This window comes from Ruegeria sp. AE4, from assembly GCF_056542185.1.
On record NZ_JBQFZK010000007.1, the window covers coordinates 1 to 57,671 of the forward strand.

46 protein-coding genes (1 of these 46 running past the window's edge) are annotated in these 57,671 nt (G+C 55.0%); 25 read left to right on the forward strand and 21 right to left on the reverse strand.

The window, feature by feature from the left end; genetic code table 11:
* The 3 genes from ACR0EK_RS10855 to ACR0EK_RS10865 form a co-directional block, all read right to left on the reverse strand.
* On the reverse strand, positions 1-1,906 hold a 1,906-nt coding region (locus ACR0EK_RS10855; protein WP_480899998.1), incomplete at its 3' end, for a M10 family metallopeptidase C-terminal domain-containing protein.
* Positions 1,907-2,367: 461 nt separating this feature from the next.
* Positions 2,368-4,740: a 1-deoxy-D-xylulose-5-phosphate synthase N-terminal domain-containing protein gene (locus ACR0EK_RS10860; RefSeq protein WP_480899996.1), complete on the reverse strand. Its 2,373-nt coding sequence runs from the start codon at positions 4,738-4,740 to the stop codon at positions 2,368-2,370.
* A 15-nt stretch (positions 4,741-4,755) separates the two neighbouring features.
* Positions 4,756-5,955 (reverse strand): methionine gamma-lyase, encoded by a 1,200-nt coding sequence (locus ACR0EK_RS10865; protein WP_480899994.1) that lies wholly within the window; start codon positions 5,953-5,955, stop codon positions 4,756-4,758.
* 115 nt (positions 5,956-6,070) lie between these two features.
* On the opposite strand from ACR0EK_RS10865, the gene ACR0EK_RS10870 reads away from it, so the two are divergent.
* The gene (locus ACR0EK_RS10870) at positions 6,071-6,523 is read left to right on the forward strand and encodes an Lrp/AsnC family transcriptional regulator (RefSeq protein WP_209507088.1); all 453 of its coding nucleotides are present in this window, start codon (positions 6,071-6,073) and stop codon (positions 6,521-6,523) included.
* A gap of 218 nt (positions 6,524-6,741) precedes the next feature.
* On the opposite strand, the gene ACR0EK_RS10875 is transcribed toward ACR0EK_RS10870, so the two are convergent.
* The 6 genes from ACR0EK_RS10875 to ACR0EK_RS10900 all read right to left on the reverse strand — a co-directional run bounded on the left by ACR0EK_RS10875 (position 6,742) and on the right by ACR0EK_RS10900 (position 11,971).
* Positions 6,742-7,680 carry an HAD-IIA family hydrolase gene (locus ACR0EK_RS10875; protein ID WP_480899991.1) on the reverse strand — a complete coding sequence of 313 codons (939 nt, stop codon included), beginning with the start codon at positions 7,678-7,680 and terminating at the stop codon, positions 6,742-6,744.
* Positions 7,644-8,459, reverse strand: a complete 816-nt coding sequence (gene phnE / locus ACR0EK_RS10880) for a phosphonate ABC transporter, permease protein PhnE (RefSeq protein ID WP_480899989.1) — start codon at positions 8,457-8,459, stop codon at positions 7,644-7,646. Before phnE (ACR0EK_RS10880) ends, ACR0EK_RS10875 begins: the two co-directional genes overlap by 37 nt.
* A complete protein-coding gene (gene phnE, locus ACR0EK_RS10885) occupies positions 8,459-9,274 on the reverse strand; it encodes a phosphonate ABC transporter, permease protein PhnE (protein ID WP_209507091.1) in 816 nt (271 codons plus the stop codon). The genes phnE (ACR0EK_RS10880) and phnE (ACR0EK_RS10885) overlap by 1 nt, the downstream gene beginning before the upstream one ends.
* Positions 9,271-10,065 (reverse strand): phosphonate ABC transporter ATP-binding protein, encoded by a 795-nt coding sequence (gene phnC / locus ACR0EK_RS10890; RefSeq protein ID WP_480487503.1) that lies wholly within the window; start codon positions 10,063-10,065, stop codon positions 9,271-9,273. Before phnC ends, phnE (ACR0EK_RS10885) begins: the two co-directional genes overlap by 4 nt.
* A 60-nt stretch (positions 10,066-10,125) precedes the next feature.
* Positions 10,126-11,100, reverse strand: coding sequence for a phosphate/phosphite/phosphonate ABC transporter substrate-binding protein (gene phnD / locus ACR0EK_RS10895; RefSeq protein ID WP_480899987.1), 975 nt, complete (start codon positions 11,098-11,100; stop codon positions 10,126-10,128).
* A 61-nt stretch (positions 11,101-11,161) separates the two neighbouring features.
* The gene (locus ACR0EK_RS10900; RefSeq protein WP_480477264.1) at positions 11,162-11,971 is read right to left on the reverse strand and encodes a DeoR/GlpR family DNA-binding transcription regulator; all 810 of its coding nucleotides are present in this window, start codon (positions 11,969-11,971) and stop codon (positions 11,162-11,164) included.
* A gap of 224 nt (positions 11,972-12,195) precedes the next feature.
* On the opposite strand from ACR0EK_RS10900, the gene ACR0EK_RS10905 reads away from it, so the two are divergent.
* Genes ACR0EK_RS10905 through ACR0EK_RS10925 form a run of 5 tightly spaced genes read left to right on the forward strand, consistent with a single transcriptional unit; the run spans position 12,196 to position 17,595 of the window.
* Complete coding sequence (locus tag ACR0EK_RS10905) at positions 12,196-12,660, forward strand: NUDIX hydrolase (protein ID WP_480483728.1); 465 nt, start codon at positions 12,196-12,198, stop codon at positions 12,658-12,660.
* A gap of 58 nt (positions 12,661-12,718) precedes the next feature.
* Positions 12,719-13,744 (forward strand): ABC transporter substrate-binding protein, encoded by a 1,026-nt coding sequence (locus ACR0EK_RS10910; protein ID WP_480539136.1) that lies wholly within the window; start codon positions 12,719-12,721, stop codon positions 13,742-13,744.
* The gene (locus ACR0EK_RS10915) at positions 13,745-15,961 is read left to right on the forward strand and encodes an ABC transporter permease (protein ID WP_480899984.1); all 2,217 of its coding nucleotides are present in this window, start codon (positions 13,745-13,747) and stop codon (positions 15,959-15,961) included.
* Positions 15,958-17,028, forward strand: coding sequence for an ABC transporter ATP-binding protein (locus ACR0EK_RS10920; protein WP_480899982.1), 1,071 nt, complete (start codon positions 15,958-15,960; stop codon positions 17,026-17,028). The genes ACR0EK_RS10915 and ACR0EK_RS10920 overlap by 4 nt, the downstream gene beginning before the upstream one ends.
* Positions 17,029-17,595, forward strand: a complete 567-nt coding sequence (locus ACR0EK_RS10925) for a histidine phosphatase family protein (RefSeq protein WP_480899980.1) — start codon at positions 17,029-17,031, stop codon at positions 17,593-17,595.
* Between the two features lie 3 nt (positions 17,596-17,598).
* Here ACR0EK_RS10925 and ACR0EK_RS10930 read toward each other — a convergent pair whose 3' ends face one another.
* On the reverse strand, positions 17,599-18,390 hold the full coding sequence (locus ACR0EK_RS10930; protein ID WP_480487492.1) for an inositol monophosphatase family protein: 792 nt from the start codon (positions 18,388-18,390) through the stop codon (positions 17,599-17,601).
* Positions 18,391-18,483: 93 nt separating this feature from the next.
* Positions 18,484-20,532: a dockerin type I domain-containing protein gene (locus tag ACR0EK_RS10935; RefSeq protein WP_480899978.1), complete on the reverse strand. Its 2,049-nt coding sequence runs from the start codon at positions 20,530-20,532 to the stop codon at positions 18,484-18,486.
* 228 nt (positions 20,533-20,760) lie between these two features.
* On the opposite strand from ACR0EK_RS10935, the gene ACR0EK_RS10940 reads away from it, so the two are divergent.
* Genes ACR0EK_RS10940 through ACR0EK_RS10960 form a run of 5 tightly spaced genes read left to right on the forward strand, consistent with a single transcriptional unit; the run spans position 20,761 to position 30,248 of the window.
* On the forward strand, positions 20,761-24,591 hold the full coding sequence (locus ACR0EK_RS10940; protein WP_480899976.1) for a beta strand repeat-containing protein: 3,831 nt from the start codon (positions 20,761-20,763) through the stop codon (positions 24,589-24,591).
* A 46-nt stretch (positions 24,592-24,637) separates the two neighbouring features.
* Positions 24,638-25,477 carry a SapC family protein gene (locus ACR0EK_RS10945; RefSeq protein ID WP_480899974.1) on the forward strand — a complete coding sequence of 280 codons (840 nt, stop codon included), beginning with the start codon at positions 24,638-24,640 and terminating at the stop codon, positions 25,475-25,477.
* A complete protein-coding gene (locus ACR0EK_RS10950) occupies positions 25,386-26,810 on the forward strand; it encodes a TolC family protein (RefSeq protein ID WP_480773681.1) in 1,425 nt (474 codons plus the stop codon). Before ACR0EK_RS10945 ends, ACR0EK_RS10950 begins: the two co-directional genes overlap by 92 nt.
* Positions 26,807-28,954, forward strand: coding sequence for a type I secretion system permease/ATPase (locus tag ACR0EK_RS10955; RefSeq protein WP_480899970.1), 2,148 nt, complete (start codon positions 26,807-26,809; stop codon positions 28,952-28,954). The genes ACR0EK_RS10950 and ACR0EK_RS10955 overlap by 4 nt, the downstream gene beginning before the upstream one ends.
* A 22-nt stretch (positions 28,955-28,976) precedes the next feature.
* Positions 28,977-30,248 carry an HlyD family type I secretion periplasmic adaptor subunit gene (locus ACR0EK_RS10960; RefSeq protein ID WP_480967817.1) on the forward strand — a complete coding sequence of 424 codons (1,272 nt, stop codon included), beginning with the start codon at positions 28,977-28,979 and terminating at the stop codon, positions 30,246-30,248.
* 115 nt (positions 30,249-30,363) lie between these two features.
* On the opposite strand, the gene ACR0EK_RS10965 is transcribed toward ACR0EK_RS10960, so the two are convergent.
* From ACR0EK_RS10965 to ACR0EK_RS10975, 3 genes are all read right to left on the reverse strand, one after another.
* Complete coding sequence (locus tag ACR0EK_RS10965) at positions 30,364-31,065, reverse strand: response regulator transcription factor (RefSeq protein ID WP_480483716.1); 702 nt, start codon at positions 31,063-31,065, stop codon at positions 30,364-30,366.
* The gene (locus ACR0EK_RS10970; RefSeq protein WP_480773699.1) at positions 31,065-32,960 is read right to left on the reverse strand and encodes a PAS-domain containing protein; all 1,896 of its coding nucleotides are present in this window, start codon (positions 32,958-32,960) and stop codon (positions 31,065-31,067) included. The genes ACR0EK_RS10965 and ACR0EK_RS10970 overlap by 1 nt, the downstream gene beginning before the upstream one ends.
* Before the next feature lie 201 nt (positions 32,961-33,161).
* A complete protein-coding gene (locus tag ACR0EK_RS10975) occupies positions 33,162-34,700 on the reverse strand; it encodes an alkaline phosphatase family protein (protein ID WP_480773678.1) in 1,539 nt (512 codons plus the stop codon).
* Positions 34,701-34,957: 257 nt separating this feature from the next.
* On the opposite strand from ACR0EK_RS10975, the gene ACR0EK_RS10980 reads away from it, so the two are divergent.
* From ACR0EK_RS10980 to ACR0EK_RS10995, 4 genes are read left to right on the forward strand one after another with little or no spacing between them, the layout of a single operon-like run.
* Positions 34,958-36,082: an ABC transporter permease gene (locus ACR0EK_RS10980; protein WP_480519934.1), complete on the forward strand. Its 1,125-nt coding sequence runs from the start codon at positions 34,958-34,960 to the stop codon at positions 36,080-36,082.
* Between the two features lies 1 nt (position 36,083).
* The gene (locus tag ACR0EK_RS10985) at positions 36,084-36,899 is read left to right on the forward strand and encodes an ABC transporter ATP-binding protein (protein WP_480494154.1); all 816 of its coding nucleotides are present in this window, start codon (positions 36,084-36,086) and stop codon (positions 36,897-36,899) included.
* A gap of 5 nt (positions 36,900-36,904) precedes the next feature.
* Entirely contained in the window at positions 36,905-38,221 is a 1,317-nt protein-coding gene (locus ACR0EK_RS10990; protein WP_480899965.1) for an MlaD family protein, read from the forward strand.
* Positions 38,218-38,874: an ABC-type transport auxiliary lipoprotein family protein gene (locus ACR0EK_RS10995; RefSeq protein WP_267366949.1), complete on the forward strand. Its 657-nt coding sequence runs from the start codon at positions 38,218-38,220 to the stop codon at positions 38,872-38,874. Before ACR0EK_RS10990 ends, ACR0EK_RS10995 begins: the two co-directional genes overlap by 4 nt.
* Positions 38,875-38,959: 85 nt before the next feature.
* Here the strand turns inward: ACR0EK_RS10995 and ACR0EK_RS11000 are convergent, their stop codons facing one another.
* Positions 38,960-40,540 (reverse strand): FMN-binding glutamate synthase family protein, encoded by a 1,581-nt coding sequence (locus ACR0EK_RS11000; RefSeq protein WP_480870501.1) that lies wholly within the window; start codon positions 40,538-40,540, stop codon positions 38,960-38,962.
* A 251-nt stretch (positions 40,541-40,791) separates the two neighbouring features.
* Here ACR0EK_RS11000 and ACR0EK_RS11005 point away from each other — a divergent pair, with 251 nt between their 5' ends.
* A complete protein-coding gene (locus ACR0EK_RS11005) occupies positions 40,792-41,160 on the forward strand; it encodes a fluoride efflux transporter FluC (protein ID WP_480506967.1) in 369 nt (122 codons plus the stop codon).
* A 20-nt stretch (positions 41,161-41,180) separates the two neighbouring features.
* Positions 41,181-41,519 carry a fluoride efflux transporter CrcB gene (gene crcB / locus ACR0EK_RS11010; RefSeq protein WP_480967818.1) on the forward strand — a complete coding sequence of 113 codons (339 nt, stop codon included), beginning with the start codon at positions 41,181-41,183 and terminating at the stop codon, positions 41,517-41,519.
* A 200-nt stretch (positions 41,520-41,719) separates the two neighbouring features.
* Here crcB and ACR0EK_RS11015 read toward each other — a convergent pair whose 3' ends face one another.
* Entirely contained in the window at positions 41,720-42,337 is a 618-nt protein-coding gene (locus ACR0EK_RS11015) for a TetR/AcrR family transcriptional regulator (RefSeq protein ID WP_480483707.1), read from the reverse strand.
* Between the two features lie 145 nt (positions 42,338-42,482).
* Between ACR0EK_RS11015 and ACR0EK_RS11020 the strand changes: the two genes are divergently transcribed.
* From ACR0EK_RS11020 to mtnA, 5 genes are all read left to right on the forward strand, one after another.
* Positions 42,483-43,412 carry an AEC family transporter gene (locus tag ACR0EK_RS11020; RefSeq protein ID WP_480483706.1) on the forward strand — a complete coding sequence of 310 codons (930 nt, stop codon included), beginning with the start codon at positions 42,483-42,485 and terminating at the stop codon, positions 43,410-43,412.
* A gap of 102 nt (positions 43,413-43,514) precedes the next feature.
* Complete coding sequence (gene fghA / locus ACR0EK_RS11025; RefSeq protein ID WP_480483705.1) at positions 43,515-44,348, forward strand: S-formylglutathione hydrolase; 834 nt, start codon at positions 43,515-43,517, stop codon at positions 44,346-44,348.
* A 3-nt stretch (positions 44,349-44,351) separates the two neighbouring features.
* The gene (gene sthA / locus ACR0EK_RS11030; RefSeq protein ID WP_480483704.1) at positions 44,352-45,809 is read left to right on the forward strand and encodes a Si-specific NAD(P)(+) transhydrogenase; all 1,458 of its coding nucleotides are present in this window, start codon (positions 44,352-44,354) and stop codon (positions 45,807-45,809) included.
* Positions 45,806-46,261, forward strand: coding sequence for a YaiI/YqxD family protein (locus ACR0EK_RS11035; RefSeq protein WP_480483703.1), 456 nt, complete (start codon positions 45,806-45,808; stop codon positions 46,259-46,261). Before sthA ends, ACR0EK_RS11035 begins: the two co-directional genes overlap by 4 nt.
* A 122-nt stretch (positions 46,262-46,383) precedes the next feature.
* Positions 46,384-47,478, forward strand: coding sequence for an S-methyl-5-thioribose-1-phosphate isomerase (gene mtnA, locus ACR0EK_RS11040; protein ID WP_480483702.1), 1,095 nt, complete (start codon positions 46,384-46,386; stop codon positions 47,476-47,478).
* 62 nt (positions 47,479-47,540) lie between these two features.
* Here the strand turns inward: mtnA and ACR0EK_RS11045 are convergent, their stop codons facing one another.
* Complete coding sequence (locus tag ACR0EK_RS11045; RefSeq protein ID WP_480899962.1) at positions 47,541-48,776, reverse strand: MFS transporter; 1,236 nt, start codon at positions 48,774-48,776, stop codon at positions 47,541-47,543.
* A 149-nt stretch (positions 48,777-48,925) separates the two neighbouring features.
* Between ACR0EK_RS11045 and zapE the strand changes: the two genes are divergently transcribed.
* Positions 48,926-49,984, forward strand: a complete 1,059-nt coding sequence (gene zapE, locus ACR0EK_RS11050; protein WP_480588661.1) for a cell division protein ZapE — start codon at positions 48,926-48,928, stop codon at positions 49,982-49,984.
* A gap of 60 nt (positions 49,985-50,044) precedes the next feature.
* Here zapE and ACR0EK_RS11055 read toward each other — a convergent pair whose 3' ends face one another.
* From ACR0EK_RS11055 to ACR0EK_RS11070, 4 genes are read right to left on the reverse strand one after another with little or no spacing between them, the layout of a single operon-like run.
* On the reverse strand, positions 50,045-51,319 hold the full coding sequence (locus tag ACR0EK_RS11055) for a bifunctional folylpolyglutamate synthase/dihydrofolate synthase (RefSeq protein ID WP_480899960.1): 1,275 nt from the start codon (positions 51,317-51,319) through the stop codon (positions 50,045-50,047).
* Positions 51,316-52,248 (reverse strand): acetyl-CoA carboxylase, carboxyltransferase subunit beta, encoded by a 933-nt coding sequence (gene accD, locus ACR0EK_RS11060; RefSeq protein ID WP_480559863.1) that lies wholly within the window; start codon positions 52,246-52,248, stop codon positions 51,316-51,318. Before accD ends, ACR0EK_RS11055 begins: the two co-directional genes overlap by 4 nt.
* Before the next feature lie 60 nt (positions 52,249-52,308).
* Positions 52,309-53,193 carry a CPBP family intramembrane glutamic endopeptidase gene (locus ACR0EK_RS11065; protein ID WP_480773666.1) on the reverse strand — a complete coding sequence of 295 codons (885 nt, stop codon included), beginning with the start codon at positions 53,191-53,193 and terminating at the stop codon, positions 52,309-52,311.
* Positions 53,186-56,293, reverse strand: a complete 3,108-nt coding sequence (locus ACR0EK_RS11070; protein WP_480773665.1) for an ABC transporter transmembrane domain-containing protein — start codon at positions 56,291-56,293, stop codon at positions 53,186-53,188. Before ACR0EK_RS11070 ends, ACR0EK_RS11065 begins: the two co-directional genes overlap by 8 nt.
* A 250-nt stretch (positions 56,294-56,543) precedes the next feature.
* On the opposite strand from ACR0EK_RS11070, the gene ACR0EK_RS11075 reads away from it, so the two are divergent.
* Both ACR0EK_RS11075 and ACR0EK_RS11080 read left to right on the forward strand, forming a co-directional pair.
* On the forward strand, positions 56,544-57,305 hold the full coding sequence (locus ACR0EK_RS11075) for a DUF6478 family protein (RefSeq protein ID WP_480773664.1): 762 nt from the start codon (positions 56,544-56,546) through the stop codon (positions 57,303-57,305).
* Between the two features lie 11 nt (positions 57,306-57,316).
* On the forward strand, positions 57,317-57,671 hold the 5' portion of the coding sequence (locus ACR0EK_RS11080; protein WP_480773663.1) for a hypothetical protein. 5 nt of this gene lie beyond the right edge of the window; the window shows 355 of its 360 coding nt (coding positions 1-355); it begins with the start codon at positions 57,317-57,319; its stop codon lies beyond the right edge, outside the window.

Consider the following 57,671-nt stretch of genomic DNA (forward strand, 5'->3'; position numbering starts at 1 on the left):
TCCCGCTAACATATTGCCCCGAGGCATCCGTGGTCCATTCAGCATATGACCCGTTCGCATTTTGCCACAGCACCTTGTAGCCACCGCCCGAAGCTTCGGCCTGAAGCGCCTGCCAGCCCGGCAGGCTGTCTGGCCCAATTGTATTGCCATTATACGTCAGGTTGATGGTACCGTTGATCAGGTACTCACCGCGGGTTGAAGACGCGAGTGTGGTCGACCCGCTGGTCTCGATATTGGTTGTGGCGTGGCCGGTCTGGCCGTCATTGTTCAGATCAACACCATAAAAGGCCTCGACATCCACGACATTGGCGATGCCGGTCCCGCTAACATATTGCCCCGAGGCATCCGTGGTCCATTCAGCATATGACCCGTTCGCATTTTGCCACAGCACCTTGTAGCCACCGCCCGAGGCTTCGGCCTGAAGCGCCTGCCAGCCCGCCAGCGAGTTCTGCCCAATAGACTGGCCACCATAAATCAAAGCAATGTTCGAACTTCCACCATCCAGCACATAAAGCCCTTGGCTGGCATGTTGTAACGTCGTTCCCTGTGTATCAATATCTGAAAGCTGCATTGCAGACTTGATATTCGACCGGGCATACTGCTGTAACCCGTCAAGAAACTGGACCAACTCTACGTCGTCTGCAATGGTGAAAGTTGTGCGCGTGACGACGTCCAAAAACTCGTACAAAACGCCGTTTTCAAAGAATAAATAGTTACTTATCGCGCTGACAAATCTGACAGTGTCTGTGCCGGTTCCACCTGTAAACGTGCCTGCGTTGCTCTGCACAACAGCCAGATCATTGCCCTGGTCCCCAAAGACCTGGTCAGCGCCGGTACCTTGGGCCACAAAAATGATATCGTTGCCTTGGCCGCCATAGATGGTGTTGTTATTGCTTCCGTTGGACAGCGAGTGAATGGTGTCGTTTCCGTCGTTCCCGCGCAAGACGTTCTGAGCGGTATTGCCGACAATAGTATCAGCACCCGATCCGCCAGACGCGTTTTCAATCACAACACCATGCGCGATTGTGAAACCACCTTTTATTCCAGCCGCATGCGAAATCAGCCCACCTCCGGTGACGGAATAGTCCAATGTGGCGGCCCGGAGATCTATGTGTGCGTTCGAACTGCCAACATGTTGTATTGTGTCAATCCCGCCAGTATCCCAAATGGCCTGATAACCAGTTCCTGCGACGTTTGCAGAGGGAAGTGTGTAGGTATTGCCCCCGGAATTATATGAAGTATTCGCCCCATACATGGCCTGCAACGCGGCAATATCCAAAGCCCCAAGCCCCGTTGAACCACCGTACGTTGCGTTAAAGTGTAGCCCCCCGTTTTGTGAAGTCCATCCATCGTTATACGACATCACAGTGTAGACACCCTGATTGAGGCCCGCCGCCCCAAACGAGTCGAATGGCGACGTTACACCGCTCAACACGGTTGTACCCAATCCGGTGTCATGAGGATGCCCCAACCCAAGGGCGTGACCTAATTCATGGACCAAAGTAGTAAAGAAATACCCGCCCGGATCACCGTTTCCGTTGAAAGAAGCAGTCCAGTATGACGTGTTGAACGCGCCATAGGATGTCCCGCTCGATGGCGAATAATGAAATCCGAGAGTTCGCGGGTTTTCAAAGAATGAGGAAGGCGCGAGAACCTCAACCAAGTCAGCGGAACCGGAGGTGACTTCGACAAAAGTAATGTTTGCAACGGCTTCTATTGCGGCCAGCGCCGCACGGAACTCCGCCTTATGCTCTGATGACCAAGCCTGCGTATCAGAGAAGTGCCCGAAACTGTAGGAAATCACCGTCGTGGTCGACGGATTCCCGTCACCATATGCATAGGTGCCCTGGATAGAGCTGAGCGGAGAACTTACGGACGGTCTGGGGATTGTTGTAACGGTGGCCATTTTCTGTCTTAGAAATTAGGTGTTATTGATTGCGCTGAAACTGCTCGAACAAAGTGTTCTTTTTGGGGCAAACGCGTACTGGAGTGTCTCCTGCAAACTACATTATCAACGGCTATTCAAGAGTTACATTCTAGAGGAACAGACCCATTTTTATTAAGCGCATACATGAATAAGAATATTTCCAAAAAACCGGTCGGATAGCGTGCATAGGCCGACTTAATACACGCAAAATTGATTTTCCTGGCGGTCCATACCAACGACAGTTTTGAGCACCTGTAGTGGCAGAAGCAAAGGCGCGCGGATCTTTTCTTTAGTCCCGAGTCGTAATTCTTCTCAGATCCCAAAAGTTTGGTTCGAACAAGGTGCCTTTCGTTCGGGGTTTCGAACCCAAGCGCGCGCCTGCACAAAGGGCCCAATTACCCTGAGGGTAAGGCCCTGGCTGTGACGTCCAACACCGCCGCTCATGTGCGAAGCAAAGCCTTGCCATGGGTCAGACCATTCACCTTCTCCAGGATAGCGTCTGCGTCAATGCAATGGTGCCGATGGAGGTCGCCGATTGTCCCTGTCTGACCAAAATGTTCGACCCCCAATGGGATGGTCTGATGTCCCTGTACGGCACCCAGCCAAGACAATGTCGCGGGGTGTCCGTCGATCACGGTAACCAGCTTGCAGTGGCACGGCAGACCGGACATCAAAGTTTCGATGTGGGACCGAGCCGCCTGATTGCCGCGCGAACGCGCCCGTTGCGCTGCCGTCCACCCAGCGTTTAGCCGGTCTGCCGAAGTCACCGCCAGCACTCCAATGTCTTTGCGTCCTTCGCCCATCACGCCAGCGGCTTTGATCGCTTCGGGTGCAACGGCCCCCTGATAGGCGATTACGACCTCGCAATTCGGCCCCGGTTTTCGCAACCAGTATGCGCCATCAATAGCACCTTGACGGAACTCATCGTCCACGCGTTTGCCAGGCTGTTCAATCGGGTTTGTCGTCAAGCGCAGATAAACCGAACCGCCTGTTTCGTCACGCAGCCAGGTGCGTTCGTCCGGTTGCCCTTCGCCATCACGCTGCAGGTAGTCAAAGGCCCACTCCATGATCACAGCCAGTTCATCAGCAAAGGCTGGCTCAAAGGCCGCCAGTCCGTCCTGGCTCATCCCGATCAAAGGTGTGCCAATGGATTGATGCGCGCCGCCTTCTGGGGCCAGAGTTATGCCCGAAGGCGTGCCGACCAGCATAAAGCGCGCATCCTGATAACAAGCATAATTGAGCGCATCGAGGCCACGGCTGACAAAGGGGTCATACACAGTACCGATCGGGATAAGCCGCTTGCCGAACAGGGAATGCGAAAGGCCCGCAGCGCCCAAAAGCAACATGAGGTTCATCTCGGCAATACCAAGCTCGATATGTTGCCCTTCGGGAGTAAATTCCCATTTTGCCGTCGAGGGGATACGATGTTCAATAAAAGCGTCGGCTTGCTCGGATCTGGCAAACAGTTTGCGCCGATTAACCCACGGGCCAAGGTTTGTTGTACCAGTGACATCAGGAGACGTCGTCAGGATGCGCTCGGCCAATTGGCTGTCGCCTTTCGACAAGTCGTCCAAAATCTTGCCGAAAGCCATTTGGGTTGAAATTTCGCGGCTTGTTTCGATGTCAATCGCTGGAACATCCAGCTTGCCATCGAAATAGCGTCGCGGACCTTTGGCAAAGAAGGGAACTTTCGACAGAAAGTCTTTCAGCGCCTCCGGGTCCTGCACTGCCGCAAGCGGTTCCCATTCCTCGCCGGCGGGCACGCCCATATGTTCTTGCCACGCGGCGAACTGGCTGTTGTTCATCAGCCCGCCGTGGTTGTCCTTGTGGCCCGCAATTGGCGTGCCCCATCCCTTTACGGTATATGCAAGGAAACAGGTTGGGCGGTCATGTTCGATGGCGGCAAAAGTTTGGGCCATGGTCTCAACGCAGTTGCCGCCGAGGTTTTCCATCAATGCAGCGAGTTCGGCATCTGTGCGCCGTTCGATCAGCGCCGTCACATCACCCTGATCGCCAAGATCGTCCATGAGGCGCTTTCGCCAAACCTCGCCACCCATGAACGTCAGGGCCGAGTATTCCTGGTTCGAGCAGGCATCAATCCAGTCTCGCAGCCGATCGCCGCCAGGTTCTTTGAAGGCCGCGCGCTGCAACACGCCGTGCTTCACGCGCACAACATCCCATCCGAAGGCATCAAAGATTTTTTCGATCCGTTCGAACAATCCTTCACGAACGATGCCGTCAAGCGACTGCCGATTGTAGTCGATAATCCACCACGTGTTGCGCAGGCCGTTTTTCCAGCCTTCCTGCAATGCTTCGTATACGTTGCCTTCATCCAGTTCAGCGTCGCCTACAAGCGCCACCATGCGCCCCATCGGGGCATCTGCCCCCCAGTTTTTGGCCTTGACATAGTCCTGAATGATCGAAGCAAACGAGGTGATCGCGACACCCAAACCTACCGAACCTGTCGAGAAGTCGACATCATCGATATCCTTTGTCCGGCTGGGATAACTTTGCACGCCGCCAAACCCGCGAAAGTTTACCATCTTTTCGCGGGTCTGGTTGCCCATGAGGTACTGCATCGCGTGGAAAACCGGTGACGCATGCGGTTTGACCGCAACCCGATCTTCCGGACGCAAAGCCGAAAAGTATAGCGCAGTCATGATCGAAACCATCGACGCGGACGACGCTTGGTGACCACCGACCTTTATCCCATCAACCTTGGGCCGGATATGATTGGCATGGTGGATCATCCAATGCGACAACCACAGCAGACGCTGTTCAACGGTTTTCAACTGGTTGGGATCATATGGCATGGTGGTCTCCGAGACTCAGGCGGCACTGCGGGCAGGGTAGGGCAAAGCTTGCTCTAAATCTGCAAGGATATCATCAACGTCTTCCAGCCCGACGGAAAGACGGATCAGACCGTCGCTGATCCCATGTTCTGCCCGTTCTTCCGCAGTATAAGTCGAATGAGTCATGGATGCCGGGTGCTGGATCAGGGTTTCTGCGTCCCCCAAGGACACGGCGCGCTGGATCATGTTCAGGCGGTTCATGAACTCGATGCCACCGGACAGGCCAGACTTGATTTCAAAGGCGATCATGGCGCCGGGCTGCGACATCTGGCGTTGTGCGACATCGTGCTGGCCAAAACTCTCAAGCCCCGGGAAATAAACCTCACTGACGGCCGGGTGTGCCTGAAGGTAATCGGCGACAACCTTGGCGGACGCACAGTGGCGATCCAGTCGCAGGTTCAGTGTCTTCAGTCCACGCAGGATCAGCATTGCGTTGAAAGGTGCCATCACTGCGCCTGTCATGTCCTTCATGCCGACAAGCCGGATCTCAGAAATCTGCTCGGCGGTTCCGACCACAAGACCCGCGACCACATCGCCATGCCCGCCCAGATATTTGGTGGCGGAGTGCAGGACGATATCCGCGCCGTGCTCGATCGGGCGGGTCAGATATGGGCTGGCATATGTATTGTCGACCACAACCTGTGCACCGACAGAATGTGCAATCTCTGAACTGGCAGCGATATCCACCAAGCGCATGTTTGGATTGGCTGGGGTTTCAAAATAGACGACGCGGGTTTTTTCGGAAACAGCGGCTTTCAGGTTCGCAGGGTCCGTCATGTCGACATGGGTAATAGTGACACCCCATTTTGCCAGACCGTGGCGCATGAAAGCGAATGTGCAGCCGTAGAGCGTCTTGTCGACAATGACTTCGTCACCTGGCGACAGCAGGGTCCAAAGTACGGCGGTAATTGCACCCATCCCGCTGGACAGTGCAAGTCCAGCCTCGGCACCTTCCAGCACGGCAATGCGCTTTTCAAGAAGGTCACATGTCGGGTTCGATATCCGGCTATAGATATGACCTGCGCGCTCACCGGCAAACATTTCCCCACCAGCCTCTGCGGTTTCGAAGGAGAAAGTTGAGGTCAAGTGGAGGGGCGGGGTCAGCGCACCATCGTTTTCAAACGGGTTGTAGGCATGATGAATGGCGCGAGTGGCAAATCCGGTTGTGCGGGTCACGGTGGGCTCCTGATCTAAGTTGTTATCACTTTGCGCCTTTACTTTGAGCAATAGGTTGCGAATAATGCCAAGGTAAGGATCAATATTGGCATATTATGCTAATAATGGAGAGAAGATGGACGCCAAAGACAGGCAGATCATTCGAGCGTTGCAGCGGGACGGGCGTATGACGAACCAGGATCTTGCTGATGAGGTCAACCTGTCTCCTTCACCGTGTCTGCGGCGGGTCAAAAACCTTGAGGCCAGCGGTGTCATCAAAGGATACAGCGCCGATGTGGACGCTGCCGCATACGGGATGGCGATTACCGTCTTTGTCCGCATCCGGCTTGAGCGGCACAATGAAACAGATGTGCAGAAATTCGAAAAACGCGTTCGAATGATCGATGAAGTTTTAGAATGCCATGTGCTGACCGGCGCAATGGATTACCAGTTGCGGGTATTGGTATCGGACCTCGAAGCATACGAAGACTTTATTCGAAACCGAATTCACCCGATCGGCGGAATAGCTTCGATCGACACCAGTTTTGTCTATGGAACAGTCAAGAAAACAGCGGTGTTTCCAGCCTGAGATGGCTTGAGTTCTCGAAAGTGACCCTTAGCATTGAGTTCCAGATTGTTAGGATGCAAAATAACCGGTTTCGAGGTTCTGAGACTATGGGTATTTGCCGTTAGAAAATTCACCTACTGGATACACCTCCACAAAAGCAACATAATCATCATTACACGCATCTTCTGCAAGGCAACCTGCCCGTACACTCTTCCTAAAATACGCCTTAGTTCGAAATCTCAGGGTCGGGTCACGACAAAATCCGGCACAATCGCTGCTTGTTTGATAGCTTCCTCAACATCATGCCCGGCGAAGAATCCAAAATCCGAGACAAGTGCCGAAGCCACTCCGGCATGACGCGCGCCCAGAATGTCAGTATGCAGACTATCACCCACCATCAGAACGCGGGATTTGTCGACAGGCCCAAGTCGCTTAAAAGCAAGATCATAGATATTGCCGAAAGGCTTTCCATAAAACTGCGGGGTTACGCCCGTCCGGTCGGCCAAACGGTGCGCGAAAAGACCGGGTTCTTTGGAAAAGCCGTACTCGCGTGGGGCAACGATGTCCGGGTTGCCAACCAATACCGGGCGGGGTCGGCTTAGCAATGCCGCCTCCAACATCGCCTGCCGGGTTTCGGTCCAGGCGGCTGACCCGATCATCAGAAAACCATCAACAGTTTCGTAGGGTTGCGGGTCATCCTCCAGATAGGTTAGTTTCAAATCTTCCAAATCGCGAAGCCCGGCGCTGGGTGTCGCCATCAAACCCCAGTGCAGCCCATGTTGACCATTCAGCCCGGACAGCAACGTAGCCCGACTGGTAATCACATCCTGCGGAGCGAAGTCATATCCCAGCCTGGTGTATTTCTCCAACAGCGTGGCGTGGGGAAACCCGGCGGCATTCGACACCACCAGGACACGTTTGCCCGCAGCCGTTAGTGACTTGATCCGTTCCGGCGTATCGGGGATTGCTGTTTCTCCGATATTGAGAACCCCGAACGCATCCAGAAGAAATACGTCAAACTCATCCATAATTTCGGAAAGGGTCTCGATACGACGATAACTCACGTCGTTCGGTTCAATATCTGGAAGGCGGTGCCGGACGGCTTCGTATGCCTTAAAAGCCTCCTGCGCTGAGAATCCGGTCAAATGATCGCTCCTCGTACCTTTGCCGAAACCCATTCGCTGATCATGACCGCAAAAAGAATTACAATCAGGATGAGGCTGACTTGCGGCCACGCCAGAACATTAAGCGAGGCCGAGAGCTGCAACCCGATGCCACCGGCACCAACCAGACCAAGCACTGTAGACTCGCGAATATTGATATCCCAACGAAAGACCGCAATTCCGGCAAAAGCTGGCAGGATTTGCGGAACGATCCCATATGCCATGACTTGCCACCGCGAAGCACCGGTGGCTGTGATCGCCTCGACCTGACCGTGATCAATCTCTTCAATCGCTTCATAAAGAAGTTTGGCGCAAAACCCGATTGAACGAATGGCGATTGCTATGACACCGGCGAACACGCCCGGTCCGATGATAGCGATCAATAGAAGCGCCCAGATCAGCGAGTTGATTGAGCGGGTCGAGACAATGACCAACAAGGCAATGGGGCGGATGAACAACGCCGACGGGGTAGTATTGCGGGCCGCCAAAAAGGCAACCGGCACGGCCATGCACAGAGCGATGATCGTGCCCAGTGTAGCGATGTTCAGTGTATCCCAGATCGGGCGACCCAGCTGGGTAATATAATCCCATTTCGGAGGTGTTGCGCGGGTCCAGATATCGTTGGCGATACGGGGTGCGTCCCAGACGAAAAACCAGGTTGTCGATTCCGAAATGAGCTGCCAACAGTAGACAAAAACCGCTACTCCCAGAAGCCAGCCAAACCAGCGAACCAGGCTTTGGCGCGTCGTCCGCCTGCGCCAGATTTGTGTATCGTCGCGTTCAAGAACCGGCATTACTGAACCCTCGCGCGGATAATTCCCGAAAGGTATTCAAGGGCCATGACGATCCCGATGATAAGGATCAGAATGGCGGCAGCCGTATCATATTCATATCGATCAAACGCGGTGTTAAGTGTCGCGCCAATGCCGCCTGCCCCCACCAGCCCGAGAATAGCGCTTTCCCGGAAATTGATGTCGATCCGGTACATGGAAAGACCCACAAGCCTAGGCATGATCTGAGGCTGAACCCCGTAGTTGATCCATTGCAGCCATCGTGCACCAGAGGCCTGAATCGCCTCAGCCTGAACTTTGTCCATCGCCTCGATATCTTCGGCCAAAAGCTTGGAAAGAAACCCAATGGTTGCGAAAGACAGCGTCAAAAATCCTGCCAGCGGGCCAAAGCCAAAGATGGCCACAAGCAAAATGGCAACGATAATTTCCTGCAATGCCCGGCTTAACGCGACAATGCCGCGGCACATTATGTAAATTGGCAACGGGGCGATATTACGTGCAGCCCCCAATCCTATCGGGATCGAAATCAGGATACCGACAACCGAAGCGGCCACGGTCATCACAATGCTTTCCAGAAGACCGGCCCAGATATCCGACCACCGTGAAATGAAATCCGGGCTGGTAAAGGCAAGGACGAACGCCCATCCCCTGTCCAGTCCCTCATAGACCCTGCCCCAATCAACATCGATGGTCATGAAAGCCGCAATCAGGTAGGCGAAGAACCCAAGTATCAATGCCCTGCGCAGCAACGTGTTTTTGATAAAGGCCGGTTTGCGCCAGCCTTTTCCCAGCATGTCGTCAAGTTCTCGATGGCTCATTCTGCGGCCTCGACATCTTCATCCTCATCCACTTTTTCGATGGTCGCTTCCCAGTCTTCCTCGCCGTAAATCTCGGTCAGCTTTTCCGGGGTGAGCCCTGTTGGAAGACCATCAAACACGATTTCGCCAAAGCGGAGGCCCACGACACGCGGAACGAACATCTGGGCTAGAGCCACGTCATGGATGTTGATGATGGCCGCCAGCCCGCGCTCCTGACACAGCTCGGTGATCAGCCGCATGATCTGTCGACTGGTCTTCGGATCCAGCGACGCGGTCGGTTCATCGACCAGCAACAACTTTGGGTCCTGGATCAGAGCGCGGCAGATACCGACCCTTTGGCGTTGACCACCCGACAACTCGTCCGCGCGTTTGTCAGCCATATGCAACAGCCCCACCCGGTCCAGCAGGCGGAAAGCCTCGTCCACATCCGACTGCGGATACCGCCGCAGAAAGCTGCGCCAGAATCCCACATACCCCAACCTACCGGACAATACGTTTTCCATCACGGTGAGGCGTTCGACCAGGGCATATTCCTGAAAGATCATACCCATTTCGCGGCGTGCTTTCCGCAACGCACCCGACCCGAGTTTGGTCAGGTCCATGTCATCCAGAAGAACACCGCCGCTTGTGGGTTCAACCAAGCGGTTGATGCAACGGATCATGGTCGATTTTCCCGCGCCCGAGGGTCCAATTAGTGCAAGCACCTGCCCTTTGGGTACCTCAAGATCGATGGCCTTCAGTGCCTGATCTCCGGTCTTGTAGGTTTTCGTCAGCTTTTGAAGACGCAGCATAAATTGCCCCCGATTAGGGTGATTAGCGGGCCTTTTCAGGCCCGCTGGATTAAGCAAGACTTATTGGCAGGCGTAGGAGACGCCGTTTGCCGCGTCAATTTTGCGAATGACGTCCCAGAATTCCTGGTAAGTCATCTCAAGAAATTGGCCTTCGTTCGACTTGGAAAACTCCGCTTCAAGCGTCGTCCCTTCCCACTCGAAGTTGAAGAAAGCATTGCGGATTTTCTCCTGCAATTCGGGCGTCAGGTTGTAGACAGTGCCAAATCCGGTGGTTGGGAAGGTCTGCGATTTGTAAATCGTAACAACATCTTCCTCCTTGATCACATCCCGCAAAATCATCCGTGCCTTTACCGAATTTGCAATCGATGCCGCTGGATAGTCCTTGTTCGCCACACCAAGGATCGAGTTGTCGTGCTTTCCCGAATAGACGGGTTCGAAGTCGCGATCGGGCAGAAGATCAAAGTCACTTTTCAGGATCGCCGACGGTGCTTTGAAGCCCGAGTTGGACGTGGGTGACGTGAAGGCAAGTTGCTTACCTTTGATATCCTCAACCTTTTCGATGCCCGAGCCTGGGTAGGTGATGATCTCCATTTCATAACCGAAGTTACCGTCTTTTGAGGCCATAATCGTAAACGGTCGGAACCCGGCACAGTTTACTGCCAGTGGGTTGGACCCGGTGTTGAAGCCCGCAATATGCAGGCGTCCCGACCGCATCGCCTCGATCTGGGCGGCGTTGTTTTGGACCGGAAAAAAGACCACGTCCTTGCCTGTCTCAGCCTTCAGATGCTCTAGAAAGTCAGACCACGCGGTTTTGTATACGGCTGGGTCTTCGACCGGTGTATAGGCAAAAATCAGGGTGTCAGGATCAATTAGCTGGGAAGAATCTGTGGGGATATCCGCAATCAAATCCCCATCCACGTCGCAAAATCGCTCGTCCAGATCACCCCTCGGGCAATCTTGCGCCGAAGCTGTGCCGGAAAGCGACATAAGCGAAATTGCCGATGCCCCAATCAATAATCTGATGTCTATCTTCATGTTTTCCTCCCAGTCATGCGCGGTCTTTTTGCAGTCCGCTGTTCGTCATTCGTTTCAGTGTTTACGGGGCGACGAGAACATCAACCTCGGCACCGTTGATCGCGTTAAGCAATTCTCCTGTTGGTTTCGTGTCGGAAACTATGGAATCCAGGCTGGTCAGGTCTCCGACCTGAGACAGGCCTTTACGGCCAAATTTCCCTGAATCGATTAAAAGATGTCGATTTGCTGCGCGCGTCAGCATCATTCTTTTGACAGCCGCAAAACCGCGCACGGTTTCTGAAGGGCCTTCAACCGAAAAACCCGACGAGCCGATCATGCATCTGTCGACATTGAACCGAGACAGGAATTCCAGCGTTTCGGTTCCAATCGTCGCAGATTCGGTTGCCAGATATTCTCCTGGACAAAGCAGAACCTCGGCAGCCCCATGGCCGAGGGTCATTGCCACCGGAATAGAATTTGTAATCACTGTGCAAGGAGTGCCGAGATAGGCCAATGCACGGGCCATCTCGATTGTGGTCGAACCGGAATCGATCATGACCGTTTCACCATCGCGCACCAGCCCCGCCGCGCTGATTCCTATGCGTTCGCGCTCCTCAATTCGCGCGTTGGCCCGCTCGTCCAGACCTGGATAATGCCCTTGTGCCGGGGCAGATGCCCCTCCGTGCGCGCGTGCGATCAGGCCGTCATTCGACAGGGCGTCAAAATCCCTGCGCACCGTCTCGTTAGAGACGTTGAAACGCTGGGCCAATTCATTGATGCGAACGTGCGGGCGAAGCTTCAACTCCAGCAGTATTTGCTGGCGCCGGTCGGATTTCTTTACCCTACCCCGTCCCTTTTCAATCGTTTTGGCACGTATTTTCGTTTTGGACATCCAACAACCCAATCAGGTTTCAAACCCCACTTTTGTGGGATTTCGGGCATAATGCAATAATTTTTGTTGCATAACCCTCAGTAGGTTGTGACAATTCGGAAGAGTCCAAAGCGCAAGGCAAGAATGTGTGAATTGAACCGTTTCATAGTGAAAACCCAAGAACCACCGTTAACGACTGAAGGTTATTCTGGGTGCGCTATTGATACCGTGTCATTGAGGGCAGCATGAGCGACGGCAACATAACAGACCAGATTGCAGCACTTCCGATGCGCTGGGACAGGGATGGAAAACTACGCGTTCTGATGGTGACTTCGCGCGATACTGGGCGGTGGGTCATCCCAAAAGGTTGGTTGATGGAAGGAAAGAAACCTTGGCATGCCGCCGAAATTGAAGCTCTGGAAGAAGCAGGTGCAGTCGGGGCAATCTCGAAACAGCCGATTGGCCAATTTTTCTACGACAAGCGCTTTGAGGGCGCGAATAGCGTTCGCTGCCGCGTTACCCTCTATCCCATGGTCGTTGAAAAACTGAAGCGGCGTTGGAAAGAACGGGAAGAACGGACGCGTCACTGGTTTTCACCGGGGAAAGCGGCAAAGCTGGTGGAAGAAAGAGATCTGTCAAGTTTTCTGAGAAATCTGACGGGCAATCAGAACGCCCAGTCTGTCATTAACAAGCTACGAAAAGCTGGATGAGAAAGCGCCTGACAAAACAAAAGATACTGGTGCACGATAACCAAAGGGAGGAATGATAATGAAAAAACTTACATCCACGGCCGTCGGGTCGCTGATTGCAATAGCCGCATCTGTGTCGGCAGCGCAGGCAGACAAGCTGACACTCTATTGCTCGGCGCAGGAAGACTGGTGCCAACTCATGGCGCGCAGTTTCGAAGATGCAACGGGCATCGACGTCAACATGACGCGTAAGTCGTCAGGCGAAACCTTTGCCCAGATTCGTGCCGAAAGCTCGAACCCGAAAGGAGACGTTTGGTGGGGCGGCACGGGTGATCCGCATTTGCAGGCCGCCGAAGAGGACCTAACAATGGAATACATGTCGCCAATGCGCGACCAGCTTCATGATTGGGCAATTTCCCAAGCCGAAAGTGCCGGAAACAGAACGATCGGCATTTATTCCGGCGCACTTGGGTATGGCTATAACGCAGACCTGCTGGCGGCCAATAACCTACCCGAACCCGCCTGTTGGAAAGACCTGCTAAAGCCTGAATACAAGGGTCACGTTCAGATGGCCAACCCGAACTCGTCTGGTACGGCCTACACAACGCTGGCCTCGATGGTGCAGATCTTTGGCGAGGATGAAGGTTTTGAGTTCATGAAAGGCCTGCATTCGAATATCAACCAGTATACAAAATCCGGATCTGCACCAATCAAAGCAGCCGGTCGAGGCGAGAACACGATTGGCATCGTCTTCATGCATGATGCGGTAAAGCAGGCTGTTTCGGGTTTCCCGATCAAGGTAGTCGCGCCTTGTGAGGGTACGGGATACGAAATTGGCTCGATGTCCATTATTGAAGGCGCCCGCAACGAGGAAGAGGCGAAGAAATTCTATGACTGGGCGCTGTCGCCCGAGGCGCAGAACCTTGCTCTTCAGGTCAGCGCGTTTCAGGTGCCATCAAATAAGAGCGCAGAAACGTCGGAAAGCGCGCCTGACATGAGTCAGATCAAGCTGATCGACTATGACTTCAAAAAGTATGGTTCCTCAGACGAACGAAAGCGTCTGTTGCAGAAATGGGACGAAGAGGTTTCGGTTCTGCCGCAGTAAATGGCCAACCATATTACAAAAAAGACCCGTCCGGTTCTGATCTTTTGGGTCATCGCCGGGTGGGTCGGGTTTTGCCTGCTGCCGTGGTATATGGTCGACGGCGGCCTGTGGTCATTCGAATGGCTTTTTGACGGTTACCCGTTTGACGAAGATTATGCCCCCGCTGCATTCCTGATCGCACAGGGTGAGAAGCTTTGGCTTGCCCCACTGTTGATCGCTCTGACCTTACCCCTTCTGGCGCTGAAGCGAGCCAAGTCTGACCCCCTCTATGCCCGGGTTCTGATCCTTTCCGGTGCGCTCGGCTTCGGCTGGTTGATCGCACAGGGATTCGGGATTGGCATCAGGGGTTTCAATTTCAATTGGTTGGAAGCCTATTTTGGCGAACTTGGTGATCGCCAATTCGGTATGGGCTATGGCGCAATGATTTGCGCTTCAAGCTTTCTGTTCCTGTTGACCCAAGGCATTGCGGCAAGAGGTGCCATCAACGGTGACGTCTTTGTTGTTAGTGCGATTGGCGGTGTGATTACCATCGTCACCGTCTTTGTTTTTTTTCCGATCGCCAAGATGCTGTTCGCTGCCTTTGTCACTGAAGATGGCGCATATTCCATTGCTGTCTTCTTTTCAAAGTTCTTTGATGCCCGGCTTTGGGGGTTGGGGTGTTTTTATGGTGCCAGATGCGGCGCGGCATGGAACTCGCTGTTTCTTGCCATCCTGGTTGGCTTCGTCACGACTGCCCTGGGTTTGTGCTTTGCACTGGTCGTGACCCGCTCGGGTTTCCGCTACAAACGCGTGCTGCGGGCTTTGACTGTTCTTCCGATCATCACCCCGCCATTTGTGATTGGCCTCGCGCTGATCCTGCTTTTTGGTCTGTCAGGCTCGGTCACACGGTTCGTCGCCGAGCTGTTCGGCACGCAGCCAACGCGCTGGCTGTACGGAATGCCAGGCATATTCATCGCACAGGCCCTTGCATTCACGCCCATTGCATTCCTCGTTCTTATCGGCGTGGTGGAAGGCGTCTCGCCATCTATGGAGGAAGCGGCCCAGACTCTCCGCGCCAGCAGATGGCAAACGTTCAGGACAGTGTCCCTGCCCCTGATGCGCCCCGGTCTTGCCAATGCATTTCTTTTGGGCTTCATCGAAAGCATGGCCGACTTCGGAAACCCGCTTGTTCTGGGTGGGAATTTCGACGTTCTATCGACCGAGATTTTCTTTGCCATCGTCGGGGCGCAATATGACCAAGGACGGGCCGCCGTTCTGGCCATGGTATTGCTGTTTTTTACTCTTTCGGCCTTTTACGCACAGCGTGTTTGGCTGGGCAAGAAAAGCTATACCACCGTAACAGGCAAAGGCGACGCAGGCGTGCACCCTTTGATGCCTACGGGTCTTTCTGTTCCAGTGCTGGTAATCGCTCTTGGCTGGGCGGTGTTCACGATCATTGTCTATGCAATGATCATCTACGGCAGTGTGGTCGAGCTTTGGGGGGTCAATAACTCCCTGACCCTAAAGCACTACGTCACGGCATTCTCTGTTCGATTTGAAGAAGAGGGCATTCGTTGGACCGGCGCCGCGTGGGACAGCTTCTGGACTACCATAACCATTGCGGCGATTGCTGCGCCTCTGACGGCAGCGGTTGGGTTGGTCACGGCTTACCTATTGACCCGGCAAAGCTTTGCGGGAAAGAACGCTTTCGAGTTTGGGACCATGCTGTCCTTTGCAATCCCCGGTACGGTGATTGGTGTCAGCTATATTCTTGCCTTCAACGTTCCGCCCATCGAGATAACCGGCACAGGCGTTATCCTTGTTATCAGCTTCATATTCCGCAACATGCCGGTTGGGGTCCGTGCGGGCATCGCCAGCATGTCGCAACTTGACCGCAGTCTCGATGAATCCTCGCTGACCCTTGGTGCAAACTCGTGGCAGACATTTCGTCGTGTCATTCTGCCGCTGCTACGTCCCGCGATACTTGCCGCGCTTGTTTACAGTTTTGTCCGCGCGATGACGGCGATCTCGGCTGTGATTTTTCTGGTCAGTGCCGAATACGACATGGCAACCAGCTATATCATCGGGCGGGTCGAGAATAACGACTATGGTCTCGCCATTGCGTATTCGACGACGCTGATCTTCGTGATGCTGGCAGCGGTCGGTTTATTGCAAATTCTCGTCGGTCGGGTCCAGATCGGTCGGCGCACACAGAACACAACGGAGACACCCTCATGACCGACAACAAAATCGGTTCCAAGGCCGCCCCGGTATTATTTGAGAAAGTGTCGAAAGTGTTCGGCAAAAACGTTGTGGCTGTTGATAACATTAACCTTCATGTCGAAGCGGGAAAACTGGTCACGCTGCTTGGTCCGTCAGGCTGTGGGAAAACAACGACGTTGCGCATGATCGCCGGGTTAGAGATGGCAAGCTCTGGCAAGATTATGATTGGCAACCGGGACGTCACCAAACTGCCCGCAACAGACCGCGACGTATCAATGGTGTTTCAATCATACGCGCTGTTTCCCCACATGAGCGTGCTGGAGAACGTGATGTACGGCCTCACATTCTCGGGCTTTGCCAAGGATGAGGCTCGCAGCCGCGCCTTGCATGGCTTGCAATTGGTAGGGCTCAAGGGGTTCGACAATCGCCTTCCCTCCGAACTCTCGGGTGGTCAGCAACAACGTGTCGCCGTCGCGCGAGCGCTGGTTCTAGAACCACAGGTTCTGCTGTTTGACGAGCCGCTATCCAACCTTGATGCCAAGCTGCGACGCCAGGTGCGCGAGGATATCCGGGCCATTCAGCAAGACCTTGGATTGACGGTTGTCTATGTCACCCACGATCAGGAAGAGGCCCTGGCCGTCTCGGACGAGATTGTTGTGATGCGGAACGCCGCGATCGCTCAGATGGGTACACCTCGCGAGCTTTATGATGCCCCGAATGACCGGTTTGTTGCCGATTTCATAGGCGAGGCAAACCTGCTCAACTGTCAAATCATTGCAACTGACGGTGATACTGCAACGATCGAGATCGAAGGATACCGTCACACTCTGCCGCGTCGGGGTTTGACCAATGGGCCCGCAACCATCGCTGTACGACCCTCGCGCCTTGTGATTGGTTCTGATGACGGCATCGCCGCTACAGTGGCGAAGGCAACCTATGTTGGCGTGCGGATGGAATACACGCTGACCGGCGCATTTGGTCAGGTTTTTGCGGTCCACGATGATGTTGATGCACCGCTTGCACCGGGTACCGAAATCAGGATGGGGTTTGCGGGCAAAGGGCCGGTACTTCTGCCTGACTAGATGTCGAATTTACTGATCATCACTCACCCCGAGGTCGATATTGATCCGGATACCCCCATTACGGAATGGGGTCTGAGCACGACAGGTCGCCGGCGCGCCGCATCCTTTGCCGCCGGTGAAGCTATGGCCAATGTCAGCCATATCTGGGCCAGCAGCGAACGAAAGGCTCGCGACACTGGTGAGATTATGGCCGCGCCCTTGGGGTTGCCTCTAAATATCCACCCGGAACTTGGCGAGAATGATCGGAGTACCACTGGTTTCCTGCCACGGGAAAGGTTCGAGGCGGCCGCCGACGCATTCTTTGCCCAGCCGGACATTAGCTTTCGCGGTTGGGAAACTGCGGCCGACGCGCAGAGGCGCATTCACCGGGCAGTCTTGGAAATCACTCGTGCCCATGGCACCGGAGACCTCGCCATCGTTACACATGGCGCGGTCGGGACATTGTTGTGGTGTGAGCTTTCCGGAAATCCGATTGACCGCCAGTACGATCAACCGTCACAAGGCCATTATTGGCAGGCAAGCCTGACAACTTTGCAACCTAATTCCACTTGGTTGCCAATGGCCTAGGCGTTAAGCCCCCCAAGCGTTCTCTGCGATTTCCAACAAACTTTCAAATACATCTGGTGTGCCGACGATCACGCGCCCACCGTCGCGGATCATCGCGTCGGCGTCTTGATCTTCGACAACACCGCCCGCTTCTGCAACCAACAATTGCCCAGCCAGACAATCCCAGGCGTTCATGTGTTCTTCCACATAACCCAGAAGTCGCCCGGCTGCGACATAGGCCAATGACAATGCACCGCTGGCGTTTCTGTGAAACATGGAACCGCGCTCGATCAGTTCTGCAACCACCGGCACGACGTGGCGAGTTTCGATCCGGTTCGAATACCCCACAGAAACCGTCCCATCCCGAAGAGCAACCCCAGAGGCCACGTGTATCGGTGAACCGTTCAGTGTCGCGCCCTCTCCGCGTGTTGCCACAAAGGTCTCGTCCATATTCGGATCCCGGATCACACCGACCACAGTACGCCCTTCGGTGACACCGGCCAGAACAATCGTCCAAACGGGTATGCCATTGACGAAATTCGTAGTTCCATCAATTGGATCAATCACCCAGTCAAAACCGCTCTTGCCTGTGGCAGCGCCGTGTTCTTCGCCAAATATCCCATCCTGCGGCCAAGCATCCATGATCTTTTGGCGAATGAAGGCTTCGACGTTTTTGTCCGCCTCGCTCACCCAGTCCTGAGCACCTTTTTGATCGATAACCAGATTACTCCTGTCCAAGAAGTATTTCTCGGCCATCACCCCAGCTTCTTCACAGACCGCGATGGCAAAATCTCTGCGTTCCGAAAGACGATTCATGGCCTGTCCTTTTGTGTTTGTGTATCTAAGGCCAACATTGCGGTCCAAGCGGAAGGCTTGCAATGACTGAGTTGCAGCACCGTTCAATTCAATTCATGCCGCCTCGAGGTTGCCGAGCAAAATGGACGTCATATCGGCGGTTATCACCCCGTCTATGGCTACAACATCCATTCCAGTCTGATAATCAACGTTGCTTTTTGTAACTCCCGACAAATCCGCATCTGAATCCAAGAAGACCCATTGAGGTTCATGCGCAGTGGTTTTCCCAACAGCCACCTGCAAAATCGCCAGTGCATCCAGGGCATTGATGGTTCCATCTTGATTGATATCCGCTGCGATTAGGTTTTCCGCATCGGCGGGCCCCCATGTCGGATCGAGGCCAACCGAAATGCGTAACACTTGCAAAGCATCCATCGCGTCGATCTCTTTGCTCGCCGTTGAATAATGTTTGACGATGTCCAGTCTTCCGGGGAACGTGCCATCCGGAAGGTCCAAGTCAAATTGCCCCTGATCGTCAGCCGTGACAGATACCGTGCCACCGCCGATCGGAGTGAATCTAATCTCCGCATCCGACAATCCGGGATTTACAGATCGGCTGTCCACTGTGATTGGCCCAAGCACGCCATCCGAACTGTCCGGCTTCAAACCGCCGAAATCACCGAATTCAACCGGAATGTGATCGGGGCCTTCAAACCCGGCCCCGAAAATATCGGTACTGGTCAGCGTTCCGCCCGAAGCGGACTGAACCTGCACCACCTCGCCCCGATACTCTATCCGCGCCCCTTGGGTGGTGCTGGTGAATGTCAGTTGCTGAGGGGACCGCAACAGCAGGTAGTCGAACATGTCCAGACGGTCCACACCCGGTTGAAAATCCGTGATCGTGGTCAGACCGCTGCCCGACTGCATCACGAAAATGTCGGCCCCTGCCCCACCTGACATGGTCGTAGCACCTGTTCCTGCTATCAGTATGTCATCGCCATCGCCACCCATCAGGGTGGTATCCAGAATACTGCCACTCAGCATGTCGTCAAAGGCCGTCCCCGATACTGTTCCAAACCCTTTGTTCACGACCCCAAGATCATCGACAGGAACCGAAATGACAGTGACTCCAGCGTCTTGTTGCGACGTAACCAGAATCTGCAACTCATTGCCGACGTGAGCAAGGCTCAGCGATTCGACATTCTGCAATCCACTACTCAAAGTGTCGGCGAAACTGTCCAGATAGACCAACTGGCCTTCCGGTGTCAGCGTGAACAATGTAAGCCCATCGTCGCCGCCACCCGCCACGACGAATACGCGCCCGTTGATGTCCACGACTTCAAGGTCCTGCACGGATTCAAAGCGGGTCGTGTGCGAATCCAGAATATGGTCTGTGGCGCTCAGGCTGCCGTCAGCTTTCAATTGAAGCACACTGAGCGAGTCGCTGCCTGCGCCCGCCACGATCACCCAGGGCTTGCCGTAGGCATCGATCGTTTCGACGGCTGTCGGAGTCGAGATTCCAAGGGTTCCCATGGCTGAACTGTTGTCAATCTCGGTCAACTGACCGGAAATGCTGTCGATCCGATAAGTTGAGACTGTATTGCTGGCCGCATCACTTGAGATCAGGAAATGGTCTGTTCCTGCGCGCAGCGTCTGCATCGCGTCTCCAGAGCCAGCAACAAGACCAGCAAGGCTCAGCGTTCCATCTGGATTAACAAGATATGTCCCGATTTGACCCGTTTCTTCATGAGCCATTGCCAGAACATCCATGGGTCCGATCGACACTTGAACAATCGCCGAGATATCTCCTCCTCCTGCCAGAGATCCGGTTTCCGTAAGGCTGTCCAGGGTGCCATCCACGTTCAGGTCATATCCGACCAACCCGACCGCCATATTCACATCCAGTACAAGTTGTTCGGATCCCGCCAGCGTTATCGGTGTGCCACTGCGACCAACGTGAAACGTGATTGTGCCGCTGTAATATTCCGTGTCGACCAGTTGCGGTAACGCGCCCTCGACCAGCCTCCAGACCGCGACGCCGCCACCCGGTCCGGTGACGGTATAAAGATACGTGGTTCCGTTAAACGTTTTTAAAGCCGTATCGCCGATACCTGAATCGAGCGCCGCGCTCCCCGTTGCCACCACACCTTCGAATTGAAGCATCACAGCCACACCTCCATCGCCACCCCTGGCCTTGACCAAAAGATGACCTGATGCACGGACCGAAACAAAAGCGGAATTGTGGTGAAAACGAGAAGTTCGGTTTCAGATTAACTCAATTTTTCACTTTCGATCGCAACAGTAACCAGTGGGAAAGACAGATGAGCCAGCCGTTATCAGCGCGATCTGTCTTCCATTTCGGTGATCGCGGAAACCACATGTGAGGGTAAGATGACCAAAGCACCAGAGTTCAACAACCGTCCGGCGGCTGAACCTTCGGAAACGGACCGCAAGCAACACATTCGCCAGTGGATCGATGGAAAACTTGGCCGCTGGGCAGGGCGCGGCGCGGCCGGCGGGTTGATTTCAACTTTGATGGCCTTGCCCGCGTTATCACAAGCCACAATCGAAGAACTGTATGCTTTTCAGTTCGCGGAAACCATTCCAGGCGTTCGCTCGGTCAAGTTGATGAAGAATGGCGATGTTCTTCTAAAAATGGCCGATGGCCGGACAATGATCGTGGCAGCTGAAAACGTCCAGATCCTGGACAGCGGTGCAATCATGATCGCTGAGAACGCGGTTCAGGAGATTGCCCAGTTCAGCGCTGTGGAAGCAGGTGTTTCCGCGGGTGCGTCCGCAGGCGGCATCAGTGGTGCCGGCGCGGCGTTGGGCGGATTGGGCCTGGCAGGGGCGGCTGCGGCCGCAGGAGGTGGCGGCGGTGGCGGTGAAGACAGCCCCGTCGTATCCGAACCCACCCCGACTTACACAAGCCTCAACCTCGCCGAGTTGCAATCCACTGCGTTGAACAACGTTAGCACCAACGCCATCGCTCCCGAAGGGACTGCGACCATCGAAGTAACAATAGGGTCACTGGTGAAAACCGTGACACCTAACCCCGATGGCAGCTGGAGCATCTCTCTGACAGCAGCCGAAGCCAGCGGGCTTCCACAGGGTGTGTCGACGGTGACCATCAGGAACCTGGATGGGTCGGGGGCCGAGCTGTCGACACAATCCGTTCAGTTTGACATCGATACTGTCCCGCCAAGCCTGTCGATCACCGGGTTTTCTGACGGGCCGGTACTCAACCTGGCAGAGCAGGCCACCGATCTGACGGTCACCGGTGTAACTGATGCTGAAGACGGGCAAATCGTAACGGTTTCACTGAACGGGCAAAGCTATTCCGGTACGGTTTCCGGAGGACAGTGGAGCGCAACCGTCCCGGCGGCTGACCTTAGTGCCTTGCCTGACGGCGCAATCGTAAATGTCACCGCAGACGTGACTGACGCGGCTGGAAACCCGGCCGCACAGGCCAGCGGAAGCTTTGATACGGATTTCACCGCGCCAAGTGTTTCTCTGGATCCTGTTGCGGGTGGATCAATTGACCTGATTGATGTGGCTGGTGACTTAACCTTAACGGGTTCCACCACGGCCGAGGACGGGCAAACCATCATCGTCACGTTCGACGGGCAGGTGTACACCGGCACTGCGACAGGCGGAAACTGGACTGTCACGATCCCCAATTCTGACCTCAGCGGTCTGTCGACCGGAACACCTGCTGCAATTGTTGTGGCGGTCGAGGATATCGCTGGCAACCCGGCCGTGCCGATTCTTGTTACTGTACCAGTAGACCTGACCGGCCCCTCAATTTCGATATCTCCGCTTTCCGTCGGCGCAGTTCTCAACGCCGCTGAAGCAGCGGCAAACTTGGCTATAAGCGGGACAACCGCCAATGTCGAGGATGGCCAGCAAGTCACCGTCACACTGGATGGTCAAACATATACCTCGACAGTGACGGGCGGAACATGGACTGTAACTGTCCCAGCCGGTGATCTGGCATCTTTGGCCGACGGAGGCAGCTTTCAGATCACCGCAGATGTCAGCGACGCAAACGGGCTGACAGCGCCTCAGGCTGATGTGACACTTTCTAAAGACGTCACAGGACCGACCCTCAGCATCGACACGTTCTCGACCGGCGCATTCATGAATGCTGCCGAACAAGCGGTGGACCTGACAATATCGGGCGCAACGTCGGCCGAAGATGGCCAAGTCGTGACCGTCACTTTGAACGGTCAATTTTACACTGCTACAGCCACCGGAGGGTCTTGGAGCACAGTTGTCCCCGCTGCCGACCTTGCGGCCCTCTCTGATGCTGCCACCGTGGCGGTAACGGCGGATGTCTCCGACGCCGCAGGAAATCCGGCGTCACAGGCCAGCAACAGTTTCACGACCGATTTCACACCCCCTACCCTGGGAATAACCAGTATTTCTGACGGCACTGTCATGAACGCTGCTGAGCAAGGTACCGACCTGATTGTCTCGGGAACCTCTGACGCTCAGGATGGAACGGTCATTACTGTGGAGATCGCGCGCGCAGACGGAACTGTAGATGTAAGCGGTACAGCAACGGTAACCGGTGGTGTCTGGACCTATACCGCAACAGTTGCCGAACTTTCAGGCCTCCAGGACGCAAGTACTTATAATGTCACGGCTTCTGTTTCAGACACTGCTGGGAATGGCAACCAAATCTCGACGAGTTTCACAACCGATTTTACAGCGCCAGCAATCACGATCGACAGTTTGCCGGTTGGCTCCGTATTGGATGTAATGGAACAAGCTACAGACCTGACAATTTCAGGCACGACAACCTCGGAAGATGGCCAAATAGTCTCTGTCACGTTTGGCGGGCAAACCTATACAGGTGTTGCATCGGGTGGAACCTGGGCGATAACTGTGCCAGCCAGCGACCTGGGTGCGCTTTCCGATGGAACAAACTACACCGTCACCGCAACAGTTGACGATATCGCTGGCAACAGCGCAGTAGCGGCAAGCAGTTCGGTAACAACGGACTTTCGGCCAGTTCTGATGCTGGACGATGTCGGCGTGAACAACGCAGTGGCCCTTGCTGATGCCAAGGCGTCAGGCATTACTGTCAGCGGTTCCTCTGCCGGGCTTTCAAACGGCCAGATTGTAGATGTTTTGCTGAACGGCAGTTCCGTCGGCAGCGCGACAGTAACCGCGGACGGATCCTGGACACTGGCTGTTGCGTCGTCAGATTTCACCGCCATAGAAGCTGGGGATGCCCTGACTATATCAGCCCAGGCAACCGTTGCAGGGGGACCAGATCCCTTACCTGTATCGGATCAGGCGGTTGCTCATGAACCAGCTGCCTACGTGGTCTCAGAGGTCGGGCGCAGTGGATCAACCGTTACATTTGCCATTTATGCTGATGCTAATCGTGACATCTCTGGTGGCTTGGCTTTTACAGCGGAGCTTGAGTTTGACTCATCTGTCGCCACTTTCGACATCGGATCAGACACGGAACACAGCGCGTTTGATTTGTTCCTGGCAAACCCAGGCACAGGTGACATCATCAACTTCGCTGGCGCGGCGACTGTTTTTTCCGATTTGTCTCAGCCTCTTGTCACCTTCACGATGACAGTACAGGACGCTGCTCAACCCATTGAGTTAACGATCAAAACACCTGAAGGTGGACCTGTTGCAGTTCAGTTTGGCACCAATGGCAATGACATCCTAACCGCGGCAAACACGGATACAATCATTCGTGGCGGTGGTGGCGATGACAGCATTGACATCACCGAAGCCGGGCGTGACGTCGTTGTCTTTGAAGCCGACCCGAACAACAATGGCGTAGACAGCATAACCGGTTTCACAATTGGGCCCGCAGCAGATGTAACCGACGCTCTGATGTTCAGCGGACTGAATGTCGCTACGCTCCGAGGTGATGGCACGGGTTTTGAGCTTCTTACTGTCGGTGACACATTGGGCACAGACACTGGATTTGTAGGCCTCGATACCGTTCTTGCAGACCTCAATGCCGTTACACTCGAAACGGCTGTAGAGAGCCTTGCCGGAGCAATTGCAGGTGACGCGCTCTATGTGATGGCAACGGACGGAACGGACAGTGTCCTGATCAAAGTTGATTTCGTGACACCTGGCGATGCCAACGTCGAGACCCTCGCCACTTTCCATGGACTCGCCGATCTCAGCGGCTTGACAGCCGACAACATCATACACACCGACCCAACCGGTGCGACGGCCTGAGCCAGCTCAGGAACAAATTGGCGTTCATCAGAAACACGAGGCAGTTATGGCACAGAATGGCTTAACCCCGGTCACACGAGTACGACATGGTCATCGGTTCTGGAAACGTTACACGTCGTTCGAATTCGCGCGCGATATGGTCGACTGCCCGGTGGCTGAGGCAGAGATCCTACAGGCAGCGGCCAATTTTCCGATCGCGTTCCGGAAATCCAAACGGGGATTTTACCCCGTGGCAATCTTATCGATGACACCAGACAAACCGACGCCATACGTGTCAGCAAAAGGGGAATGGCGCGCAAGCTATGTTCCCTCGGCACTACGGTGTGTGCCCTTTCAATCCCGACCACCTGAGCTTCAGGACAAAACCGGAGAGGGGGAGTTTGACTTGCTTGTCAACGAAAGCCTGGAGCTGGTTACCGACAACCCTGACGATGAGCCATTCTTTGACCGAACCGGAGCGCTGGGGGCTGAACTGCGAAATGTCCAGGCGTTCTTTCGCACTCTTACAGCATCACTGGAGAACACATATCAGTTGTGCCGTACGATAGGCGTTATGGGGCTTTTTTCCCCACTCGCCTGCGCACAAATGGACGAATGCCTCGATGGTTACTTTGGTGTCAAGCTGGGTGCCTTGCGGCAAGTTCCTTCAGCGCATCTGTCATTGCTCGCCATGAACGGAGGCCTGCGCCTCATACATGCCCACCAAGTTTCCTTGACTCATTGCGCGTGGCTCTTGCCAGCTCAAATGCGCGTCGAGCAATTGGAGAAAAAGTCGTCGACCGGCGTTAGGTCGGGTGCTTCAGAATTTATGGAGGCGCTGGCAGCCGCCCAACGAAAGGAAAGCTTGCTCGACCATCGGTGGCAGGAGGGTCAGTATGCCATTTAGTAAGTATTCGCAGTATTTTGTCGCGCTCAGTCTGCTTCTGGCTTCGGTTTCCGCCTGCACGCGTCCACCCGATTTGACGCCTGTGACGATGTCCTTCGCAGCCCAAACAGCCGGTGCTGGGGCAACTAAACCATCAAAAACACTCAGTCACAGCGCCTTCGGGCAGCGGGTAAAAAAGGCGGTTGAGAACAGCCCAAACCTGGCGCAAGTCAAATCCAGAATGGGAATCGCGAAGGCCAAACAAAACGCGGCTGAAGGCGCTTTTCTCCCGGAGATTTCGCTGGGGCTAAACGCGCGATCTGAAAGGATTGCATCAGATATTGCGGATGTATCGCCGTATCTGAGGGTCTCACAATTGGTCTACGACGGCGGGGCGGCTTCAGGGGATCTGACCGCTGCGCGGGCACGTGTCTTGGAAAGCAGAGGCGATCAGATTCAAACGGCCTCATCCACTGCGCTCGCAGCTATCGAGACCTATGTACTTGTCCTCGATCAACGAAAGATTCAAAGCATCGCAGCACAGAATGTTTTGACCCATGAAGAGCTTGTTCGCCAGATAACCGACCGAACAGAAAACGGCGTCGGTTCAAGTGCCGACGTCCTGGCAGCCCGGTCACGCATGTCCGATGCGCGCACAAAGCTGGCTGATGCGTATGCGCGCACAGACCGTGCCGAAGCGCGGTTCCGCGAAGTATTTGGGGATGAACCTGGCACTCTTTCTGCACCAGTTCCGGCACCTGGGCTGGAAAGAAGTGACATGCAGATCATAATGAACAGTCCTCAGGTTCGGCGGTCCGATGCAAGCCTTCTGGCCGCCAAGGCGGAATGGTCCGCAGCGCAAGCGCGCCGCAGCCCTGATGTCAGGGTCGCCGCATTCGCAAACCAGGACAACAATCGTGACGCGAATTTTGGAGTGGATCTTTCTTTCAATTACGAGTTGGACAGCACCGGCCAACGCCGCGCCGCAATAGCAGCGGCGGAATCGTTGGTCAAAGAGACAGAGTTTGCGCGCGAGCAGCTTATCCGAGAAATTACGCGAGAATTGGGTTTTATCCGTTCGGATCAAAAAGCGGGTGCCGATCGGTTACGCGAAGCCCGGATTGCCGTAGAGGCTAACGCGGAAAGTGTCGCTGCATCCCGTGAACAATTTTCAATCGGCCGCCGTAGCCTCATTGAAATTCTGGATGCTCAGCGCGACTACGTAAATGCTCAGGAACGTTTGATCCTTGCGGAACAGAGCTACTTTCTAACCAATTATGCAGCCCTAAGCCTGACCGGAGACATACTCGACCTGCTTGGGGTTTCATTGGGCGACTGGGGCACTACACAATGAACGCATCCCACCCTGCCACCGATGCCTCGTTACTTACACCGTTTGAAGCCTGTCTGTTGAATATCTCGTCGGCACTTGAACGGCCATTGAGTCTCGCGGCGCTGCACGCGGCGCAAACTGGCGCAGATGGGGATTTGACAGTACGGGACATTCTCGCCCTCGCGCCAAAGGCGGGCATGCAGGCGGGATATGGGGCAATGCGCCTTTCCGACTTGGATGACAATCTGACACCCACCCTGTTGCTGTTGGCAGAGGGTAAAGCCGTTGTCTTTCACGGACGAACGCAAGCTGGCGCCTTTTTGGTCTTCGACCCAGAGCTTGGCGAAGGTATCGGTGAAGTTTCCGAAGACATGCTGGCAGCCTGTCATACCGGTTACGCAATCCTGTTCCGTCGCCATCACGACGGCGAAACATTGGACGGGCCCGGTTCACATGGCGGTCACTGGTTCTGGAACGCCCTGTCCGCCAGCCGGTGGTCATACGTTCAAGTCGCACTCGCTGCGGCGCTGGCAAACCTCCTTGGTTTGTCTACGTCCGTTTTCATCATGGTGGTCTATGACCGGGTATTGCCCAACGAAGCAACAGAGTCTCTGATCGCTTTGACCCTGGGTGTGGCGTTGGCACTGTGTTTTGACTTTGCCCTCAAGTTGCTGCGGGCGGGATTTATCGACAAGGCTGGGCAGAAAGCCGACTTGTTGATGGGCCGGCGCATTTTCGACCAGTTGCTGAACATCCAGATGAAATCGCGCACTGGGTCTACCGGTGCCATGACCAGCACCATTCGCGAGTTTGAAACTCTGCGAGAATTCTTTACATCCGCGACGCTGGTGGCCGTTGTTGACCTGCCTTTCATCGGGTTGTTCATCCTGGTGATCTATCTGGTTGGGGGACAACTGGCTTTGATCCCTGCACTGGCCGTACCGGTGGTGCTCCTGACAGGTTTGGCGGTGCAGCCAGTTTTATCAAGGATGGCGGAACGAAGCTTGTCCGATGGACAGTCCAAGCAATCAGTTCTGGTTGAGGCTGTCTCGGGACTTGAAACCATTAAAACAACGGCAGCAGGCAGAAAAATGCGCGCACGATGGGAACAGGCCATCGAACAGCAGTCAGCGCATGGTGCACGAAGCCGAACTGTCACGCAATTTGCCCTGAACCTGACCGGATTCACCCAACAGGCCGCACAAGTGCTTGTCGTATTTCTTGGTGTTTTTCTGATTACAAACGGGCAAGCCAGCATGGGTGCGCTGGTGGCTTCGGTAATGTTGACTGGTCGGGCGTTGGCCCCTCTGGGTCAACTGGCGCAGACTTTGACCCGCGTAAATCAGGCCAGGTGCGCCTATCGCAACCTCAATGCGCTAATGCATGCAGAAAGCGAACGCCCGGAAGGGCGCACATGGCTGACCCGATCTGATTTCAAAGGGGCAATTGCCTTCAATAACGTGCATTTCTCGTATTCTGACCAAAGCGAAGATACCCTGCATGGTGTCTCATTCACAATCAAGCCTGGCGAGAAAGTCGCAATTCTCGGTCAAATCGGGTGCGGGAAAAGCACGATTGCGCGCCTGCTATTGGGGCTTTACACGCCGCGAGTGGGCTCGGTCATGATTGATGGATTAGACATACGTCAGATCGACCCGGGTGACTTGCGACGCAATATCGGATCCGTTCTGCAGGATGTCTGGCTTTTTTCGGGGTCTGTCAGGGACAATATCGCAAGTGGCGCAGTCCGGCCCAGAGATTGCGACATCGTCGAAGCCGGCCGTATTGCCGGTGTCGAAGAATTCGTGAACAGCCATCCTTCGGGCTATGACCTTCAACTCGCTGAACGCGGTGAGGGGCTTTCCGGTGGGCAACGGCAGGCAATCGCCCTGGCACGGGCACTTATCGGGCGACCTCCGGTTTTGCTTTTTGATGAACCAACCAGTGCGATGGACGTCAAAACCGAAGCCCAACTGGTTCAACGCCTGAGTGCGTCAACCTCCGGGTCAACCCTGGTCATTGTAACGCACAGAACCAGTCTGCTGGAGCTTGTGGACAGGGTTATCGTTCTGGAAAACGGAAAAATCGCAGCTGATGGACCCAAGAGCCTGCTGACGCAGCACATGCGTCAGAAAGGGAGGCACCTGAATGTCGCAGCATCCTGATCTGGCGAAGTTGGCGCGCGAAATGCAGGGGCGGTCCCCCGTTCGTGGTTCATTGCTCTTGCTGTTGATCCTGTCGTGTATTGTCTCGGCCGGGTTGTGGGCGCATTTGACCGAATTGGATGACGTAACGAGGGTCGATGGGCGGATCGTGCCTTCGGGAGACATACAGGTGATCGACGCCGCCGAGCCTGGCGTGCTGCGGTCGCTTCATGTGCGCGAAGGCCAGTTGGTCGACAAAGGGGCATTGTTGATGGAATTGGACGCCACACAAATCGACAGCCAACTTAGCCAGGAACAACAGCGCGCTTTCGGGCTGCAAGCCCGTGCACAACGACTGCAGGCAGAAATAGATGGTACGCAATTGAATTTCGGTGCTCAGCTGATCGAAGGTGCGCCCAGTGTCGTGCGTTCGGAAACTGCTCTGTATCAGGGTCGGCAAGCAGAGCTGGCGGCAGAAATCGCCATCTTAGAACGACAACGTGAGCAAAAGCAGCGAGAACACGAAGAAGGTCTCGTGGATCAGGTAACAGCAGACGAAACCTTAAAAGTGCTTGGTGAAGAGCGTGCGATCATAGCTCCGCTTGTTGAGCGGCAAATGGAACCGGCAACGACATTGCTGGCGTTACGGCGCAGCGAAGCCGAGTGGCGCGGCCGCAAAGTCCGTGCCGAAGCCGTGACCAGCAGGTTGCAAACCGGTTTAAATGAAATAGATGATCGGATTCAAGCTGCTCACAGCCGATTTCGAAGTGCCGCGCTTACTGAATTGGCCATTGCAACTGCGGAACTGGCGGCCTTGCAACCCGCCTTGCCTGCCCTACGCGACCGCGCTGCACGAGCGCAGGTTCGCTCTCCGGTTCGCGGGATCGTCAACCGCATCCACCGAACCACCATTGGAGGTTTGGCGCGGAGTGGCGAAGATCTTGTCGAGATTGTTCCCCTGGACGACACACTATTGGTCGAAGCTTACGTAAAGCCCGAAGATATTGCATTCTTGCGTGCTGGACAGCCCGTAAAGGTAAAGATCACGGCTTATGATTTTGCGCGATACGGGGCGCTGGATGGTGAAATCGTACGGATTGGCGCCGATACCGTCACACGATCAGAGCGGAACGATGAAGAGGTGTTCGTTGTGGAAATCCGCACGAGCAACACCATGCTCGATGGAAATGGTGTCGCAGTGGAAATCATACCCGGCATGATCGCAGAGGTTGACATTTTGTCAGGTCGAAAATCCGTATTGGAGTATCTACTGGAACCTGTCGTGAAGATAAAAGATCAAGCTTTGCGTGAGTGAGCGCAAAGACCAAAATATTCGTTCTTGCGACGCTTACTGTGTTTTCTATCTACACTGCCTGACGCAGAGGGGATCGAAAGAAATTCAGGTTCACACTCTGGCCAACAGAGCGTCGCTATTTCCAGTCGACATCCCCTAAAAAAATATACCCAGCACCGTAAATCGTTTTGATCAGGCGCGGATTCTTCGGGTCTTCACCAAGTTTCGTACGCAACCTGGAGATTCTGACATCCATAGCACGATCAAAGCTGTCGCCCGCTGCACCGCCCAAGGATTCCTGCATCTGCCCCCTGCTGATCAGCCGCTTGGGGCTTTCCAGAAACAAACGCAGAACCTCGCCTTCTGCATGGCTGAAAGGTGTTTCAGCCCCTGACCCGTCTTCCAGAACATACCGATCAAAATGCGCAATCCAGCCGTTGAATTCCGCCCTGTCCGATTGTGATGTCCGACCGCGCGGCGCGCGCAACCTGGCCCGTACCCGGGCTACGACCTCGGTAGGGTCAAACGGCTTGGTAATATAGTCATCTGCGCCAAGCTCCAGTCCTGTCACACGGTCCTGAACCTGCGCCCGGCCAGAAATTATGATCACTGCTGCACCCTGTTCTAGCGCCAAGCGATGAACAAGCGCCAGCCCATCGGTATCTGGTAAGGAAAGGTCCACAAGGCAGACATCAGGGGTTACTCGATTAAGGGATGCTTCAAACTCTCTGGCACGCGAAAAACTCTGCGTTCTGAAACCGGCATCCTCCAGCGCATCCGTCAGAATGCGCCGAATTTCGGGTTCGTCGTCGAGAATGGTCACCATTGGTTGCGACATCAGGCGGCCTCGGCTTGGATGAGAGCGGACAATTGGGCCTGTGAGAACGGTTTACGCAAAACAGGTGCCAAAGCAAGGGCCCGTTGATGCAGCGGATCTGAATTTGGCAGAGATGTCATAAGGATAAGCGGCAACCCCGGTTTCAACTGTTCAAGGATATCCAAGCCTGTACCGTGTCCTTCCAAACGGATATCGGACAAGACCAGCGAAATGTCCTTCACACTTGATATCAAGGCCAGTGCTTCATCAACTGAATTTGCTTCAATGACAGTAAAGCCCAAATCCACCAGCATGTCCCGAAACTGCCCGCGCAGGTCTTCGCTGTCTTCAACCAACAGTACCAATCCGTCCTGCGCCGGAGGAGCGGGCCGAAAAGGCAAACGCATGACAACTGAGGCCCCAGATGGCGTATTTCTTAGATTCAGATCGCCACCAGCAAGCTTGACCGTATCATAAACCATCGGCAGCCCCAGACCCGAACCGTCGCTCCCTTTTGTTGTGAAAAACGGGTTCAGCGCCTTTTCAAGCGCCTCGGGTGAAAACCCCGGCCCAGTGTCGGAAACCGTGACTTCGATCCAGATCTCACCAATGGCATGTGCACTGATTGTGATCTGGCCCGTGCTCCCGCAGGCATCCCTGGCATTCAGAACCAAATTCAAAAGCGCATCCTGAACCATACCCGGATCAAGCATCAATGTCTGTTTTGGCAAGGTGTTTACGACGGACAGGCCCACACCGCGAGGCAGCGAGGGCGTCGCCAGGATCCTCAGGTCTTCCAACAATCCCCCGATGTCAGTGGCCTGCGGTTGCGGCGTTCGGTTTCCAGTCATGTCGGCGATCCGGTTCAACAGCTGCCCGCCCCGGCGCGCCGTTTGTTGAGTTGCGGCCACAAGTTCCTGCGCGCCATCCGGCAAATCCATCTTGTCGAGGCGGGACTGCATCCCAAGGATGATAGTGAGCAGATTGGAGAAGTCATGGGCAAGCCCGCTGGTCATCTGGGCTGCCATCGCCCGGCGGCGGGTTTGTTGTAATGCAACGCGTGCCTGTGTCTCTTCGGTGATGTCCACCGACATCACGTACACACCCCCTGCCCCATCTGGCGTAAACGAAACCCGAATACGGCGGGAATCCTGATCTTCTGTGAACTCGAAAACCGACGGCTCTCCGCTATAGGCCTTAAGCAAATGGGCCTGAACCCGTTCAAAGGCGGCCGCACCCAGCGCTTCAGAAATGTGAAGCCCCAGAATATCGGACGGACGCCCGGGCATGACGGCGCTCAGGCGGCGGTTCGAGTAATCGTAACGGCCGTCGCTGTCCAAATGTGCGATATGAGCCGGCATCATCTCGGTCACCATACGAGTACGCGCTTCGATTTCGGTCAGTTCCCGCTTGGCCTCTTCCAGCGCCGCGATCGTGGCCGCAAGTTTGCGGTTGGTTGCGGACAGTTCTTCCGCGTGGCTCAGCAACTGTTCCGACAGTTCCTCTGACCGCGCCCGCAACAGGTTTTCCGCCCGCCGCGTGCCGGTGATATCCGTGTAGACCGCGACCCACCCGCCTTGGGGCAGCGGCGCGCCTTCAATTGAAACAACCTGCCCATTGGGGCGTACACGCTCCATGTAGTGGGGCTCAAACGCCAAGGCTTGCTGGACACGTAAATTGACCATTTCCTCGACACTTTCATCGTCGCCATACTCACCGCGGCTGGCAAGAAAGTGGATCGTGTCGCGAAACAGAGCGCCCCTTTGAACCAGCTCATCCGGCAAACCGAACATTTCCTGGAAGCGGCGATTGCTGAGCACCAGTTGCAACTTGTTGTCATAAATGGAAAGCGCCTGACCGATCAGGTTCAGCCCAGCGGTCGTCATCGCCTTGATACGCTTTTCCGTTATGTCCAACTTCGTTTTCTCCACGGCTCATGCCTAGCATCAGAAATCATGCACGGGTAGTGGAATTGAGGGGAGGCGTTTCGGACTCTGCCTTCGTTCAAGTGCTTTTGCCAATCCGCGAATGCGCAAAGAGAAATACGTCGACACACCTGCCCGTGACCGAGTGCCCGGTATAGTTAGAACAGATGAACGTTGACAAAAAACCGCGTTCTAAGATGTGTATCTGGGGCGGGATTTTGCACCCTCAGATGTGATCGAATGCAAGGACAATGTGTGGTCCATATTTCTCATCCGGTGGCGCAACATCTGTCGGCTTAACCGTGCGAGGTCCGTTGCAAAATCTGGATTCTCCGCGACGTTCTCGAATTCGCCCTTACCTTGGTGGTCGAACAGGATCGGGGGCAGGTCGGCAGCGAACTCGACCAGTGTGAACCGTTCATCCCGCAATATTCCCAAACACGAGTCGCTGTTACCGGTCCCCAAGTCTTGCTGCCACAGCGTCGGGTTTTCAGGTTCTGAAAAATCAAGTTCACTGAAAGAATAGTCGCGCCAATCGTCTGGGATATTACCGCGCAACAATGGCAGCAAGGACCGACCATCCATAGCGTTCGGAGCAGCCTGTCCAATCCAGTCCAGTATGGTCGGAGTGACATCCACGGACTCGGTTGGAACGGTGATCTTGCTTCCCGCTACAGCTTCGTTCCCGGGCAAACGGATCATCAGCGGTGTGTGATACGCTGCGTCGTAGACCGTCATTTTGCCCCAGCTGTGTCGATCCCCCAGCATTTCACCATGATCGGCGGTGATAACCAGCAATGTATCGTCGTATTGCCCGCTGTCCTTCAGGTACTGGACAACACGACCGATGTGGTGATCAACCTCGGTCGCCAGGCCCAGATATATAGCACGCAAGGTGCGAATGTTTTCGTCCGTAGGTTCAACGTCATCGAAACCATGAACAAACTTTTTCGCGCTAAAGGTATCCAGCTTTGGTCCGAAGAACGGGTGCAGTGCTTTTTCTGCTGCTGCGCTCGGCAAGCAGTGCGGCAGAGGGATATCCGCCGGGTCATACATGTCATTGTACGGGGCCGGTGCGACCAAGGGCGGATGCGGGCGGATATAGGTCAAATGGGCGAACCAACCGTTTCCACGATGCGGCGCGATCCCATCAAGAAAGGCATCTGTCAGAAAAGCTGTATCGCTGTCTTCCGCCCGATACAGCGCGGGATCATTCAGCCGCGGGTGTCCACCGTCGGGCGAAACGGGCTTGTAGACATCCCAGTACTTTTCGAACTGGTACCCCTTTTTCATCAGATGCGCTTGCCAAGGATATGATTCTTCAAGGCGCATTTCGACAACTTCAACAAACCCAGTCATCGACTGTTCGTAAGACTTGAGGTCAGGGTCATTGGGATCATGGACGCGCGGGTCGGCGGAGGTATCTGTGTACCCAAACAACATTGGCAAGTAACCAGCTTTGCGCATCTCCGTGGCGATGTTTGGGGTATCGTGCCGTAACGGCGTTCCGTTTCTTACCGACCGATGATTCATCGCATATTGGCCGGTCAGAATCGATGCGCGCGAGGGACCACAGGGATTGGTGACCGAAAAATGTCGGGTAAAGGTCACGGCCTCATCCATAAAAGCCCGCAAATTCGGAAGGTTCACATGGTCTGCCAAGGCCCCGGACAGGCAATCCGCTCTAAGTTGGTCGATGATGACAAACAAGACGTTCTTGGTCTGATGCATACCGACTTCTCCGATTCCGCGCCGTAATAACCAACGCGGAATGTGTATTGCTTCCCGCCACAGCGCAACCAATTTGTCGGTCAGGCAAAGACGTGCTATCCCGACAAAGTTGTTGTGCGACAACCTCTGGCATGCACCTGTTCTGCATAGCTCCAATGCGACGGTCGGCGTGACGTCAAGGCCATCCAGCGCGGCAAAAAGAAGTCCAATGGCACAAAGCCATTGCGGTCATTGAATGTTTCAATTCACATGACCTCATGACGCAACCTTCGATTATCTCAGAACACGATTCCAGCGGTACTCGTGTACGCATATCCGGAGAGCTGCTCACGCAATCGCTTCAAACCGTTGAACAAGGTTTTGCCTCTGTCCGCCCAACCGGAGACAGGCTTGTTCTCGATCTGTCCGAGGTCGAAGCTCTGGATACCGGCGGTGCCTGGCTGATCGCGGACCTTGGCAAACGCTTCACGTCGCAAGGTGCAACACTTGAATTTCAAGGGGTGAAACCGGCACATGCCACTCTGATAGATACTGTAACCCGCAGCATACCCGACGAACCCGGTGAACTTGATAAACCGCGAAGTCTGTTGGATTTGATCGCACAGATGGGTCACATCACCGTAGGTGCCTGGCGGGATACGCTTTCCATCCTCGAATTTCTGGGTCTGACACTGCATCGGCTGTTTCGTACCATTGTCATGCCATGGCGACTGCGCAAGGCAGCGCTGGTCACACACATGGAAGAGACCGGGTTCAAAGCACTGCCAATCGTGGCCCTTATGGGATTTCTGATCGGTGTCGTACTGGCCTTTCAGGGCGCAACCCAGTTGAAGCAATTTGGAGCTGAGATATTCGTTGTCGAGCTGATCTCGATCTCGGTTCTGCGTGAACTGGGCATATTGCTGACTGCTATAATCGTTGCCGGGCGCTCGGGTTCTGCATTCACCGCATCTATCGGTTCGATGAAAGTGCAGGAAGAAATCGACGCAATGCGAACGCTGGGTCTGGACCCGATCGAAGTTTTGGTCATTCCCCGCGTTTTGGCCTTGTTGATCATGCTGCCCATACTGGGATTTGTCGCCGATATCGCGGGTCTGTTTGGTGGCGCATTGATGAGCTGGATCGACCTGGGGGTAAGCCCCGGCATGTTTCTTACTCGCTTGAAGGAAAACACCGACGTCTGGCAATTGGCGGTCGGTCTTATCAAAGCTCCGTTCTTTGCGCTCGTTATTGGCGTTATTGCCTGCTGGCAGGCAATGCAGGTCAAAGGGTCCGCCCAAAGTGTCGGTCAACGTACGACAGCATCAGTTGTTCAATCCATTTTCATGGTGATCGCAATCGACGCTTTGTTTTCGATCTTCTTCTCAGAGATCGGAATATGACATGACCGGGGATACACCACAGCCATCAGTCGCCACAACTACAGACCGTGAGGCTGTCATTCGTGTAAGCGGGCTCCGAACTCAGTTCGGTACCCAGGTGGTACACGAAAACCTGAATCTTGATGTCTGGAAGGGAGAAGTTCTGGGAATCGTTGGCGGGTCGGGCACCGGTAAATCCGTATTACTCAGAACTATCGTAGGGCTGAACAAACCCGCCGCCGGAGAAATCGAGGTGCTGGGCGTCGATGTTCTGAATGGCCCAGAGGATGACCGCCGCAGGATCGAACGCCGCTGGGGTGTTGCCTTTCAGGACGGGGCACTGTTTTCGTCACTGACCGTGCTGCAAAACGTGATGGCTCCGTTGCGGGAACACACAGGTCTCAGCGAAAAACTAATGGAGTCTCTGGGTGCGTTGAAGATCAGCCTCGTGGGACTGCCACAGCTGAGTTGCGGCAAGTTTCCGTCAGAACTGTCGGGTGGCATGCGCAAGCGCGCTGCGCTGGCTCGGGCGCTGGCCCTTGACCCCGAGATCGTTTTTCTGGACGAACCAACCGCAGGATTGGACCCGATCGGCGCAGCGGCGTATGATGAACTGATCGGCGAATTACAGCAGGCACTTGGGTTGACCGTTTTCATGGTCACCCATGATCTGGACAGTCTTTACGCGATCTGCGACCGCGTTGCAGTGCTTGCAGAAAAGCGCGTACTGGTTGAAGGTCCGATTGAGGACATGACCAAGGTCGACCATCCTTGGGTACAGGAATACTTCACAGGCCCCCGCGCCCGCGCGGCGCAACAGAAGGGGCAAAACAGGTAAAGGCAATGGAAACCCGGGCGAACTACATCCTGATCGGCGCGTTTACTCTTGCAGGGTTGCTGGGCGCATTCGGCTTTTTCCTGTGGCTCGCCAAGTTTGAGATCACGCGCCAATACGCTTATTACGATGTACTATTTGACAATGTCGCAGGTCTGTCGGCAGCCAGCGGCGTGAACTTCAACGGCCTGCCGGTCGGGCAGGTCGTTTCCTTGCAACTGGATGATAATGATCCGTCAAAGGTTCGCGTGCGGATCGAAGTGGACGCAGACATTCCGATAACCAATGATACAATCGCACAGCTTCAGTCACTTGGTGTGACTGGTGTTGGTTATGTCGAACTGACAGGGGGATCCGCTAACGCCGAACGATTGCCACAAAAGAGCATTATCAAGAGCAAACGAAGCACAATTCAATCCCTGTTCGAAGGCGCGCCAAAAGTTCTGGATGAAGCCGTAACGCTTTTGGAAAACCTGAACAAAGTCGTCGATGACAAAAACAGGGAAGCTGTGAGCGGTATTCTGGATAATCTTGCTTCGGCCACAGGTAAACTGGACAATACACTGACAAGTTTTGAATCCGTGGCAAATGACATCGGCAGCGCTGCGCAGGATATTGGCGCGTTTTCAAAGCGGCTGGACCCGCTGATCGAAACTGCGCAAACAACGCTCAAGACCGGCTCTGAAACACTGGAAGCTGTCAAAACAGCATCCGAGTCCGCCAAGACAGCGCTGGACGAAGCTAAAACAACCCTTCAGACGGCGGACCGCATTTTGCAGCAGGACGTGAAGCCTTTCATCGAGCGAGGCTCGCAACTGGCTGAACGATTGACCGTTTTGTCTGATGAAGGCAGCGTTACCCTTGGAATTGTGAACGAAACCGTGATGAACGCCAATTCGACGCTTGGTTCGATTACTACGACGATGGAGTCCGCCAAGGGGGCGCTGGCTTCGGCAGAATCCGCTTTTGACTCTGCAAATCGTGTCATGGAGGAAGACGTGGCACCTGTTGCGGAAGATGTCCGGAAGGCGGCCAATCAGGTGACTGAAACCGTCGCGGGCATAACGGAAAAGATCGACCAGATCTCGGACGACGTCCTGAGCGCGTCAAATTCCGCGTCCGAATTGCTGGGAACCATCGACGGCATTGTTCAGAGCAACCGCCGACAAGTGTCAGACTTCCTGCGGGTCGGGTTGCCTCAGTTTGTTCGTTTCATCGAAGAATCCCAGCGTCTTGTTATCAGTCTGGATCGCCTCGTAGACAAAGTTGAACGCGATCCGGCACGTTTCCTTCTGGGCACCCAAGCATCGGAGTTCCGTCAATGATCAAGCCTGCACTTGCAATGTTGATGGTCGCGTTGTTTGGCGGCTGCGCTGGTCTGGGCACGTTGCAACAAGCGGCGAAACCGAATGATTTGTATCTGCTGACCCCAAAAAGCACGTTTTCCTCGGCGCTGCCCAGGATTGAAAAGCAGATCGTCGTTCAGGAACCCACGGCAACTGCCGCTGTAAACACGGACCAGATTGCCATTCAGCCCACCTCGTTGCAGGTTCAATATTTGCCCCGCGCCCGCTGGGTGGATCGCGCGCCCTTGATCGTTCAAACCTTGTTGGTTGAAAGCTTTGAGAACTCGGGCAAAGTCGCAGCTGTTGGACGCTCAACCGTTGGCCTGCGGGCCGATTATGTAATAGCCCCGGACCTTCGAGAGTTTCAGGGGGTCGTGATCGAAAATACCGAGAACGGAGCCAAAATTCGCGTCGAAGTTCGTATTAACATCAAGGTGATCGACGAATACGAAGATAAAATCGTTGCATCCAGCTCGTTCCAAGAAAACGTCGTGGCGGCAAGCGATCAGACGCCGGATCTGATCAATGCATTTGACCTGGCGTTGGGGCGCGCGATGAGAGATTCTGTTGAATGGAGCATTCGCAAGATCAATACCCACGTGGCAAACAACCCGCGATCCATTCCCAGATAACGAAAGTTGCATAAGACGGCGGAAAAAGCGGGCAATTACGGCCGCGCTTTCACATTACCAATCATCGCGCTACCTAATGTGGTTTTCAGAATTGTGCGGCCGAAGCTCGGTTCCAATCATCTGCAAATTCTTCGGGAATGTCGTCCTTTAACAAGGCACCGTCCTCCAGATAAATATAAAGCTCGGCATAGGTACGCTCATGCTCGTCCGCAGTTCGGCGCAGGATATCACGGGGATGTAACTCGGACGCTTTTTCCTTGCCCATCGCGCCCAAAAGCTCGCGGAAACTTTCCAGTGTGGCATCGTGATAGCGATGAACACGCCGGCGTTTCTGCGGCACATTCACAGCGCGCCCGCGGATGGGATCTTGTGTAGCCACCCCTGACGGACAACGGTTTGTGTTGCAATGCAATGCCTGGATGCAACCCACCGCAAACATCATCGCGCGCGCCGAGTTGCACATGTCGGCACCAAGCGCCAACTTCTCGACCATGTCATAACCGGTCGCCACTTTTCCGGAACAGATGATCCGGATCTTGTCACGCACTCCGACACCACGCAAACAGTTGCTGACAAAGATCAAGGCTTCGTTCAGGGGCATACCCAACCGGTTGGTGAATTCCACCGGGGCTGCGCCCGTGCCCCCTTCTGCCCCGTCAATTGTGATGAAATCCGGCAAGATACCCGTTTCAAGCATTGCTTTACAGATCGCCATGAATTCGGACGGCCTGCCGATGCACAGCTTGAACCCGACAGGTTTGCCACCTGACATTTCTCGCAGGTGCTGGACAAAATGCATCAAACCTGTGGGCCCATCGAAGGCACTATGGGTGGGCGGAGAAATCACATCCTGATGTTCGGGCACTCCCCGTATCTCGGCAATCTCGGCATCGACTTTGGCTGCAGGCAGAACACCGCCATGGGCGGGCTTTGCACCTTGTGACAGCTTGATCTCAATAGCCTTGACCACGTCCCTTCCTGCCTTTTCGGCAAACTTGTCCTTGTCAAATCCACCAGCAGGGGTCCGGCACCCGAAGTAACCCGTCCCGATCTGCCAGATGATGTCCCCGCCTTCGGCCAGATGATGCGGTGACAGCCCACCCTCTCCGGTGTTATGCGCGAACCCCCCATCCTTGGCTCCTCCGTTCAGCGCGCGGATGGCATTGGCGCTGAGCGCGCCAAAGCTCATGGCAGACACATTAAGGCGTGAGGCGCTGTAAGGTTGCGTACATTGCGGACCCCCCAGCATTATGCGTTCTTCACTTTTGTCTACATGTTTGGGGGCTAGTGAGTGGTTGGCGCGATGATACCCGGTTTCGGTAATGTCGTATTGCGTGCCGAACGCCTGTGTGTCCACCTGCCCCTTGGCCCGAGAATAAACCAGCCCTCGGACAATCCTGTTGAAAGGCCGTCCGCTTTCGTTGGTTTCCACAAAATATTGGCGAATTTCCGGGCTTACAAATTCCAGCATGTACCGGAAATGCCCAAGAACCGGGTAATTGTTCAGGACGTTATGCCTGGTCGTCAGAACATCATAAAGACCGATGATCGCGTACGGCACCAAAATGATCAGAAGCCAAAGCGCAGGCGACCAGAAGAACCCAAGGATCAGAACTAACGGCAGACAGACACAGCTCAGAAAAAAGAAAATTCTGCGGACAATCATGTTCCAAACTCCTTGTGTTTCTATTGGGCTGATGAGCCATGCTGTCAGAACTCAACGTGAAACAGATTGAATTTTTATTTCAAGTGCCTGCGGAAAAATGTCTGCTGAGGGACGCAAACGTGAAATCATGTTACGAACCGCCCAACTGTTGAACCCAATGCAACCACCAGATAAATCATGCTCAACGGACGACAAAGGGCCGATCCTTGGCAAACACACAATCCCACCTCTGGCATGACCGAAAAAGCGTGATGTTTCTATCCGTCTTCGCAGGCGGTGCACTTGGGTCGTTGTTGCGTGAGGCGTTTACACTAGAGATCCCAGGCCTAAGCTTTCTCACCTCGACTTTTGGCATCAACGTAGTCGCCTGTTTTGTTCTGGGCTGGCTGTATTCCGTGCGCAATAAGGTGCACGCGCATGTTCTGCATCTTGGCGCCGTCGGGTTTTGCGGTGGATTGTCGACCTTTTCGTCTTTTGTTGCAGATCTTGAACGAATAGCCGACGGCGGCCTATGGGTAACCTCCCTGGCAATCGGGCTTGAAGTTTCATTTGGCCTTGCTGCCGCGCTGTTTGGTGAAAGACTTGGACGGCATTTTCATTCCGAAAAGACGCCGTCATGAGCGAAGTGTATCTTCATTCCATGTTCGCGTTGGGCGGAGGTCTGGGGGCTGTGATGCGCCATTGGCTGGCGCTGAAGATTCGGCACGACTTGCCACTAGCAACCTTGCTCGTAAATGTGTTGGGTAGCTTGCTGCTGGGGATCTGGGTTGGGTTTTTAGGAGGTCCAGTAGACATTCCCGAGGACCAAAAACGCCTTGTTTTCGGGTTTTGCGGTGGTTTTACAACCTTCTCCAGCTTTGCCTACCAATCGCTCGAACTTCACCGCGAGCGCACATTGCTTTTGGCAGCAGGCAATATTCTGATCAGCCTTGCTCTGTGCTGGTTTTCTTTCTGGCTTGGCCTGTTGCTAACGCGTTGAAGCGTAAAAAGCTGGGCAACAAGTTTGAACGCTGACCTGCTTTTCTTTCCGGCCAATGTTGGGTCCCAAGCCACGCCAATAGTTCGACAAATAAAGAGTTTGAAAAGACTTATCTCAGTAAGCTGAACTGCATCGAGTGTTCTGGTGTGTGAGCAATGGCCTGTATCCCTGATCCGGATATGGGCCATTTCTTTCTTGGATCAGACCCCATACCGGGCAAGAAACATGTCCACGGCTTGTGTCGCTACTTCAGCGATTTCTTCTTTGCTGAATGAATTCTGAATTCCAAATGCAGCCCGGGTCCAGATCCGTACTTTGCAAAGCTCGGAAAACTGCTCAGCCGCTATTTGGACATTTTCAACTGCTAACTCACCTTTAGCCACGGCTTTTTCAAGGTATTCTGCCATTTGACGCTGGCCGTTTTGCGGCCCCGCTTCGTAAAATGCGCGGCCAAGTTCCGGAAACCGGTCTCGTTCGGCAACACAAATGCGGAAAACCTGCTGCGCGAAATCTGAAACCAGAAACGCCGTCAACTGTGTGGCCGCGATCATCAAAACTTCTCGTGCGGGTTTGGTCTCGTCGATCATCGCGACGACCCGTTCGGCCATAAGACAGCATTCCGTTTGTGCAACTTCCATGAACAAAAGGCGCTTGTCCGGAAAATAGCTGTACAAGGTTGCTTTTGACACTCCAGCCGCGCGAGCAATGTCATCCACGCTTGCGCCCTCGAATCCGTCCGCCATGAAAACCTCTCGGGCCCCGCGCAAAACCTGATCAAACTTTCGGCCTGTGCGCAGGATGGTGGCGGTCTGGGTCATGTCATCTCCTCGATCAATACCTGTCACAGTTTATAAACCGTTCGGTTCAGGTACAAGGATTCTCGTATCCCCTTTAACTCTGACCTCGCCCAATTTGGGGTGTTGAGCTCTTGCGACGGTTCTAAACCGTGCTAGGACTTGGCCCATGGCCGATATCTTTTTGCGTACACTGCCCTTTTTTGCAATCATCGGCCTTGGCTTTTGGGCTGGGCGCACACGGTTCTTTACGGCCGAAGCAACCGCATATCTGACCAAGTTCGTCTTCTTCTTCGCGCTGTCGGCAATGTTGTTTCGATTTGCAGCGACCCTGCCCTTTGCAGAGATTTTCAACGCAAGACTGATCTTCGGTTATCTCGTAGGAACCGCTGCTGTTTATGGCATAGCAACTTGCATAGCGTGGATACGCGGCCTTGACGTGCCTACTTCGGCGGTTGAGGCACAATGCGCTGCTATTGGGAACGTTGGCTTTCTTGGCCTGCCAATGCTCGCGCTGCTGTTCACCGAAGCCGCTATTGGCCCGGTCATGCTGGTCCTGACCGTAGATTTGGTTGTATTCTCGTCTCTGATCGTGATCCTGATCAACGGTGGGCGTGACGGAAGGCTGACGCCAGCCACTTTCAAACTGATTGGAATGGGTCTGCTCAAGAACCCGATGATTGTCTCGATCTCTGCCGGGCTCGTCTGGTCATCCCTGCAAATCCCGGTTCCCGATCCGCTGAACAACTTTCTGACCATCCTCGGTGGTGCCGCAACCCCCGGAGCGCTTTTTGCAATCGGTGCGTCCCTTGCTGGCAAATCCGCGGAAAGATTTCAGATCGCAGCCTGGTTGAGTTTCTGCAAACTAGTGCTCCACCCGCTTTTCGTAGCAATCGCCCTGATCTGGCTGATCCCGATCGAAACATTCCCGGCAAGCGTTGCAATTGCAGCAGCTGCTCTGCCCGTAGCAGGAAATGTCTATATGCTGGCCGCGCATTACGGCATTGCCCCACAGCGCGCCTCGGCTGCTATTTTACTGTCGACGCTCGTCAGCATTGTCACCATACCACTTGTTATTGCGGCTCTAGGTACCCCCTGACCTTCACCCTTTCAAAAATACTCACTCCAAAGGCACTCGGACTTTACGCCGGGTCCGTGGATCGTTAGCCATGTTGCGACTCTAGAATAAGGACGATGCCTAATGGAAACCCTTTCGGAAAATGCCTGTTTCGGCGGAGTGCAAGGCGTGTATCGCCATGCTTCGTCGACATGCCAATGCGACATGACGTTTGGCCTTTTTCTTCCGGCCGAGGCGAAAGATGGCCCGGTTCCGATCTTGTGGTATCTGTCTGGTCTGACCTGCACCCATGAAAACGCGATGACAAAAGCCGGCGCACAAGCTTGGGCTGCGGAACAAGGCATTGCAGTGGTATTTCCCGACACTTCGCCACGCGGTAAAAGTGTTGCGGATCATGACGACTACGATTTGGGTCAGGGCGCTGGGTTCTACGTGAACGCCACGCAGGAGCCCTGGGCACCGCATTTCCGGATGTGGGACTACATTGCCGACGAATTGCCTACCCTGCTGTTCGAAAGCTTTGCCATCGATAGCGAACGTCAGGCCATTACGGGTCATTCCATGGGCGGGCATGGTGCATTGACGTTGGCCATGAACCTTCCAGGACGGTACCGCTCGGTTTCGGCCTTCGCACCCATCGCGAACCCGACGGGCGCTGACTGGGGGCGCAAACAGCTGGGCGCGTATCTGGGGGATGATGAATCCCTTTGGGCCAAACACGATGCTTCCCTGTTGATGAAAGAAACCGGTTTCGACGGCCCCATCCTGATCGATACGGGCACCAATGATCAGTTCATGGACCTGCTGCGCCCAGAAGCGCTTGCCCAAGCCATCGCTGAGCGTCGCCAGCAAGCAACCTTCCGCCTCCAGCCGGGGTATGACCATTCGTATTTCTTCGTATCTACCTTCATGGAAGATCACATCGTTTTCCACGCCGAAGCGCTGTACGGAGACTGAGATATGAGCAAATACGACTATGATCTGGTCATCATCGGGTCCGGGCCTTCGGGGCGTTCTGCGGCCATTCAGGCTGGCAAGCTCAAGCGACGGGTTCTGGTGATTGACCGAAAAGACCGTTTTGGTGGGGTGTCCGTTCACACCGGAACTATCCCATCCAAGACATTGCGCGAAACGGTTCTGAACCTGTCGGGCTGGCGCGAGCGCAGCTTTTATGGCCGTTCCTATCGGGTCAAGGACCAGATCCGCGCCGAAGATCTGAAAGCCCGCCTGCACATGACCCTCGATCACGAGGTCGATGTGTTGGAACATCAGTTCAACCGGAACCACGTCGATACTCTGGACGGTTTAGCCAAGTTCGTCGGGCCACATGAAGTGGAAGTCGCCACCGATGCCGGAGAGACCACACGTGTAACGGCCGCCAAGTTTTTGATTGCGACAGGAACCAAGACCTACCGCCCCGATTATGTTCCGTTTAACGGCAAGACCGTGGTCGATGGCGACGAGTTTCTGGAAATGGCGGAAATCCCGCGTTCACTGGTTGTTATCGGTGCCGGGGTCATTGGGGTCGAATACGCCACGATGTTCTCGGCACTGGACGTTCGGGTGACGCTGATCGAGCCGCGGGATACGTTTCTGGACTTCATCGATAGCCGCTTGATTCATGATTTCACCCATCAGATCCGCGAAAACGGTGTTGATCTGAGGTTGGGATCGGCTGTCGAAAAGATTGAAGATGCGGGCGAGCATGTGGAAGTGACCCTTGAAAACGGGCGCCACGTGCGGGCGGAAATGCTGCTGTTTGCAGCCGGGCGCATGGGCGCAACATCGAAACTCAATCTGGATTCAGTTGGACTGGAAACCGATCACCGCAATCGGATCAAGGTAGACCGCAAGACATATCAGACCGCGGTTCCGCATATCTATGCGACCGGGGATGTGATCGGTCACCCTTCGCTGGCCTCGACTTCATTACAGCAAGGGCGTGTGGCTGCCTGCCATGCGCTCGAGACACCTACACTGCCGGAAAGCCCGTGGTACCCCTATGGCATCTACTCGGTTCCCGAAATTTCCACCTGCGGCATGTCCGAGGAAGAACTTCAGGAGCGTGGCATTCCCTATGAGGTTGGCGTGGCCCGATTCCGCGAAACCTCGCGCGGGCATATCATGGGTCTGGAACACGGTATGCTGAAGATGCTGTTTTCGCTTAAAACCCGCCGTGTCTTGGGCGTGCAGATTGTGGGCGAAGGTGCGACCGAACTGATCCACATCGCTCAGGCGGTGCTGAACCTGAAGGGCACTGTCGATTACTTCGTTCAAAACACGTTCAACTATCCAACTCTGGCCGAGGCTTACAAGATCGCCGGGCTGGATGCTTTCAACCGGATGCCGATCCCGGACGAATTCAAGGTGCGGAAGAAACCTGCTCAACCAGAGAAAAAAGAGGCCAAAAAGGCGTGACAACGCTGTATGTCGATGGCGATGCCTGCCCTGTAAAGGCCGAGGCCGAACGGGTTGCAACACGACACAAGGTGCCTATGGCACTGGTGTCGAATGGCGGTCTTCGACCGTCAGCAAACCCGCTTGTACAGGTCATCGTGGTTTCGGAAGGTGCTGATGAAGCGGACAAATGGATTGCAGAACGCTGCGGCGCAGGGGATGTAGTTGTGACCTCCGATATCCCTCTGGCCGCAAAATGCGTCGAAGCGGGTGCCCGAGTTTTGCGCCCCAACGGCGAGGCCTTTACGGCAGCCAACATTGGCCAGCAATTGGCGATACGTGATTTGATGGCTGACCTGCGGGCCGCCAATCCATTGGGGGCCGGAGGCGGCGGCCGACCGTTCAGCAAAGCAGATCGTTCGAGGTTTCTGGATGCGTTAGAGCGGGAACTTCGCGCAGCGACCCGAGGGTAAGTGCAGTCACCGGCAAGCTAAAATGCCAGACGGTAACCAGAAACGCCCGTTTACAAGCCCGCCGAAAGAACGCAGGCTGCGAAAGACTTCTGATCAGGCTATTCGCAAACGGAGACCGAATTATGAAAGTACAGGGTGCTCATTACCGGTCGATTTGGTGGGACAAATCGGCAGGTGAGGTTCGGATTATCGACCAGCGTTGGCTGCCCCATGACTTTCGGGTGGTTGCCCTGAAAACGCTGGATGAATTTGCGACAGCGATCCGCGACATGTGGGTCAGGGGTGCGCCACTGATTGGTGCAACAGCCGCGTTTGGAATTGCCGAACAGATGTCCCGTGACAGCTCTAACGCTTCGTTCGACGCCGCGTATGACGTATTGCACGCGACCCGCCCAACGGCAATAAACCTGCGATGGGCCTTGGACAGATGCCGCGACTCGCTGATGCCACTTGCCCCAAGTGATCGTGCTGAACGGGCCTGGGCACTCGCACAGGAGGTTGCAGACGAAGATGTTGAGATCAATGCCTCGATAGGTCGCCATGGGCTGCAACTGATCAAAGAAATTGCAGCCCGAAAGCCCGCAGGTGAACCGGTGCGGCTATTGACGCATTGCAATGCCGGTTGGCTGGCAACGGTGGATTGGGGAACGGCGACAAGCCCGATGTATCACGCGCATGACGCGGGCATTCCGCTTCATGTCTGGGTGGATGAGACCCGACCACGAAATCAGGGGGCGCTGACATCCTGGGAACTTGGCGAACACGGCATTCCCCATCGTTACATCGTGGACAATGCAGGCGGTCACCTGATGCAACATGGTTTGGTTGACGCCGTCATCACCGGTACAGACCGGACCACGGCACAAGGCGACGTCTGCAATAAAATCGGCACCTACCTGAAGGCCTTGGCGGCGCGGGACAACGGGGTTCCGTTTTATGTCGCCCTGCCCTCGCCCACGATTGACTGGACGGTTCGGGATGGAGTGTCGGAAATCCCAATCGAAGAACGCGATAAAAAAGAAGTGACCCATGTCATGGGCGTGGATGGACAGGGGGATATTGCCGATGTTCGCGTCACCCCGAACGGGACGAAAGGTGGCAATCCTGCCTTTGATGTCACACCCAACCGGCTGGTGACGGGGCTTATCACCGAACGCGGCGTCTGTGCCGCCTCGGCCGAAGGCCTTGCAGGATTGTTTCCGGATCGAGTCGGCTAGATTAACACCCCACACGGCGTTACCGCTGGCACGCGCACGTAGGTCGAGCGCGAAACGTCACGTCAGGCGGGGACTGCCAGACGGTTCTCTCGGATAGGTAGATGAACGATGGCGCTGAAGGCCCCTATTGCCACACCGATCCACCAGACCAGGGCATAGTCACCATACTGGTCATACATACGCCCCCCCAGCCAGACGCCCAGGAAGCTGCCAACCTGATGGCTGAAGAAGATTATGCCATAGAGTGTTCCCATGTAACGCAAACCATAGAGGTGCGCGACAAGACCCGACGTGAGCGGAACGGTGGCCAACCAAAGCGATCCCATCACCAGCGAGAATGTAATGACGGACAGCGGCGTTATCGGGAAAACGATGAACAATGCCGCAGCAAGTGTCCGACCGGCATAGACCGAGGCCAGCAGGTATTTCTTAGGGAAATGATTACCTGCCCAACCCGCCAATAGAGTCCCGGCGATATTGGCCAAACCAATCAGTGAAATCGATACCGCGCCAAGTGCGGACGTGGATGTGATGCCGATGGAATACAGCACGCTGCCGGGTTCGATCGGGCCGCACATTTCGGTTACGAATGCCGGAAAATGAGCGGTGATAAATCCAAGCTGGTAACCGCAGCTGAAAAACCCAATAAATATCAAAGCATAAGAAGGATCTCGGAACGCCTTCCCCAGAATTTCTCCCATGCTTTCTTGCAACTCTGCCTTTGAAGCTGGTTGAGGCGCCCGCATGAAAGGCAAGGTCAATACAAGCGCAAGAATGGCAGCGGCAAACACGACGAAGACTTGTTGCCAGGGCAAGAATGACAGCAACCACTCAGCCGTCGGCGCGCCCAGAACCTGCCCGAAACTGCCCGCAGCAGTAACGATGGCCAGCGACATGGACCGGTTTTCATCAGAGGACGCGCGACCGACCACAGCCAAAACCACACCGAACCCGGTGCCAGCAATGCCAAACCCAACCAGCCACGCATAAACCTGATGCTCGAGCGGTGTGACGGACCAAGCCGACAGAACCAGACCAGCAGCATAGGTCAAGGCGCCGAGGATAATGGCCTTTCGGTCTCCTACTTTCTCAGCGATAGCTGCAAAGATCGGTTGACCGATGCCCCAAGCCAGATTCTGGATTGCAATCGCCAATGAGAAATCCGTGCGCAGCCAGCCAAATTCACTGGCGATCGGAATCTGAAACACGCCGAAAGACGCGCGCACGGCAAAGCTGACCGTGATGATGATGCATCCAACGATCAGGATCGGGTTCAACATGCGGGTGGATTGCGGCATAGAGACCTCGGGTAGCTTGGTCCGACGGACCGTACTGGATTTACGGGTTGCGTCAATTCAACAGATTTGCGGTCACGGATAAGCAAATTTGATACGTCAGGGAAAAGGCTTCTTTTCAACGGGCTGGGTCATGGGTAAGGCTCTGGGTCATGACGGATCTGATTTCGCACTACGAAGCCCGCGTCGAGGATGGAACTCTGACGCGTGACGACGCTCAAGAAGCCGTGTTGCCCCAGTTTGAGCGCATCCGTGCGGCACTGGCCGAGCCGGTTAAACGAGGTTTTTTCCGCAAGGCTCCGCCTCCGCCTAAAGGCCTATACCTGTGGGGTGGCGTCGGACGTGGAAAATCGATGCTGATGGACATGTTCGTCGACACGCTGGGTGAAGTCCCCGCACGGCGCGTTCACTTTCATGCCTTCATGCAGGAAATCCATGCCGGAATGCACAAGGCCCGGAAAGAGAACGTTGAAGATGCGCTGGCACCCGTGGCAAAGGAGGTGGTGAAATCCGTCCGCCTGCTGGCCTTCGACGAGATGCAGATCACTGACATTACGGATGCGATGATCGTCGGCCGTTTGTTTGACCTGCTGCATGAAGGTGGCGTTGTTGTCGTGACCACGTCGAACAGGCATCCGGACGCGCTGTATAAGGATGGGTTGAACCGGCAATTGTTCCTGCCTTTTATTGCCCATATCAAAGACCAGTTGCAGGTATGGGAACTGGTATCGCCCACGGATTACCGTCAGAACAGATTAGAGGGGGCTCCGGTCTATTTTACACCCATCGGACCAGAAGCGCGGCAGAAATTACGGGATGTCTGGAAAGATCTTGCAGGCGGACCTGCCGATCCGTTGATATTGCAGGTCAAAGGCCGCGCTGTCGAACTGCCCGCATTTCGCAACGGGGTTGCACGGGCTTCGTTTTATGACCTGTGTGGCCGGATGCTGGGACCGGCGGACTATCTGGCTATCGCAGAAGCAATTAAAGTGTTGGTGCTTGAGGATATCCCCCGTTTGTCGAGAAATAACTTCAATGAAGCCAAGCGCTTTGTCATCCTGATAGATGCGCTCTACGAGGCAAAAGTTCGGTTGATCTGCTCGGCTGCGGCGGAACCCGAGATGTTGTATGTCGAAGGAGAAGGCACCTTTGAGTTTGAGCGTACTGCGTCGCGCCTGCGGGAAATGCAGGACCAGAACTGGGGGAAGTAGGGGCTCTGCCCCCGTCGCGCTGCGCGCGCCTCCCCCGGAGTATTTGCGAAAAGATGAAGCTTAACCGTTTTCGCGCAGGATGTTTCCGGCAAGATAAAGGGAGCCGCAGATCAGGACACGCGCCTGTGGGTCTTTGTCCGTGATTGTCTTCAACGCTTCCGAAACACTTGCAGCGACTGAAGAAGGCAGGCCAACTTTGGTGGCAGCGGCGGCGGTTTCTTCGGCGCTGAGCGTGGCCGCCTCGCCCGGTATGGAGACGGCGGTCAGGCTTGCAACCTGTCTTGACAGTGGCGCGAGATACCCAGTCACGTCTTTCGTGTTGAGCATACCGCAGATTATGTGCGTAGGGCGTTGCGGCATCTTTGCCAGCACATCGGCAAGCGCGATGCCTGCGGCCGCGTTATGCCCTCCATCCAGCCACAGTTCGACCTGGGGGGCTTGCTCGGTCAGCGGACCGGTTTTGAGACGTTGCATACGCGCGGGCCAATCGGCATTGGACACGGCAGCCTCGTAGGCAGTGTCACCCATTGAAAGATGACGCAGAACCGCCAAGGCAGCACCGGCATTCTGGAACTGATGTGCACCCAGCAGGTTGGGGAGCGGCAGATCACGCAACCCGGTTTCGTCCTGATAGATCAAGCGCCCGTTTTCTTCATGAACGTGCCAATGCTGGCCATGTACAAGTAGCGGTGCGCCCAACCGGGCGGCTGTGTACTCGATCACCTCCAGTGCCTCGTCTTCCTGCGGGCCGACGATGCATGGCACACCGGGTTTGATAATGCCCGCCTTTTCGGCGGCAATCTTTCCCAGGGTGTCGCCCAGATACTGTTCATGATCGATTGAAACAGGCGTAATGACTGTCACCGCCGGTTCATCAATCACATTTGTTGCATCCAGCCGTCCGCCCAAACCGACCTCGAGCAGAGTGTAATCCGCTTTGCAGCGAGAGAAGGCCAGCAAGGCAGCGCAGGTTGTGATCTCGAAATACGTGATGTTTTCGCCGCCGTTCGCCGCGTAGCACTCATCCAGAACCGCGGTCAGGCCGGGTTCCGAAATCAGTTCGCCCGCCAACCGGATACGTTCGTGAAATCGCGCTAGATGGGGCGAAGTGTAGGCATGAACGGAACGCCCTGCCCCTTCCAAGCCCGCCCGGATCATGGCCTGGGTCGAGCCTTTGCCATTGGTCCCGGCAATATGGATAACCGGTGGCAGCTTGAGCTGCGGATTGTCCAAGGCGGCCAGCAATCGCCAGACGCGATCCAAGGTCAAATCAATGATCTTGGGGTGTAGCGCCATCATCCGGTCGAGGATGGCGTCAGATGTCTTGGTGTTCATTTTTTCCCGGTCTCTTCGGCCTGCGCGACCTTGGCCGTTTCATCCGGTGCCGGTGCTGGCAGGTCACCTTTGATCGCCGGCGGTTGGTTCATCAGCATCCGGGTGATGGTGATCAGTTCGTCACGCATCTCGGTACGTTTGGTGACACGGTCCAGCATCCCGTGATCCAGCAGGTACTCGGCCCGCTGGAAGCCGTCGGGCAGCTTTTCGCGAATCGTCTGCTCGATAACTCGGGGACCGGCAAAGCAGATCAGCGCGTTCGGTTCAGAGATGTGGACATCGCCCAACATCGCATATGACGCCGTCACACCACCGGTGGTGGGATGGGTCAGCACAACGATATAGGGCAGATTTGCTTCTTTCAGCATTTCGACGGCCACGGTTGTGCGCGGCATTTGCATCAGGCTGAGAATGCCTTCCTGCATCCGCGCTCCACCCGCTGCCGAGAACAGGATCAGTGGGCGCTTTAGCTTAACCGCTTCTTGAGCGGCCGCGATGATCGCGTTGCCCACATACATGCCCATTGATCCGCCCATGAAGGAGAAATCCTGCGCTGCTGCAACGATTGGCGTGCGTCCGATTTCGCCTTTGGCAACCAGCATCGCCTCTTTTTCGCCGGTCTTTTTCTGCGCCGCTCGCATACGCTCGGGGTATTTCTTCTGGTCGCGGAAATGCAAGGGATCTTCTTTTGGCGCTGGCACTGCAACCTCAGTGAAAATACCGCCGTCGAACAGGTGATTGAACCGCTCGCGTGGGGTAATCGCCATGTGATGGTCACATTGGGTACAGACGTTCTGATTTTCCGCTAGTTCACGATGAAACAGCATCGTTCCGCACTCGTCACATTTCTGCCAGAGGTTTTCGGGCACTTCGCGGCGAGAGAAGATCGAGTTGATCCGGGGGCGGACGTAGTTTGTGATCCAGTTCATGTCGGAACCTTGGCTTGTGCGGTGTTGACGTCAAATAAGACGCCACGGGAAGAAATGCAATCAACGCCTGATCGCAAGCCGCGCCGCCAGCCAGCATACGAACATCACCGCCAAATCCACCAACAGCCAAGGACGAAGCTGTTCGGCGTCAGATGCATCGAACGGAAGCGAGAAAAGCGCCAGCCCGCTCAGATTATCCGGCAAGGAAACGAACAATAATGCGATGATGTTATTGAAGAAATGCAATGCGATAGCTGGCCCCAATGTACCTGATCGCGCTGTGAGATCGGATGCAAGCATCCCAAATATTAATGCCCACAGCACAAACAGAATTGCATTTTCTCCTGCCAGTTCCGGTGTGTAATGGCCAGCGGCAAACAAAACAGACGGTATCCCCATCCAAATGACGGGCGATTGAAACCTGGCGGCAAGGGCTTGCTGAATGTACCCTCGAAACAGAACTTCTTCGGCGCTGGTCTGAATCAGGACAACCAATACCGAAACCGGAAGCAACAAGAGCCATGTTGAAAATGGCAGATTCTTTGACAGAGCTCCCCCCAAACCGTAGGGCGGTAGCAAGACACCGACAGCGCCCAAGATAAGCAGGGCTTTCAGCACTTTCAGAAATTGGGCCGCAACCAGACCCCGCTGGCCGAAAATTGATCCCAAGGATCGGTGCTGCAGCTGACGCGCGGCCACTGCCACGCCAAGAATGATGAACCCGAAACTGGCCAGCAACAAAAGCAGCGCCAAAGGTGTGCTGCCTTGCAAAAGTTCCTGAGCCCACTTCGCTGAGCCCAACCCCGCAACCACGGTGAAAAACACCAGGTTCAAAACACTGACCAAAACGGCGATCAATGCCAGCCCCAGCAATAGACGCCAGAGTTCGGGTTTGGCGCGGGCTGTTTCGACCAAACGCGCATGAGCTGAATACGCACTAGGCATTCTTACCAATACCTTCCTGCGCCGTTTCATCTGTCACGGGCGGAAACATGTCTTCGGCGTTCTGGGCCACGCTGATTCTGTTCGAAAGCGTCGTCAGATACCCTGCAACTGTCTGCAGCAACTGCAAAGCGACCGAAGCATCGCTTTCAACAACGGCACGCAGCTCTTCCGCGCCAATACGCAAAAAGCTGCTATCTTCCGTCGCGACCAGATCCAGCTGCCTTGGTTCCCCTGTAATGATGGACAGGTCTCCGATAAGCCGACCGGGTTCTATGATCGAGATTGTACGTTTCGTTCCATCCTCGTTGGACCAATCCAGTTTGGCCTGTCCTGAAATGCACAAATAGGCCGCATCCGGCGCCTGACCGCGGGAAAAGATGACTTGCCCGGCGCTGGCTTCGTACCATTGCGCCGAAAACGCCAGCAGCCTCTGGTTTCTGCCATCCAGGCCTGAAAACAACTGCGTTGCTGACAGGATCTCGAGTTTCCGGCTCAGATCGTCCGACGTGCTGTCCTCATGCGCTGGTCTGCTTCGCGAGACGCCGTCGATCCGTCCATCCTTGATTTCCACAAACAAGTCATAGGCTTCGGGATGTGCAAAATGATCCTCCATGAATATCATGATGGAATCGGGCAGCAGTTCCCGCAGTTTCAGGCGCGTGCGCAACCGGCTTTCCGAGTCGTGGCTGGCTAGTGCCTTGTCCAGGATCAGGATGTCGGGGCGTTTGATGCCTGCGCGCGAAAAAGCGGCACGCTCCTGAAACACGGTTGGAAGGTTGTTGCCGCCCAGCCCGGACGGAAGGTCATAAATAATGGCCGCTGCCCGACGGCGCAGACCGGCTTCGTTCATGGCCTCTGCAACGATGTCTTCGATATCTTCGGCATGGGCACCCGCCATCAACGATATCCGGCCATAGATCGCGTTCTCCATCACGGTCAAGCGCGGCACATAGATGTCAGGCGCTACAGACATGAACAAACCGTCCATGGCACCACGCAACCGTTCAGCCTGGGTCTTGCGGATAGCAAGAATTTTTTCCTTGTATTCCTCTGGGAAATCCGGGCCGATCTGTTCCGCGGTCAGAAGGAAAGGCACTGTCAGTAGCAAGGCGCGCTCCTGATCGCTCAGCGCGGCATTCCCTTTGGCTTTGCGCCGGTCCTGGATGTCGAGCAGCCGATGATACATGTCCTTTGACATGCCAAGCCGCAGAAACAGAGGATGGTCAGCCCCGTCTCGCCCAAATGTCTTGCCAAGAGTATCCATGACAGCATTCGATATGCTGATCGCGTCATCTGCCAGATCATGGGTGCTGAGCAATTGCACGAACCGCGCGTCTCCGGCCAGAATGTCTGGAGATATGTCTCGCGACGGTGCCGCGAACAACAGGTTGCCCCCAAGCGGGACGGCCGGGTTAAACTGGTTTGGATCGAACCTATAGACATAACGATCCAATCCTTTTTCTTTCAGCCGTTCTGCGATGGTTTCTCTCAGCCTGACTATTTCCTGTGCCAGTACAGGGTGTATTTCTGGATCAAACTGGGAGCGCAGAGTGCGCCGGAACATGAACTCGTCAATCCCCATGGCTTCCACCAGCTGGAACCACCAGTCACGTATTCCATCAATATCGTCCAGACCGGCAAGCCCCGGATCGATCCACTCATCTTCCAGCGAATCCGGTGGGTTACCCGCCCGAACAGACTCGATCTGACGACGGGACGGGGTTCTTATGGCATCTGCCTCGTGCTGCGGATGGGTGCGCAACGGCATCATGAGGTTATCGCCCAAAGTCCCATCAAACAGATAGGGGCGTGAATAGGCATACCCGATCCGGGCCGCGATAACTGATTGGTGCAATTCGTCCAGCTTGTGGCCAGCTATGACCACATCCCCCTGAACAGGCAGAACCTCGCGGGTCAGCAACTGGCCCAACGCACTACGTTCCGACGCATGGGTGGATTGAATTGCCACACGCGCGCCCCGCGGGATGGTCAGATCAATGTCTTCCAGAATGGTTTTGCCATCGCCATCGCGAACGGTCACATTGCGCAATTCGATATCACCGGTCAGATGTGGGATGGTTTCCGGCTCGCCGATGAACAGCTCTTCGGGGATCATGTTGTCCGGGGCAAATCTTTCGGTGACCACCTCCCACCGCAGGGACATGTCCTGTACCTGGTTGTAGTAGGTCAGAAGGTCTTTCCAGGGCCCGCTTAGGTCTTTGTACGCGCCCAACGCGGCAACCAGTGCACCTACTGTCACCTCGCCCGTGATCGCCAGGTATCCGCCCACCGAATAAAACAGGAATGGCGTCATCTGAGTGATCAAATTGTTCAGGAACTTCATAAAGAATTTCTTGTTGTAGATCTTGAACCGGATCTCGAACAAGGTCCCCAGCCTGTGACTGAACTGCGCCAGACGATACCGCCAACCGCCATTCGTGCGCAGGTCACTGATGCCCGCCGCACTTTCCCCGATTTCCGAGCTCAGACGCCGAACCTCCTGAATACGATCCTTGTTCAGCAAGTTGATCTGACGTTGTAGCTTGGGAATTAACCAGGCCTGAAGCGGGATCAGCGCGATGCTTGCCAGACCGAACCAGATGCTTTGCATGAACAGAAAGGTGACGATTGTCATCATCTGACCAAACTGAAACACCGGTTGCGCGATCGCATCCCCCATAAGGCCGCCCATCGGCTCGGCCTCGGATGTGATCATCGAGACCAGCTCTCCTTGGCTGGTGGTAGCAAAATAGGATCTCGGGAACCGCATCGTGCGTTGAATCAGGGTATAGCGAAGACGGCGCAGCATGCGTTCGGACAAGATGCCTTTCATCGTATTGATGCGCATCTTCATCAACCCGCTGGCAATTACAGTAGCCAGAAATGCAAAGCATAATATCATCAGGTACTGAACCTGAGACACTGTGATGCCCCAGATTGTCACCGTATCGCCTGGCGCACCGATGGCATCGTTGATTATTTGTTTAGGCAGCTCCAGCGACGCATACAGAAACGGGAAAGACAGGACCGTTAACAGCAGCAGGACAAGTTGCTGTTTTTTTGAATGCTTCCAAATAAAAGAAAATAATGTGGGCTCCATAGCCTGGCCTTATCGATAGCTGAACTGATGTTTGGCTGTTCAGGGGTAACCCATTTTTAGGAAACAGACGGTAAGCATTGACCCGACGTATTGCAAGAATTGACGGGGTCAGGCTCCTAATCCGGCACCTATCTTTTTTACGCTTAGCCACCAACCGGAAAACGTAGCGCTCAAGTAGTGTTTTTGTGATTGCGGGTTTATTCCTACTCATTTCTTTGACTAAAGAAGGACATTATCGGACGAAGAGACCATGCGCAGGATTCTGGATCGCTATATTCATCGCCGGACGCTCGGCCGCTGGCGCCGGGCCGTGCAGCAGGCGCCAGATTCAGCGCAGGCCGAGTTGCGGATGAAACGCGATCAGGCGCGCAGTCTGCGTGGACAACTGGATCGCCTGATCCAACTGGCGGATGCGCGCTTGCTCCGCCCGAAAATAGGATCAACTCAGTTTCACCGGCCTGTCGGCACCGACTGGAGCTGGCGACCCGACCTGTGGCGCGCGCCGTTGTTGCAATCCGGCATGGCCTCTGTTCCCCGTAAAACGGTAATGGACGATCAGGTCAGCTTATTTCACGACTGCCCGTTGACCGAAATCGCTGTGCGGCAAATCCGCAACCGGGGGGCAAGTGATCTGGCCCCGTTCAGTCTGGAGGTCGAGGTCTTTGGCTTCGAGGGGTCGTTCCTGTCGGTATCAATCGATTTGCCGCGTGAGGTCGCCCGCGACTTGACACGCGAGCATCTGATCCGGTTGGAAACTCTGATTGACTGCGAGAAACCGTCTGGCGCGTTTGCACGTCTCAATGTTCAGCACGGGCCCAACATGGAGCAGGTTTTGCGGCAGCTAGACCCTTCTGAAACCGTGAACGCAGTTGATTTCGACCTGGCTCACCTGCCCCTGAATGAACGTCGGATCGAAAAGATCTGGCTGGATCTTATTTTTGAGAAACCGCAGATGAACCGTATGAGTGTGCGAGACCTTACGTTTTGCCGCTTCCATCGCGCGGACTTGTGAGACGATCAAAGATGACACAACCATCCCTGACTTTCATTCAGTTCGAAAACGGTATTTGGCACGGCCATGTTGAGGCCGAACGGCAACCAGAGTTGGAGGTTCGATATCTGGGCAAAGCTCTGGAGAGTGTTGAGCTTTCACCTACAGACAACGGATGGAATCTGTATGTGCAGGTACCCGTCACAGCCCTGTCCGAAGGCGTGCACAGCTTCGTCATAGTCGACGCAGGCAGTGTCGATAAAATTGGGAGTTTCTCCATAATAGCAGGAGAGCCCGCCGCCGATGATCTCAGGGCGGAAGTGGACCTTTTGCGCGCGGAGCTGGATATGCTGAAACGCGCGTTCCGACGGGTAAGCCGCGGAGACG

Coding starts and splice junctions, on each gene's coding strand:
- mtnA (WP_480483702.1), top strand. CDS start 46,384: ATGAAAGTACAGGGTGCTCATTACCGGTCGATTTGGTGGGACAAATCG.
- ACR0EK_RS11070 (WP_480773665.1), bottom strand. CDS start 56,293: ATGGAGCCCACATTATTTTCTTTTATTTGGAAGCATTCAAAAAAACAG.
- ACR0EK_RS11045 (WP_480899962.1), bottom strand. CDS start 48,776: ATGCCGCAATCCACCCGCATGTTGAACCCGATCCTGATCGTTGGATGC.
- zapE (WP_480588661.1), top strand. CDS start 48,926: ATGACGGATCTGATTTCGCACTACGAAGCCCGCGTCGAGGATGGAACT.
- ACR0EK_RS11075 (WP_480773664.1), top strand. CDS start 56,544: ATGCGCAGGATTCTGGATCGCTATATTCATCGCCGGACGCTCGGCCGC.
- crcB (WP_480967818.1), top strand. CDS start 41,181: ATGTTCGCGTTGGGCGGAGGTCTGGGGGCTGTGATGCGCCATTGGCTG.
- ACR0EK_RS10965 (WP_480483716.1), bottom strand. CDS start 31,065: ATGTCGCAACCAATGGTGACCATTCTCGACGACGAACCCGAAATTCGG.
- ACR0EK_RS10960 (WP_480967817.1), top strand. CDS start 28,977: ATGCAGGGGCGGTCCCCCGTTCGTGGTTCATTGCTCTTGCTGTTGATC.
- ACR0EK_RS10990 (WP_480899965.1), top strand. CDS start 36,905: ATGGAAACCCGGGCGAACTACATCCTGATCGGCGCGTTTACTCTTGCA.
- ACR0EK_RS11015 (WP_480483707.1), bottom strand. CDS start 42,337: ATGACCCAGACCGCCACCATCCTGCGCACAGGCCGAAAGTTTGATCAG.
- ACR0EK_RS10915 (WP_480899984.1), top strand. CDS start 13,745: ATGGCCAACCATATTACAAAAAAGACCCGTCCGGTTCTGATCTTTTGG.
- ACR0EK_RS10930 (WP_480487492.1), bottom strand. CDS start 18,390: ATGAATCGTCTTTCGGAACGCAGAGATTTTGCCATCGCGGTCTGTGAA.
- phnE (WP_209507091.1), bottom strand. CDS start 9,274: ATGAGCCATCGAGAACTTGACGACATGCTGGGAAAAGGCTGGCGCAAA.
- ACR0EK_RS10940 (WP_480899976.1), top strand. CDS start 20,761: ATGACCAAAGCACCAGAGTTCAACAACCGTCCGGCGGCTGAACCTTCG.
- sthA (WP_480483704.1), top strand. CDS start 44,352: ATGAGCAAATACGACTATGATCTGGTCATCATCGGGTCCGGGCCTTCG.
- ACR0EK_RS10870 (WP_209507088.1), top strand. CDS start 6,071: ATGGACGCCAAAGACAGGCAGATCATTCGAGCGTTGCAGCGGGACGGG.
- accD (WP_480559863.1), bottom strand. CDS start 52,248: ATGAACTGGATCACAAACTACGTCCGCCCCCGGATCAACTCGATCTTC.
- ACR0EK_RS11055 (WP_480899960.1), bottom strand. CDS start 51,319: ATGAACACCAAGACATCTGACGCCATCCTCGACCGGATGATGGCGCTA.
- ACR0EK_RS10860 (WP_480899996.1), bottom strand. CDS start 4,740: ATGCCATATGATCCCAACCAGTTGAAAACCGTTGAACAGCGTCTGCTG.
- ACR0EK_RS11065 (WP_480773666.1), bottom strand. CDS start 53,193: ATGCCTAGTGCGTATTCAGCTCATGCGCGTTTGGTCGAAACAGCCCGC.
- fghA (WP_480483705.1), top strand. CDS start 43,515: ATGGAAACCCTTTCGGAAAATGCCTGTTTCGGCGGAGTGCAAGGCGTG.
- ACR0EK_RS10985 (WP_480494154.1), top strand. CDS start 36,084: ATGACCGGGGATACACCACAGCCATCAGTCGCCACAACTACAGACCGT.
- ACR0EK_RS10905 (WP_480483728.1), top strand. CDS start 12,196: ATGAGCGACGGCAACATAACAGACCAGATTGCAGCACTTCCGATGCGC.
- ACR0EK_RS10910 (WP_480539136.1), top strand. CDS start 12,719: ATGAAAAAACTTACATCCACGGCCGTCGGGTCGCTGATTGCAATAGCC.
- ACR0EK_RS10875 (WP_480899991.1), bottom strand. CDS start 7,680: ATGGGTTTCGGCAAAGGTACGAGGAGCGATCATTTGACCGGATTCTCA.
- ACR0EK_RS11000 (WP_480870501.1), bottom strand. CDS start 40,540: ATGATTGTCCGCAGAATTTTCTTTTTTCTGAGCTGTGTCTGTCTGCCG.
- ACR0EK_RS10975 (WP_480773678.1), bottom strand. CDS start 34,700: ATGCATCAGACCAAGAACGTCTTGTTTGTCATCATCGACCAACTTAGA.
- ACR0EK_RS10925 (WP_480899980.1), top strand. CDS start 17,029: ATGTCGAATTTACTGATCATCACTCACCCCGAGGTCGATATTGATCCG.
- ACR0EK_RS10995 (WP_267366949.1), top strand. CDS start 38,218: ATGATCAAGCCTGCACTTGCAATGTTGATGGTCGCGTTGTTTGGCGGC.
- phnD (WP_480899987.1), bottom strand. CDS start 11,100: ATGAAGATAGACATCAGATTATTGATTGGGGCATCGGCAATTTCGCTT.
- ACR0EK_RS10900 (WP_480477264.1), bottom strand. CDS start 11,971: ATGTCCAAAACGAAAATACGTGCCAAAACGATTGAAAAGGGACGGGGT.
- ACR0EK_RS10980 (WP_480519934.1), top strand. CDS start 34,958: ATGACGCAACCTTCGATTATCTCAGAACACGATTCCAGCGGTACTCGT.
- ACR0EK_RS11020 (WP_480483706.1), top strand. CDS start 42,483: ATGGCCGATATCTTTTTGCGTACACTGCCCTTTTTTGCAATCATCGGC.
- phnC (WP_480487503.1), bottom strand. CDS start 10,065: ATGCTGCGTCTTCAAAAGCTGACGAAAACCTACAAGACCGGAGATCAG.
- ACR0EK_RS10920 (WP_480899982.1), top strand. CDS start 15,958: ATGACCGACAACAAAATCGGTTCCAAGGCCGCCCCGGTATTATTTGAG.
- ACR0EK_RS10945 (WP_480899974.1), top strand. CDS start 24,638: ATGGCACAGAATGGCTTAACCCCGGTCACACGAGTACGACATGGTCAT.
- phnE (WP_480899989.1), bottom strand. CDS start 8,459: ATGCCGGTTCTTGAACGCGACGATACACAAATCTGGCGCAGGCGGACG.
- ACR0EK_RS11005 (WP_480506967.1), top strand. CDS start 40,792: ATGTTTCTATCCGTCTTCGCAGGCGGTGCACTTGGGTCGTTGTTGCGT.
- ACR0EK_RS10955 (WP_480899970.1), top strand. CDS start 26,807: ATGAACGCATCCCACCCTGCCACCGATGCCTCGTTACTTACACCGTTT.
- ACR0EK_RS10935 (WP_480899978.1), bottom strand. CDS start 20,532: ATGCTTCAATTCGAAGGTGTGGTGGCAACGGGGAGCGCGGCGCTCGAT.